This is a genomic window from Paraburkholderia sp. J63, assembly GCF_905220245.1.
In the GTDB taxonomy this organism is placed as follows: domain Bacteria; phylum Pseudomonadota; class Gammaproteobacteria; order Burkholderiales; family Burkholderiaceae; genus Paraburkholderia.
Genome location: NZ_CAJMZF010000036.1, coordinates 1 through 56,365, shown reverse-complemented (window position 1 = coordinate 56,365; position 56,365 = coordinate 1). Strand labels below are relative to the sequence as shown.

53 protein-coding genes and 1 tRNA gene (1 of these 54 cut by a window edge) are annotated in these 56,365 nt (G+C 64.6%); 21 read left to right on the top strand and 33 right to left on the bottom strand.

The genetic code is table 11. From position 1 onward, the window contains the following. From U5775_RS29245 to U5775_RS29220, 6 genes are all read left to right on the top strand, one after another. Positions 1-159: the end of a RidA family protein gene (locus tag U5775_RS29245; protein WP_322061600.1), read on the top strand. The gene continues 195 nt to the left of window position 1, outside the view; the window shows 159 of its 354 coding nt (coding positions 196-354); the start codon falls outside the window, past its left edge; it ends in the stop codon at positions 157-159. 65 nt (positions 160-224) lie between these two features. Next, positions 225-1,457: an FAD-binding oxidoreductase gene (locus U5775_RS29240; protein WP_322061599.1), complete on the top strand. Its 1,233-nt coding sequence runs from the start codon at positions 225-227 to the stop codon at positions 1,455-1,457. A gap of 196 nt (positions 1,458-1,653) precedes the next feature. Then, a complete protein-coding gene (locus tag U5775_RS29235) occupies positions 1,654-2,811 on the top strand; it encodes a branched-chain amino acid ABC transporter substrate-binding protein (RefSeq protein WP_322061598.1) in 1,158 nt (385 codons plus the stop codon). A 187-nt stretch (positions 2,812-2,998) separates the two neighbouring features. Continuing rightward, positions 2,999-4,315 (top strand): MFS transporter, encoded by a 1,317-nt coding sequence (locus U5775_RS29230; RefSeq protein ID WP_322061597.1) that lies wholly within the window; start codon positions 2,999-3,001, stop codon positions 4,313-4,315. A gap of 10 nt (positions 4,316-4,325) precedes the next feature. Further along, the gene (locus tag U5775_RS29225; RefSeq protein ID WP_322061596.1) at positions 4,326-5,756 is read left to right on the top strand and encodes a D-aminoacylase; all 1,431 of its coding nucleotides are present in this window, start codon (positions 4,326-4,328) and stop codon (positions 5,754-5,756) included. 99 nt (positions 5,757-5,855) lie between these two features. Beyond that, positions 5,856-6,710, top strand: coding sequence for a DUF72 domain-containing protein (locus U5775_RS29220; protein ID WP_322061595.1), 855 nt, complete (start codon positions 5,856-5,858; stop codon positions 6,708-6,710). 25 nt (positions 6,711-6,735) lie between these two features. Here the strand turns inward: U5775_RS29220 and U5775_RS29215 are convergent, their stop codons facing one another. From U5775_RS29215 to U5775_RS29205, 3 genes are all read right to left on the bottom strand, one after another. After that, the gene (locus U5775_RS29215) at positions 6,736-7,545 is read right to left on the bottom strand and encodes a CHAD domain-containing protein (RefSeq protein ID WP_322061628.1); all 810 of its coding nucleotides are present in this window, start codon (positions 7,543-7,545) and stop codon (positions 6,736-6,738) included. Between the two features lie 53 nt (positions 7,546-7,598). After that, on the bottom strand, positions 7,599-7,973 hold the full coding sequence (locus tag U5775_RS29210) for a hypothetical protein (protein ID WP_322061594.1): 375 nt from the start codon (positions 7,971-7,973) through the stop codon (positions 7,599-7,601). A 283-nt stretch (positions 7,974-8,256) separates the two neighbouring features. Continuing rightward, on the bottom strand, positions 8,257-8,418 hold the full coding sequence (locus tag U5775_RS29205) for a DUF1328 family protein (RefSeq protein ID WP_322061593.1): 162 nt from the start codon (positions 8,416-8,418) through the stop codon (positions 8,257-8,259). Positions 8,419-8,834: 416 nt separating this feature from the next. Between U5775_RS29205 and U5775_RS29200 the strand changes: the two genes are divergently transcribed. After that, positions 8,835-10,751, top strand: a complete 1,917-nt coding sequence (locus tag U5775_RS29200) for an AAA family ATPase (RefSeq protein WP_322061592.1) — start codon at positions 8,835-8,837, stop codon at positions 10,749-10,751. 24 nt (positions 10,752-10,775) lie between these two features. Here the strand turns inward: U5775_RS29200 and U5775_RS29195 are convergent, their stop codons facing one another. From U5775_RS29195 to U5775_RS29185, 3 genes are all read right to left on the bottom strand, one after another. Beyond that, positions 10,776-11,804: a hypothetical protein gene (locus U5775_RS29195; RefSeq protein WP_322061591.1), complete on the bottom strand. Its 1,029-nt coding sequence runs from the start codon at positions 11,802-11,804 to the stop codon at positions 10,776-10,778. A 100-nt stretch (positions 11,805-11,904) separates the two neighbouring features. After that, on the bottom strand, positions 11,905-13,134 hold the full coding sequence (locus tag U5775_RS29190) for a DNA topoisomerase IB (protein WP_322061590.1): 1,230 nt from the start codon (positions 13,132-13,134) through the stop codon (positions 11,905-11,907). Between the two features lie 122 nt (positions 13,135-13,256). Then, positions 13,257-14,567 carry an NRAMP family divalent metal transporter gene (locus U5775_RS29185; RefSeq protein WP_322061589.1) on the bottom strand — a complete coding sequence of 437 codons (1,311 nt, stop codon included), beginning with the start codon at positions 14,565-14,567 and terminating at the stop codon, positions 13,257-13,259. 155 nt (positions 14,568-14,722) lie between these two features. Here U5775_RS29185 and U5775_RS29180 point away from each other — a divergent pair, with 155 nt between their 5' ends. The 3 genes from U5775_RS29180 to U5775_RS29170 all read left to right on the top strand — a co-directional run bounded on the left by U5775_RS29180 (position 14,723) and on the right by U5775_RS29170 (position 18,390). Continuing rightward, a complete protein-coding gene (locus tag U5775_RS29180) occupies positions 14,723-16,015 on the top strand; it encodes a divalent metal cation transporter (RefSeq protein ID WP_322061588.1) in 1,293 nt (430 codons plus the stop codon). A gap of 102 nt (positions 16,016-16,117) precedes the next feature. Beyond that, positions 16,118-16,885, top strand: coding sequence for a ParA family protein (locus tag U5775_RS29175; RefSeq protein ID WP_322061587.1), 768 nt, complete (start codon positions 16,118-16,120; stop codon positions 16,883-16,885). Between the two features lie 170 nt (positions 16,886-17,055). Next, a complete protein-coding gene (locus U5775_RS29170) occupies positions 17,056-18,390 on the top strand; it encodes a tryptophan leader peptide (RefSeq protein ID WP_322061586.1) in 1,335 nt (444 codons plus the stop codon). Between the two features lie 37 nt (positions 18,391-18,427). Here the strand turns inward: U5775_RS29170 and U5775_RS29165 are convergent, their stop codons facing one another. The 6 genes from U5775_RS29165 to U5775_RS29140 form a co-directional block, all read right to left on the bottom strand. Continuing rightward, complete coding sequence (locus U5775_RS29165) at positions 18,428-19,189, bottom strand: ABC transporter permease (protein ID WP_322061585.1); 762 nt, start codon at positions 19,187-19,189, stop codon at positions 18,428-18,430. Next, positions 19,186-20,193: an ABC transporter ATP-binding protein gene (locus U5775_RS29160; RefSeq protein ID WP_322061584.1), complete on the bottom strand. Its 1,008-nt coding sequence runs from the start codon at positions 20,191-20,193 to the stop codon at positions 19,186-19,188. The genes U5775_RS29165 and U5775_RS29160 overlap by 4 nt, the downstream gene beginning before the upstream one ends. A 129-nt stretch (positions 20,194-20,322) precedes the next feature. After that, positions 20,323-20,407, bottom strand: a tRNA-Leu gene (locus U5775_RS29155). A 61-nt stretch (positions 20,408-20,468) separates the two neighbouring features. Further along, positions 20,469-21,359 carry an alpha/beta hydrolase gene (locus U5775_RS29150; RefSeq protein ID WP_322061583.1) on the bottom strand — a complete coding sequence of 297 codons (891 nt, stop codon included), beginning with the start codon at positions 21,357-21,359 and terminating at the stop codon, positions 20,469-20,471. Positions 21,360-21,380: 21 nt separating this feature from the next. Next, positions 21,381-21,689 carry an AzlD family protein gene (locus tag U5775_RS29145; RefSeq protein ID WP_322061582.1) on the bottom strand — a complete coding sequence of 103 codons (309 nt, stop codon included), beginning with the start codon at positions 21,687-21,689 and terminating at the stop codon, positions 21,381-21,383. Continuing rightward, a complete protein-coding gene (locus U5775_RS29140) occupies positions 21,682-22,413 on the bottom strand; it encodes an AzlC family ABC transporter permease (protein WP_322061581.1) in 732 nt (243 codons plus the stop codon). The genes U5775_RS29145 and U5775_RS29140 overlap by 8 nt, the downstream gene beginning before the upstream one ends. A gap of 134 nt (positions 22,414-22,547) precedes the next feature. Here U5775_RS29140 and U5775_RS29135 point away from each other — a divergent pair, with 134 nt between their 5' ends. Beyond that, a complete protein-coding gene (locus U5775_RS29135; RefSeq protein ID WP_028220944.1) occupies positions 22,548-23,006 on the top strand; it encodes an Lrp/AsnC family transcriptional regulator in 459 nt (152 codons plus the stop codon). A 176-nt stretch (positions 23,007-23,182) separates the two neighbouring features. Further along, entirely contained in the window at positions 23,183-23,899 is a 717-nt protein-coding gene (locus U5775_RS29130; protein WP_322061580.1) for a GGDEF domain-containing protein, read from the top strand. Positions 23,900-23,944: 45 nt separating this feature from the next. On the opposite strand, the gene U5775_RS29125 is transcribed toward U5775_RS29130, so the two are convergent. Both U5775_RS29125 and U5775_RS29120 read right to left on the bottom strand, forming a co-directional pair. Continuing rightward, positions 23,945-24,715 carry an SDR family oxidoreductase gene (locus tag U5775_RS29125; protein WP_322061579.1) on the bottom strand — a complete coding sequence of 257 codons (771 nt, stop codon included), beginning with the start codon at positions 24,713-24,715 and terminating at the stop codon, positions 23,945-23,947. A 79-nt stretch (positions 24,716-24,794) separates the two neighbouring features. Beyond that, positions 24,795-25,652, bottom strand: coding sequence for an alpha/beta hydrolase (locus tag U5775_RS29120; RefSeq protein WP_322061578.1), 858 nt, complete (start codon positions 25,650-25,652; stop codon positions 24,795-24,797). Positions 25,653-25,827: 175 nt separating this feature from the next. On the opposite strand from U5775_RS29120, the gene U5775_RS29115 reads away from it, so the two are divergent. Next, positions 25,828-26,475, top strand: coding sequence for a CGNR zinc finger domain-containing protein (locus tag U5775_RS29115; RefSeq protein WP_322061577.1), 648 nt, complete (start codon positions 25,828-25,830; stop codon positions 26,473-26,475). Between the two features lie 32 nt (positions 26,476-26,507). Here the strand turns inward: U5775_RS29115 and U5775_RS29110 are convergent, their stop codons facing one another. Further along, positions 26,508-27,056, bottom strand: coding sequence for a DUF4232 domain-containing protein (locus U5775_RS29110; protein ID WP_322061576.1), 549 nt, complete (start codon positions 27,054-27,056; stop codon positions 26,508-26,510). A 233-nt stretch (positions 27,057-27,289) separates the two neighbouring features. Between U5775_RS29110 and U5775_RS29105 the strand changes: the two genes are divergently transcribed. After that, positions 27,290-29,158, top strand: a complete 1,869-nt coding sequence (locus tag U5775_RS29105) for a methyl-accepting chemotaxis protein (RefSeq protein WP_322061575.1) — start codon at positions 27,290-27,292, stop codon at positions 29,156-29,158. A 103-nt stretch (positions 29,159-29,261) separates the two neighbouring features. On the opposite strand, the gene U5775_RS29100 is transcribed toward U5775_RS29105, so the two are convergent. The 9 genes from U5775_RS29100 to U5775_RS29060 all read right to left on the bottom strand — a co-directional run bounded on the left by U5775_RS29100 (position 29,262) and on the right by U5775_RS29060 (position 39,298). Beyond that, on the bottom strand, positions 29,262-30,656 hold the full coding sequence (locus U5775_RS29100) for an aspartate aminotransferase family protein (protein WP_322061574.1): 1,395 nt from the start codon (positions 30,654-30,656) through the stop codon (positions 29,262-29,264). Between the two features lie 37 nt (positions 30,657-30,693). Further along, complete coding sequence (locus tag U5775_RS29095; protein WP_322061573.1) at positions 30,694-32,172, bottom strand: NAD-dependent succinate-semialdehyde dehydrogenase; 1,479 nt, start codon at positions 32,170-32,172, stop codon at positions 30,694-30,696. Between the two features lie 170 nt (positions 32,173-32,342). Continuing rightward, the gene (locus U5775_RS29090) at positions 32,343-32,831 is read right to left on the bottom strand and encodes an Lrp/AsnC family transcriptional regulator (RefSeq protein WP_322061627.1); all 489 of its coding nucleotides are present in this window, start codon (positions 32,829-32,831) and stop codon (positions 32,343-32,345) included. A gap of 5 nt (positions 32,832-32,836) precedes the next feature. Further along, on the bottom strand, positions 32,837-33,880 hold the full coding sequence (gene doeB, locus U5775_RS29085) for a N(2)-acetyl-L-2,4-diaminobutanoate deacetylase DoeB (RefSeq protein WP_322061572.1): 1,044 nt from the start codon (positions 33,878-33,880) through the stop codon (positions 32,837-32,839). Positions 33,881-33,885: 5 nt separating this feature from the next. Further along, positions 33,886-35,106, bottom strand: coding sequence for an ectoine hydrolase DoeA (doeA, locus tag U5775_RS29080; protein WP_322061571.1), 1,221 nt, complete (start codon positions 35,104-35,106; stop codon positions 33,886-33,888). Positions 35,107-35,115: 9 nt separating this feature from the next. Beyond that, a complete protein-coding gene (locus U5775_RS29075) occupies positions 35,116-36,153 on the bottom strand; it encodes a cyclodeaminase (protein WP_322061570.1) in 1,038 nt (345 codons plus the stop codon). A 1-nt stretch (position 36,154) separates the two neighbouring features. Then, complete coding sequence (eutB, locus tag U5775_RS29070; RefSeq protein WP_322061569.1) at positions 36,155-37,156, bottom strand: hydroxyectoine utilization dehydratase EutB; 1,002 nt, start codon at positions 37,154-37,156, stop codon at positions 36,155-36,157. A gap of 166 nt (positions 37,157-37,322) precedes the next feature. Continuing rightward, a complete protein-coding gene (locus U5775_RS29065; protein ID WP_322061568.1) occupies positions 37,323-38,735 on the bottom strand; it encodes a PLP-dependent aminotransferase family protein in 1,413 nt (470 codons plus the stop codon). Positions 38,736-38,839: 104 nt separating this feature from the next. Then, positions 38,840-39,298, bottom strand: coding sequence for a GNAT family N-acetyltransferase (locus U5775_RS29060; protein ID WP_322061567.1), 459 nt, complete (start codon positions 39,296-39,298; stop codon positions 38,840-38,842). A gap of 317 nt (positions 39,299-39,615) precedes the next feature. Here U5775_RS29060 and U5775_RS29055 point away from each other — a divergent pair, with 317 nt between their 5' ends. Next, on the top strand, positions 39,616-40,986 hold the full coding sequence (locus U5775_RS29055; RefSeq protein WP_322061566.1) for an MFS transporter: 1,371 nt from the start codon (positions 39,616-39,618) through the stop codon (positions 40,984-40,986). A gap of 73 nt (positions 40,987-41,059) precedes the next feature. Here the strand turns inward: U5775_RS29055 and U5775_RS29050 are convergent, their stop codons facing one another. The 7 genes from U5775_RS29050 to U5775_RS29020 form a co-directional block, all read right to left on the bottom strand. Further along, positions 41,060-41,809 (bottom strand): IclR family transcriptional regulator, encoded by a 750-nt coding sequence (locus U5775_RS29050; RefSeq protein ID WP_322061565.1) that lies wholly within the window; start codon positions 41,807-41,809, stop codon positions 41,060-41,062. A 95-nt stretch (positions 41,810-41,904) separates the two neighbouring features. After that, entirely contained in the window at positions 41,905-42,675 is a 771-nt protein-coding gene (locus U5775_RS29045) for an amino acid ABC transporter ATP-binding protein (protein WP_322061564.1), read from the bottom strand. After that, positions 42,672-43,319, bottom strand: coding sequence for an amino acid ABC transporter permease (locus tag U5775_RS29040; RefSeq protein WP_322061563.1), 648 nt, complete (start codon positions 43,317-43,319; stop codon positions 42,672-42,674). Before U5775_RS29040 ends, U5775_RS29045 begins: the two co-directional genes overlap by 4 nt. A 22-nt stretch (positions 43,320-43,341) precedes the next feature. Then, the gene (locus tag U5775_RS29035) at positions 43,342-44,058 is read right to left on the bottom strand and encodes an amino acid ABC transporter permease (RefSeq protein ID WP_322061562.1); all 717 of its coding nucleotides are present in this window, start codon (positions 44,056-44,058) and stop codon (positions 43,342-43,344) included. A gap of 75 nt (positions 44,059-44,133) precedes the next feature. Then, complete coding sequence (locus U5775_RS29030) at positions 44,134-44,967, bottom strand: transporter substrate-binding domain-containing protein (protein WP_322061561.1); 834 nt, start codon at positions 44,965-44,967, stop codon at positions 44,134-44,136. Between the two features lie 506 nt (positions 44,968-45,473). Continuing rightward, positions 45,474-46,175, bottom strand: coding sequence for a PQQ-binding-like beta-propeller repeat protein (locus U5775_RS29025; protein WP_322061560.1), 702 nt, complete (start codon positions 46,173-46,175; stop codon positions 45,474-45,476). Beyond that, positions 46,172-47,434: a helix-turn-helix domain-containing protein gene (locus tag U5775_RS29020; protein ID WP_322061559.1), complete on the bottom strand. Its 1,263-nt coding sequence runs from the start codon at positions 47,432-47,434 to the stop codon at positions 46,172-46,174. The genes U5775_RS29025 and U5775_RS29020 overlap by 4 nt, the downstream gene beginning before the upstream one ends. 108 nt (positions 47,435-47,542) lie before the next feature. Between U5775_RS29020 and U5775_RS29015 the strand changes: the two genes are divergently transcribed. Both U5775_RS29015 and U5775_RS29010 read left to right on the top strand, forming a co-directional pair. Continuing rightward, positions 47,543-48,307, top strand: coding sequence for a DUF899 domain-containing protein (locus U5775_RS29015; RefSeq protein WP_322061558.1), 765 nt, complete (start codon positions 47,543-47,545; stop codon positions 48,305-48,307). Positions 48,308-48,332: 25 nt separating this feature from the next. Next, positions 48,333-49,148 carry a DUF2182 domain-containing protein gene (locus tag U5775_RS29010; protein WP_322061557.1) on the top strand — a complete coding sequence of 272 codons (816 nt, stop codon included), beginning with the start codon at positions 48,333-48,335 and terminating at the stop codon, positions 49,146-49,148. 248 nt (positions 49,149-49,396) lie between these two features. Here the strand turns inward: U5775_RS29010 and U5775_RS29005 are convergent, their stop codons facing one another. Beyond that, positions 49,397-49,621, bottom strand: a complete 225-nt coding sequence (locus tag U5775_RS29005; protein ID WP_322061556.1) for a hypothetical protein — start codon at positions 49,619-49,621, stop codon at positions 49,397-49,399. 270 nt (positions 49,622-49,891) lie between these two features. On the opposite strand from U5775_RS29005, the gene U5775_RS29000 reads away from it, so the two are divergent. The 3 genes from U5775_RS29000 (at position 49,892) to U5775_RS28990 (ending at position 54,372) form a co-directional block, all read left to right on the top strand. Next, positions 49,892-50,611, top strand: a complete 720-nt coding sequence (locus U5775_RS29000) for a YceH family protein (RefSeq protein ID WP_322061555.1) — start codon at positions 49,892-49,894, stop codon at positions 50,609-50,611. Between the two features lie 282 nt (positions 50,612-50,893). After that, positions 50,894-52,405: a CoA-acylating methylmalonate-semialdehyde dehydrogenase gene (locus tag U5775_RS28995; protein WP_322061554.1), complete on the top strand. Its 1,512-nt coding sequence runs from the start codon at positions 50,894-50,896 to the stop codon at positions 52,403-52,405. A 239-nt stretch (positions 52,406-52,644) separates the two neighbouring features. Next, entirely contained in the window at positions 52,645-54,372 is a 1,728-nt protein-coding gene (locus U5775_RS28990; RefSeq protein ID WP_322061553.1) for a tetratricopeptide repeat-containing glycosyltransferase family protein, read from the top strand. On the opposite strand, the gene U5775_RS28985 is transcribed toward U5775_RS28990, so the two are convergent. After that, the gene (locus U5775_RS28985; RefSeq protein WP_322061552.1) at positions 54,326-55,243 is read right to left on the bottom strand and encodes an AraC family transcriptional regulator; all 918 of its coding nucleotides are present in this window, start codon (positions 55,241-55,243) and stop codon (positions 54,326-54,328) included. The two genes, U5775_RS28990 and U5775_RS28985, sit on opposite strands and share 47 nt — an antisense overlap. A gap of 187 nt (positions 55,244-55,430) precedes the next feature. Here U5775_RS28985 and U5775_RS28980 point away from each other — a divergent pair, with 187 nt between their 5' ends. Further along, positions 55,431-56,336: an NmrA family NAD(P)-binding protein gene (locus U5775_RS28980; RefSeq protein WP_322061551.1), complete on the top strand. Its 906-nt coding sequence runs from the start codon at positions 55,431-55,433 to the stop codon at positions 56,334-56,336. Positions 56,337-56,365: the final 29 nt, after the last annotated feature.

Below are 56,365 nucleotides of genomic sequence, written 5' to 3'. Positions count from 1 at the left end.
GCCAATGTCTGGCTGAGCGACCCCAAACATTTCGATGCCTTCAACGGTGTCTGGGACGCCTGGATCGCCGAGGGGCATGCCCCTACCCGTGCATGCGTGACCTCAGTCCTTATGAAGCCGGGCCTCGACGTCGAGATTGCCGTGACGGCTCTCGCCTAATCGGCAAAGCACAGGCTCAAACCAATCGAGCAGTTTGCGTGATGGATGAAGGGAGGAATACGACGATGAAGTTTGATGCAATTGTTCTTGGCGGCGGCATCGTCGGCACCTCCGTGGCGCTGCAACTCCAGCGCCGCGGCGTCAAGGTAGCATTGGTGGACCGCAAAGCGCCGGGCAATGAGACTTCGCTCGGAAATGCTGGTCTTATCCAGCGCGAGGGTGTTTATCCATACGCGTTCCCTCGCGATTTTGCTTCGCTGGCGCGCTACGCCGGCAACCGCGCAACGGACGCCCGCTATCATCCGATGGCGATACCGAAACTGGCGCCGTTCTTGTTTAAGTATTGGCATCACTCGCGTGCTGACCGGCATGCGCAGATTGCGAAGGCTTACTCGACACTGATAGAGCATAGCGTGTCGGAGCATCGAGCGTTAATTGAAGCCGCCGGTGCTCAAAATCTGCTGAGAAAGGGTGGTTGGATAAAGGCATTTCGCACGAATCGGGCGTTCGAAAATGCGGTCGTCGAAGCATCGCGATGGGCAGACGAATATGGTGTTGAATACGACATCTTGCAGGACGATACTTTGCGTCGAGCAGAACCATCGATTAGCTCAGTCCTGCGCGCTGCGGTCCGCTACTCTGCTTCCGATTCGGTGAGCGACCCAGCCGGTCTCGTGGATGCGTATGCGAAACTATTCGAACAACTGGGCGGAACAATCCTCCTTGGTGACGCCTTTACGTTGCAGCCGGGTTGGCGCGTCAATACCCAGTCGGGCATGGCTGAAGCGGAATACGTTGTCCTCGCGATGGGACCGTGGTCAGGAGATTTGACCTCGAAACTGGGGTATTCGCTGCCGCTCGAAGTCAAACGCGGCTACCACATGCACTACGCTGCGCAGCCCGGCGCGACTCTGAACCAACCGGTCCTGGATGCCGAAGTCGGTTACATGATTACGCCGATGCTCCGGGGCATCAGACTGACAACCGGGGTGGAACTCGGATTTCGCGATTCTCCCAAAACGCCTGTTCAACTTGAGGCCGTCGAACCGATTGCGCGAGACGTCTTCCCACTCGGGGAGCGGCTCGACGCCGAGCCATGGCTTGGGCGTCGCCCCTGCACGCCTGACATGATGCCAGTGATTGGGCCAGCGCCGCACCATAAGAATCTCTGGTTCGCGTTCGGACATGCTCACCACGGTCTGACGCTGGGCCCCATCACCGGGCGAGTCATTGCCGAAGCGATTACGGGCGAAGCCGCGACCGTTGATCTAAGGCCGTTCCGCGCGGACCGGTTCTGAATATTTCCTCGAGCTCTTTTAATTCTCATATGAGAATTATTTTTGCCGGTTATATGACTGTTTCGATGGACAAAAATAACTAGGACGCCAGGCCAAAGAAACGACGGCTCTCGAGATATATGTGATATGTATTCCTAATCGATTGGCAAAAAATAGATATTTGTTGGAAACGTCGGAATTTTTTTGGAGAAGCGACATGTTTCATCGAGCTAAACGTTCTATGCCGGTTGTAGGTTCGCTCATAGCCGCACTCGCTGCAACCGCATCGACGAATGCGTGCGCGGAAGATGTTGTGGCCAAGATTGCGGTGGCTGGGCCTACTACAGGTCAACTCGCCAGTCTCGGCAAAGATGTACAAAACAGCGGTGAACTGGCAATCGAGGCGCTAAACGCCAAGAACATCATGATGAACGGGAAACGGGTCCGGTTCGAACTTGTTGCGGCAGACGACGGTGCAGACCCTCGCATTGGTACCATCATCGCCCAACGCCTCGTCGATGAACATGTCGTTGCTGTCGTCGGTCATATCAACTCGGGGGTCGCCATTCCCGCCTCGCGAATCTATAGCCAGGCTGGCATTCCGTTCATCTCGAGTGGCGCTTCAAACCCCATGCTCACGGCCCAGAACCTCAAGAGCACTTTCCGCGTAGTTGCTGACGATAACGCGCAAGCCCGCGGAATGGTCCAATTTCTTATCGGGCAGTTGAAAGCGAAGCGCATTGGTCTGGTAGACGATAGAACTGCATACGGGCAGGGTCTCGGCGACCAGGTTGCCAAAGACGCAGGCGCAGCAGGAATTGCGGTGACGCGAGAGTTCACGAACGATAAAGCTGTCGACTTCCGGGCCATCCTCACGTCGCTAAAATCGGTTCATCCGGACGCTATTGTGCTAGCCAGTACCGACGCCATCGCATCCCCCTTCGTCAAGCAGATGAAGACGCTCGGCATGACGCGGGTTCGCTTTGTCGGCGGCGACGGAATCTGTACTGAAAATTGGGTGCGCGTGGCGGGCGCTGCAGCCGAAGGCGAGTATTGCACGCAGACAGGTGCGCCGTTCGACCAACTTCCCGGCGCCAGGGAGTTTGAGCAAAACTATCAGGCTCATTTCCACCAGTCCCCGCAATACTTCGGGCCATACACTTACGACAGCGTCATGGTGGTTGGTGAGGCAATACAGAAGGCAGGCTCGCTCGACCCAGCAAAGGTCACCGAAGCGTTGCATGCTGTCGATTACACCGGTGTGACTGGCAGGATCGCGTTTGACAGTAAGGGGGACCAAAAGTATGCAGCCGTTTCGGTCTACCAGGTCAAGTCGCAGAAGATTACGTCGCTGGGTGTGATTGGAAAGATGTAACGCAATTCCACCCTCGTAGCCTCCTCTGGGCGGGCGCCAACCCTTCCGAATCGAACTGCGATGCTACCAATTCAACGAGGTTGGCTCGCGGCCGGGACGGTGCCAGTGGAGAGATAAAGATCGGCGTCAAGGCTTAGTTCAAAAGCCGACTTTGACCTCTTCCTGTTCCGTAGAAATGGAGAAAAACATGGATGCCCAGATTTCGAGTTCCTTATCTTATAATAAATCATGCTATAGAAAAATCACCAAACGTCTGGTGCCTTTTCTATTTGTTTGTTATGTGTTTGCCTATCTAGACAGAATAAACATCGGCTTCGCGAAGCTACAGATGCTGGACAGTCTGCGAATCAATGAGGCTGCATACGGTGTTGCGGCTGGAGTGTTCTTTCTCGGCTACGTTCTCTGCGAGATTCCGAGCAACTTGTTGATGGCAAAAGTCGGCGCGCGCAGGACGTTTTCAAGAATCATGTTGTTGTGGGGAACGGTGTCGATGTGTATGGCGCTTGTAGAGGGTCACTATTCCTTGTACATCCTCCGATTCCTTCTGGGGGTATTCGAGGCGGGCTTAGCACCAGGCGTTGTCCTTTACTTGACGTTCTGGTTCGGTCCGCAGCAACTCGGAAAAGTCATGGCGATTTTCATGTCTTCAGCAGCATTGGCTGGAGCCATAGGCGGTCCGCTATCGAGCTACATCATGGTATCGCTGAACGGCGCACTGGGCCTCGCAGGATGGAAATGGATGTTCATCCTTCTAGGCGCGCCTCCTATCTTGCTGGGATTCTTGGCAATGTTCGTTATATTCGACAAGCCTGACGATGCGAGCTGGCTGTCCGATAGCGAAAAGAAGATGGTTCGGGCCAACGTGAACGAAAGAGTAAAGAGCGAAAATCATTTCGGGCGGTCCGCCTTTACGGATCCTCGCGTTTTCGCGATGTCAGCATGCTATTTCGGCCTGATCTGCGGAGTCTACGCCATCACTTTCTGGTTACCCAGCATCATCCAATCCGCCGGTGAGACCGACACCCTCAAGATCGGCCTATATTCGGCGATTCCGTACCTTCTGGCCGTGGTCTTTATGATCCTGATCGGGCGCAGCTCGGACGCCCGCAAAGAGCGGGTTCGGCATAGTGCGTATCCGGCGCTCGTTGCAGCAGCTCTGCTCGGTGGCGCTATCTATTTTAACGGCAGTTTTTTTGTATCGATGGCAGCTATTTCACTGGCCACTGCCTGCATCTACGCATCGTACTCCGTGTTCTGGACGATTCCATCTGAATACTTTGGGAAGGCGGCCGCGCCGGGCGGCATCGCTCTTGTCAATACCATCGGCTTGTTGGGTGGCTGGGTCAGTCCGAGCGTCATTGGTTTTATCAAGCAAAGCAGCGGATCCTTGTCGCTTGCGCTGCTGACATTAGCGGCAACACTTGCTATCGCGGCGGTTGGCATTCTGGTGCTCGGAAGCGTCCTGCGCCGGGCTGCCGCGCGTGCGAACATGACGAGTCAATAGGGGAAGCGCTATGTTCGACTGGATACTTTCGGGTGGGTTGGTGATTGATGGCAGCGGTGGCGAGCCGTACAAAGCCGATATCGGGATCGAAAGCGATGTCATAACAGCCATCGGCGATCTAGGGCGCGCGGATAGTCGGGAGCGAAAGGATGTTGCCGGAAAAGTAGTCGCGCCAGGATTCATCGACGTCCATACGCACGATGATCGTGCACTGCTGGTCAATCGTGATATGGACGAAAAGATCAGTCAGGGTGTCACCACGGTGGTGGTCGGTAACTGTGGGATCAGCCTTGCGCCGTTGCGGCGTAGAGAGATTCCGCCACCGTTGAATATTGTCGGCGAATCGGAGTGGTTCAAATACGATACGTTCGCTGAGTATCTAGCAGATCTAGACCAGCATCCCGCTGCAGTGAACGCTGTGCCGCTCGTCGGTCTGACTTCGCTTCGCGCCGGTGCGCTCGATGATTTGACGCTTCCGGCAAGCGAAGCACAAATCGCAGTAATGAAGCAAGGGCTTGTCGATTCGATGGAGGCGGGGGCCTTCGGTGCATCGTGTGGTACGTTTTATCCTCCCGCAGCCGCGGCTGATGCTGACGAAGTGATTGGTGTTGTCGAGCCGTTGGGTCGGTACGATGCGATTCTCAGCGTTCACCTGCGTGACGAATCCGACGGGATTCTGGAGTCGCTAGCGGAGGCGGCCCACATTGGCACACGCACAGGTGCGCGCATTGTGATTTCGCATCACAAGCTGGTTGGCATCAACAATCACGGTCGTTCCACCGAGACGCTCAAATTCATTCAAAACAATTTCGCTGCCAATCGTTACGGCGTGGACTGTTATCCCTACGACGCAGCGTCAAGCATGCTGCTTCCCAAGCTGATCGAACTTTCATCCGAATCGTATATCACTTGGTCGGAAGGTTGTCCCGAGTGCGCCGGCATGAAATTTGACGACGCTGTCAGGCATCTGGGTGTCGCTCGTGACGCGGCAATTGAGCAGTTGCAACCGGCGGGCGCTGTCTATTTCATGATGCGAGATGATGATGTGCAGCGGATTTTGGCATATGAAAAGACGATGGTCGGATCCGATGGATTGCCGCACGATCTTCATCCTCATCCTCGTCTATGGGGCAGCTTTCCTCGTGTTTTCAGCCGGTACGTACGGGATATCCCGCTGTTGAGTATGGAGACTGCAGTGCGAAAGATGACGGGACTAACGTCTGATACGTTCTCTTTAGCGAAACGCGGATACCTGCGCGAAGGCTACTATGCCGACGTCACGGTTTTTGATCCTGCTGTCATCTCAGACTTGGCAACGTACGAACAGCCTAACGTCCGCTCGGTGGGAATTGAGCATGTCTGGGTAAATGGCCGCCCGGCGATGCTCGATACGTATCGCCTCCCGGACAGGTGCGGTCGAACGCTACGACGGAACAGGTAGTACAGTCGGAGGAACCGGGCCGGCGGATACGTAGACGAGAGCGTGCAAAATCTGGGGAAGCTTCCGGGGAGGGCTCGATCGGTCGATCAATTTCTCCAGTTGGATCAGTGGTTTAACTGGAGATGTGGCGGATTTTTTGCAAATCCCGGCCGCCCCTCCTATGCGGGCTGGCGCGGCACGTTCTATCCGCAGCGCTGGCCGCAAAAGCGCGAGCTCGAATTCGCGGCGCGCGCGGTGCAGACCATCGAAATCAATGGCACGCATTACAGCCTGCAATCGCCGGCCGCGTTCCAGCGCTTTCGCGACGAGACGGCGACACTCGCCTGCGCGAACTTCTTCGCCCAGGGGCTGCTCGCGCTGAACGAAAAACTCGGCCCCTTGCTCTGGCAGTTCCCGCCGAACTATGCGTTCGACGCCGGCCGCTTCGAGCGCTTTCTCGCGTTGCTGCCGCCCGATACGGAAGCCGCCGTCCGTCTCGCGAAGCGCCACGACGCGCGCGTGGGCGCGCCGTGGCTCGCGATCGATTGCAATCGGTCCATGCGCCATGCCGTCGAAATCCGCCACGCGAGTTTTCTCGTGCCCGCGTTCGTCGATTTGCTGCGACGCTATCGCATGGCGCTCGTGGTATCGGACTCGACCGAACCATGGCCCTATGCCGAAGACGCCACGGCCGACTTCGCCTACGCGAGGCTTCACGGTTCGACGGGAAAATATGCGGGCGCCTATAGCGATGCCGCGCTCGACGAGTGGCACCCCCGCTTCAAGGGATGGGGCGAAGGCAAGCCCGTCTCCGGTGCGCAGCTCATCGCGCCCGCGCCGAAGGCTCGCGACCGCCGGCCGCGCGACGTCTACTGCTATTTCGACAACGACCAGAAGACCGAGGCGCCCTTCGATGCGCATCGGCTGATGACGCGTTTCGGGTTCGCACGGGAACCGTTGGCGCGAGGCCAATGAAACGACAAAGAGACGACCCCGATATTCAGCCGAGCGCCTTGGAGGCCGCGCGGCGGCGGCGCCGGCTTTCCTTGCGAAGCTTCTTGAGCGCTACTTGCGCCGTGGCATCGTCGGGAAAGACATCGCGGTGGTCGTCCAGAAGCCGCCCGGTGGCCACCGAATCATTCAGGTTACCGAAACTTTTCTGAATTTTCTTCAACGCTTTCAGGCGCTTCTTGTAACCATGCGCGGCCATCGGTGCAAAGAATTCCAGCAGGTAGCGCAACTTCTTCGCGCCCTTGCGCACGTCGTGCCAGGCGGCGTATTCGCTCTTTCCCGCCTTGCGTGTGCGACGGATGCGCTTGCGCAGCGCGTCGCGCGCAGCCCGCACGCGTTTGCGCGCGTAGGGCCTGGCTGGCTTGAGTCCGCGCGCGGTGTTCAATTCGCCGTGCACCTGGCGCATCAGGTCCGGCAGGCTGTGCTTGAGATCGGCGGCTGACAACGTGGCGACGAGGCGTTCGCGCGCTGCGCGGCGCTGGGCTTCCAGCCGCTCGCGCTGCAGCCCGATGCCTTCGGCGTCGAGCTGCTGGACCGCGATGTCCCAGTCGCGCACCTCGCCCGCCGTCACCGCCACGCGCCGGAGGAACGCGCGCTCGCGTTCGACGGCGTCGCGATCGAGCAGCGGCCGCCACGCCCACAGCAGCGTGCGCAGGCGCCGTAGCGCCACGCGCAGCTTGTGAACGTCTTCCGCGTCGCGGGCCGCACGCGCGCCATACCGGCGCGCTTCGTCCACGAGCGGCTTTGCGAGGCGGGCGAATTGCGTCCGGGCATCGCCGTGCTGGTGGGTGTCATTCATCATCGTTGCCCGGTGGCTTCGCGTCCCATGCGTTCATCGATTGCATGGCGCACTTATGGCGACGTGTTCGGCGTCGAGCGGCCCATATTGCCGCCGTTCGTGGTGCCACCGCCCTGATATGTCGAGGGCGCGGGGTTGGGCGTCGCGCCCGTGCCGGTCCCCATGCCGCCGCCGGTGCCGGTCACGCCAGGCGAGCCATAGCCGCTGTCGTTGGCGTTCGGGACCATACCCGCGGCTCCGCCCGCGTTCCCGCCGCCCGCGCCGGTGCCGCCGCTCTGGCCGCTACCCATTGCGCCCGCGCCGGCCCCTCCGCCGACTCCCATCCCCGCGCCGCCGCCTGTCCCGGCGCCGTCGCCCGCACCCGCGCCGCCCGCGGCATAGGCCGCTCCGGATAGCAACAACGCAATCGCACATGCCGCGGTTTTCATCGTCGAGTGTCTCATCAGTCGTACCTCTCGAAAGCTGGATTTGGAAATGCGACGCCCATACCGCAGGAGCGCCGCGCTCGAAACTATTCGCGCAAGCTCCATGCCGCAGACGTTCGTCAGCAGGAATTCATCAGGAAATAAGGACTGCGTGCGAATCGGGCTTTCAGCGAGGGATTCGTCGCATGAGAGGACAGCAGGCGAGCTCGATTGCCGCCTTAAAAAACGAAACGCGGGCGGCTCGGCGAGCGCCCGCGCGAAACTCAAATCATGACCACCGGCACCTTCACCGTCGCATGAGACCCATCACCAGCGTAACGAGGAAAATGACGAGGAAAATAACGAACAGGATCTTCGCGATGCTCGCCGCGCCCGCGGCAATACCCCCGAAGCCGAGCGCGGCAGCGACGATGGCGATAATGAAAAAGACCAGCGCGTAATAAAGCATGATGTGTCCTCCGTCGGATGTGGTGTTCCTGTGTGGGAGATGCATGGACGGCGTCTTGGGGTGAGCAAACGCCGTTCCTGATCCGCCAATCCGATACGGCGCGTTATTTTTCGGCACCCTAAATGCCACTAAAACAGTGACCCACTGCGCAAAGGGGAATCAACCCTGATAAAACATCGCTCGAATCGGGAAATAACCGGTATTTATCTACCAGTCCGCCTTTTTGAGCATGATGCAACGCTGGCATAATCACAGAGTGCGATGCGAGTTAAAAGGGTCGCCCCCGCATTGCGTATCACCTCATCTGCGCTGGAACGACATTGCCTGCCGAGCCCCGCCGCGGGCATCGCTCATCGGGTGTCTCCCGTCCCGCCATAGATTCTCCATTGCGGCCCCACGCAGGAATTGATCGATTAATGAAACCGGTAAGGAATTCGCTCAGGTCGAAGTTGGGCCGACGCGTGGTATTCGGTGTCTGCACGGCCGCGCTCGTGATGACGATGGGCTGCCTCTACTGGTGGCACGAAGCGGGGCAGGCGAAACTGCAGCCCGCGGCGCTGGGCGGCATCGCCAGCGAAATGCGGCACGACGCATCGGCGTGGGCGAATCGCGAAGAAGATGCCTCGCAATTGCTGCGCGATGTTCAGAGCCGCGACATCGCCGCGATCGGCGTGAGTCGCGATGCGATTCTCGTCTCCACGCTTCAGGGCAAAAAATATTATGTGGCCGATCACAACGGCACATTTTCGAACGCGCTGTTGCGCAGTGAGCTGAAGCCGGGCGCCCCCTCGCGCTGGCAGCTCGTCTGGCTGCCCGACGCCAACATGCGCACCGGCCTCGCGCGCTGGACGCCCGTGTTCGACCATCTGCGCGACACGCTGAGCCTGCTGCTCCCGGTGCTGATGCTCGGCGGCCTGCTCTGGTTCATGCGGCGCGAGATGAACGGCGGCACGCAACTGCTGGGCGAGTCGCCCACGCTGCGTTTCGATGACGTGATCGGCGCGGGCGAAGCGAAGACCGCGCTCGCCGACGTATGCGCGTGGCTCACCGAGCCCGCGCAGTTCACGGGCATGGGCGTGCGCGCGCCGTGCGGCATCCTGATGACGGGCGGGCCCGGCGTCGGCAAGACGCGGCTCGCGCAGGCGCTGGCAGGCGAATGCGGCGCCAGTTTCATCGCGATCACGGGCAGCTATTTCAGCGCGAAGTATTACGGCGTCGGCATCCAGAAGGTCAAGCGGCTGTTCGAGCTCGCGCGCAAGCATGCGCCCACGGTTATTTTCATCGACGAGGCCGACGGTCTCGGCAAGCGCACCGATACCGGCGGCGGCCCGGTCGAGGCGGAAAGCAATCGCATCATCAACCAACTGCTCGCGGAGATGGACGGCTTCGCCTCGAACGAAGGCGTGATCGTGGTCGCGGCGACCAATCATCCGGACAATCTCGACGAAGCGCTGCGCCGCCCCGGGCGTTTCGATCGCACGGTGCAGGTGCGCCTGCCCGACCTCGAAGATCGCACGGCCATCCTGCGTTTTTACGCCGCCAAATTGAAGCGCAAGGCCGACGATATCGATTTCGGCCAACTCGCGCGTCTGACCACGGGGCTCTCGCCGGCCACGCTTGCGATGGTCGTCAATCAGGCGGGGCTCGTCGCGCGCAAGGCCGGCGAGCGCGAAGTGGCCGCCGCGCATTTTCTCGAAGCGATCAAGATTGCCCGCATCGGCGACATCAACGGTGCCGAGCGCGCGCTCTCGGATGAAGAACGCGAGCGTATCGCCGTTCACGAAGCCGGTCACGGTCTCGTCGCGGCACTGCTAGGCACCGGCGTGCTGGAGGAGGTCACGATCCTGCCGCGCGGCGGCGCGCTCGGCGTCGCGCTGATCACGAAGATGCAGGACAAGTACCTGTACCGCGAATCGGAAATGCGCAATGAAATCCAGGTGCTGCTGGGTGGCCGCAATGCGGAGCTGCTGAGGTTCGGCGAAGCGTCGAGCGGCGCGGCGCAGGACCTTCAGGAAGCGTCGCGCATCGGCCTCGACATGGTGTCCAAGCACGGCCTGAACGCCGACGGCAATCTGTTCAGCCTCGCGGCCCTGCCGCAGCAGGTCGCCGGCCTGCAACTGAAGGCCGCGATCGAACACGCGAACGTGTTGCTGCGCGATCTCGACGACGCCTGCCTCGCGCTGCTGCGCGCGAACGAGCCGGTGCTGCGCGCGATCGCCGATCAATTGCTCGAATCGGAAACCGTGCCCGGCGAAACGGTTTATCGCCTGATCCGCGAGCACGACGCGGCCGTGGCGTGCGCTCAGGCGATTACCGAGGCAGCGGCCGCGTGAGAGTGGGGATGGGAAGCGGTGGCGTCAGTGTCTCGTCACGCGCTCCCAACCGTGCCGCATGGCAAGCTTGAATCGCTCCCAGCCGCTTTCATGCAGGTGGCTTCGCTCGTCTTGCATCGGCTGCACCGGCGTGACGCCGCTGCGTGCGTGAGTGCGCCGATAGCGGCCGTCTGACGACGCGTTGGCCTTCGCATAGCTGGCGTCGTAGTCCTTCGGGAATCCGCCGCGGTAGGTTCCGTCGTCGAGCGGGGCTCCCATCAGCGGGTCACCGAGGCCTTTGGCCGAGGTCTGCTGCGGCGTTTTCATCGCGCTCGCGCCGCCATCGTGCGGGGACGCGGCGCGGCTCACTGCGTGGCCTGCGGGATCATCAGGAGTCCGTTCGGTTCCCGCCGTAGTGTGCGGGACTCCCAGTGTCCCCGGTGTCCGCCGCTCTCGCTCCAGCGGCGGATGCGCGCCGGGTTCCTCCGTGCGCGTCGTGACCTGCTGCATGCCGCCGGTCGTCGACGAGAAGGCCGTGTGCCGCGCTTCAGTTCTCGCGGCGGCAGACGCGGTGCCGTCGCCGTGCAACCCGCTCGTTGATTCGTGCCCAGCGGAAGGCGCATGGCCCGTCAAGCCCGCATGCCGTTGCGCGTCGGCCGACCAGGCGGCTTGCGCAGGCCCTCTCCCCCACGCCCGACTACGCTCGTCGATATCGGCCGCGCCCGCGCGGCGCATCACCTCGCGAGCCAGCTCCACCTGCATCTCCGGCACATCGGCGCTGACGATCGCTCCGCCTCGGCGGATGAACTCCTTGTAATCCTCGGTTTCCGGCGGATATTCGCCCTGATTGAATAGTTGTGCGAATAACCGGTCGAGCTGATCGAATACGGGAGCGCGAGGATGCACACTCGCGCTGCCCGGCGCGTAGACACGCGGCCCTTTTTCGATGGGCGCGGCCACCGACGTCGAATAAACGGCAATATCGGCCGGCGCCACGCCGGCCTCGCCCAGCGCACGCTGAGCCGAACAGGCGTCCGCGTAGCTGTCGTATACGCCCAACACGGTTTGTCTCATGACTCTCTCCTTCCAACCGGCATGCCTCGGTTTCGCCAACACGCGAACCCCTTGAACGACGGGCGCAACGTGCGTGCCCAGACGAAACGCACGCGCGGCTTTATCGGGCGGTCACGGCGCCGGCGCCCGTCTCGCGGCTCGACGCCTCGGGCAGCCCGGCGAGCCTCGCGGTGCCCGATGCGGTGCGCTTGCGGTTGCGGTTGCGAGCAAGCGCCGGTTTCGCTTGTTTCGCTGCCCTCGCGGCTTTCGCCCGGCGCCTGGCATCGCTCTCCAGAAAAATCACGAGCGCGGCCTCGTCGGCACGCAGCCCGCGGCGGCGCGGCGCCGTGATCGGCGCGCACAGTTCGCCGGCCTCGAACGCCTCGATCAGCGCGGGATGCACATAGCACTTGCGGCAGACCGCCGGCGTATTGCGCAGCAGTTGCGAGACCGCCTTGATCGTCCCGACGACGTGCTTGCGCGCCTCCGTGACCGTCTCCCATTCGAGCTTCCTGAGCGCCGCGAGCGCGAAGACGCTGCCGGCCCAGGTCCGGTAATCCTTCGCCGTAAAATCGGCGCCGGTGATCTCGCGCAGATAGTCGTTGATGTCCGACGAGTTGACGGGATGGCGCGCGCCCTCGTCGTCGAGATACTGGAACAGCTCCTGTCCGGGCAGATCCATGCAGCGCATCACGATCCGCGCGAGCCGTGCATCGCTGAGCGCCACGTCGTGCTCGATGCCGCTCTTGCCGCGAAACTTGAAGCGCAGCGTGCCCGACGACACCTTGAGGTGCTGCTTGCGCAGCGTCGTCAGGCCATACGAGCGGTTCTCGCGCGCGTATGCCTCGCTGCCGACGCGAATCAGGGTTTTATCGAGCAGGCACACCACGGTGGCGAGCACGCGGTTTCGCGGCATGCCGGCGAGCGCGAGATCGCGCGCGACGCGGGCGCGCAGCTTCGGCAGCATGGCGCCGAAGGCCGGCAGGCGCTCGTACTTGTTGGCGTCGCGCGTTTCGCGCCAGCGCGGATGGTAGCGATACTGCTTGCGGCCGCGCGCGTCGCGGCCCGTCGCCTGCAGATGGCCACGCGGGTCCGGGCAGATCCAGACATCGGTATAGGCGGGCGGAATGGCGAGCGCATTGATGCGGGCGATTTCCGCTTCGTCGTCAATCTGCTTGCCGCGCGTATCGAAGTAGACGAATGCGCCGTCGCGCCGCTCGCGTGTGTAGCCGCGACGCGAGTCGTCGACATAGCGCAGGCCTGCGGGGAGCCCTTCGGGGCAGGCGCCTGGGCCGGTCGTGGGGACGACGGCTCCGCCCGTTCCCGCGGCTGTTCCTGCGCCTCTGCCCATATCGCACGCAGCGGCTTTTGCAGCCCTCTTTGGTCTTCGCATCACGGCGCGCCTCCACCAGTTCGCCTCATGGCCGGGTTTCGAGCAACGCGCGTGCCTTCATCGGAACGGCAAGCGAGCCTTCAGAGAAACGGCAAAACGGTATGAGCGGTCAACGCGGCCCCCGTCGCAATGACCGCCAGCCAGCTCAACGCACGCACGAATCCATGGGATTTCATCGTGCCGACGGCTTCCGGGTGGCCGCTCAGGAGCACGAGCAGGATGAGCACGGGCGTCACCGTCATGCCATTGGTCAACGCACTCCAGTAACAGGCCTTCACCGCATCCACGCCCCACGCGCCAAGCAGCACAGCGATGGCCGCGCTCAACGCCATGAGCCCGAGCAGCACGACGGCGATACGGCGGTCGCGCCTGTGTCCGCGCGGCCAGCCGAACGAGCTCGCCGCCGCGTGCGCCGCCGAGCCGGCCAGCGGCGGCAGCGCGAGCAGCGCCGTGCCGATGAGCGCGAGACCGAGGACCTGCGAGGCATAGCCATGCGCGACCGGCGCAATGACCTTCGCGGCGTCGCCGACCGAGTTCAGCGGCAGGTGCCGCGCGTGCATCGTCGCGGCCGAGGCGCAGAGAATCAGTGCGCCGGCCGCGTTGGATAGCACGGTGCGAAGCTGCGTTTCGCGGCGTATTTTCCGCAACTGATCGGGGTCCTCGCGCGGCAGCGCACGATCGGCATGGCGCGGCGCCGCATCGTGGGTCCGCTCCTCGACCTCGGCTTCGGCCTGCGAGAACAGCAGATAGGGACTGACGGTCGTGCCGAGCACGGCAACCAGCATGCCGATGAAGCCCTCCGACCACGTCACGTCCGGCACCAGCGCGCGCCATCCCGCCATCCGCCATTGCACATCGACCACGAGCAGCGTGCCCGCATAGCAGAACAACGCGACGCAAAGCCACTTCACGACGCTCGCGTAGCGCACATAGGGCACCCACCATTGGAGCGCCAGCGATCCGGCGGCGAAGGCGAGCGTGAACAGCTCGACAGGTCCACGGAAAATCTGCTGTGCGCCTTCGCCCATCGCCAGCATGTCGGCGGCCATGTTGAGCGTATTCGCCAGAAGAAAGCGCGCGACCGCGAGCACGAACAACCAGCGCGAATAATGGACGCGCATGTTTTCCGTGAGGCCTTTGCCGGTGACGGCGCCCACGCGCGTCGCGAGCAACTGGAGCGCGACCATCGACGGATACGAGAGCACGCATATCCATAGCAGTCCGAAGCCGTATTGCGCGCCCGCCAGCGAGTAAGTGAGGATGCCGCCCGGGTCGGTGTCGGCACCGGTGGTGGCGAGCCCCGGACTCATATTGACGGCCCACGCATGCGCCGGACGATCGCCATGCTTCAACGCGCGGCCTCGCGGCCACAGGACTCGGCTGATTTTCATGAAGGCAAGGGCATATCTTTCGTCGAAGGCGGGACCGCGCGAGCCGCGCATGCGCTTTCAGCATCGCCCGTGCCCGCGCGTGAATGCAGGCCCGGACCCCGGCACAGCGTTTGCTCCAATCAGGTGCCGCTCTCCCTTGCGGCAAGGAGAAGCGCGTGGACGATCCCCAAAGACTCGAACCGGAAGCCGCGGTAGTCGACGAAACCGAACGCTCGTGGCTGTCGCGGCTCGGCCCCGGCCTCGTCACGGGAGCCGCCGACGACGATCCAAGCGGCATCGGCACCTATTCGCAGGCCGGCGCGCAGTTCGGCTTCACGCTGCTATGGACGCTCCTGCTGACCTACCCGCTCATGGTCGCGATCCAGATGGTCAGCGCACGCATCGGACGCGTCACGGGCAAGGGCCTCGCCTCAAACATGCGCGCCTTCGGGCCGAAATGGCTCGTCATCACGCTGGTGTTCCTGCTCGCGGCCGCGAATACCATCAACATCACCGCCGATCTGGCCGCCATGGGCGCCGCCATCCACCTGCTCGTGCGCGGCCCCGAACAGCTCTACGTCGTCTTGCTGGGAACATCGTCAGCAATCCTGCAGATTTTCCTGCCCTACGAAAGCTATGCGCGCTTTCTGAAATGGATGACGCTGGTGCTCTTTGCGTACGTCGCCGTCGCGTTTGTCGTGCCGGTGCCGTGGGGCACGGTCGCGCTTTCGATGATCTGGCCGCGCGCGCATCTGTCCGCCGACTATCTGACCACGGTGGTCGCCGTGCTCGGAACGACGATCAGCCCCTATCTGTTCTTCTGGCAGGCGTCGCAGGAGGTCGAGGAGCTGCGCTCGAAGCCCGGCGATCGTCCGCTGCGCTGGGTCTCCTCGTTTCGCGCTTACCGCCATATCAACCGGATCACGGCGGACACCTGGATCGGCATGGGCGTTTCGAACAGCGTGGGGTTTTTTATCATGCTGACCGCGGCCGCAACGCTGCACGCGCATCACCTGGAAGTTCATACGTCCGCCGACGCGGCGCGCGCGCTCGCGCCGGTTGCGGGCCAGTTCTCCTCGACCGTATTCGCGGCCGGCATCGTGGGGACCGGATTGCTCGCGCTGCCCGTGCTAGCGGGTTCGGCCGCGTATGGCATCGCCGGCGCGTTCCGCTGGCGCAGCAGCCTCTCGCTTCATCTGACGCTCGCACGCGAGTTCTACTCGGTCATCGCGGTGGCAATCGCCGGGGGCGTCGCCATCACCTTCCTGCATCTCGACCCGATCAAGGCGCTCTACTGGAGCGCGGTCGTCAACGGGCTCGCCGCGGTCCCCGTGATGGTGGTCGTGATGCTGATGGGCGGCAGCGCGCGGCTGATGGGCCGGTTTGCGATATCGGGCCTGCTCAAGGTGGGCGGGTGGCTCGCAACGGCGCTCATGGCCGTGGCGGCTGTGGGCATGTTTGTTGGGTAACAGGAGGCGCACCGTCCTTCAATAATCTTTTCGGACATCCACATCAGGTATGCTGATCCCCATCCGTATCACCGTGCCATTGGGAAACAGGGGAACGAAGACATGCGACGTGTGGTGTTCAATCAAAAGGGCGGCGTAGGCAAATCAACGATCGTTTGTAATCTCGCTGCCATCAGCGCGAGCGAGGGAAAGCGCACGCTCGTGATCGACCTCGACGCGCAGGCGAATTCGAGCCAGTACCTGCTGGGCCGCGCGGCGGCCGATGCAAAGCCCAACGTCGCGGATTTTTTCGAAACCGCGCTCACGTTCAGCTTCAGGCCCGTCGAGCTCGCGTCGTTCATTCATCCGACGCCGTTCGAAAATCTCGACGTGCTGCCCGCGCATCCCGACCTCGATACGCTGCATGGCAAGCTCGAGTCGCGCTACAAGATCTACAAGCTGCGCGATGCGCTCAAAGAGCTCGACATGTACGACGCGATCTACATCGACACGCCGCCCGCGCTGAACTTCTATACGCGCTCCGCGCTGATCGCGGTCGAGCGCTGCCTGATTCCGTTCGATTGCGACGACTTCTCGCGCCGCGCGCTCTACACGCTGCTCGATAACGTGAGAGAGATTCAGCAGGATCACAATGCCGACCTCACGGTCGAAGGTATCGTCGTCAACCAGTTCCAGCCGCGCGCGAGCCTGCCGCAAAAGCTCGTCGACGAACTCATCGGCGAAGGCTTGCCGGTGCTGTCGTCGCGGCTCTCGTCGTCGGTGAAGATTCGCGAATCCCATCAGCAGGCAAAGCCCGTCGTGCACCTCGATCCGGCGCACAAGCTCACGCGCGAGTTCGTCGCGCTACACCAGGAACTAGGCGGGGCCTGAGGCGTTTGCGGGGGACGGGGCCGCGATAACGGCGCGGCCATTTCGCGCCGCCGGCAGGCTCGCGGCACGGCGCGCAACGAAGGACAACACCGGTTTACGCCCTCGGCGGAGTGTGCAAGTATCCCTCGCAGCGCGTAGCACGATACGCTTGCTCTCTTACGAGGTACAGCATGGACTGGAGGTTCTGGAAGACGGAGAAGCGCCTCGACGAGGTGCGCAACTGGCCCGCCGATACGCATGAATCGATACGGCAGCTCCTCGGCATGTACCAGGGCGCCGGAGCCGCGCCGTTCGCGAACTGGGCGGCGCCCGGCATTGCGTTCGCGCCCGAGGTCGAGTCGATCGCTCAAAACGGGGTCAAGGGCTACCAGCTCGCGCTGTGGTTCTGGCTCTTTGCCGAGAAGCACGGCACCATCGCGGCGCGGATGGCGCGCGAAACGTTCTGCCTGCTCGCCGACGCGGCGCAGCCGTCGTCGGGAGACGCCATCGATGCGCTCCTCGATCAGGAAAACCGCCTCGCGTATTCCGTCGAAGCCATTGCCGCCGAACAGCGCACTTTCCGGCAGGAAGGCCTGACCGTGGAGCTGCCGATGGAATTCTTTCTGGCCACGGGCACGCTCAGGCTCAGGCCCGACTCGCCTTACGCGGGCAACGAGGGCGCCTCGCTGCAAGGCAACGACTACAAACTGGCGGACTGCTTTCGCCATGCCACGGAAGAAGCGCTGTCCGTGTTCCGGCCGATGATAGAGGCGGTCGATTTCGACGCGAAATCGCTGCCGAACTGGAAATGGAGCACGCGCCCCGGCGCGGCCGAGCGGCATCTGCAGCGGCGCTACAGCAATCCGCTCTTCCCGCTGCATCGGCAGATGGTGACGGCCTACGACGTTCATGAAGCGCGTCTTGCCGACCATCAGGCACTTCAGGACATTCGCAACGAACTCAATGAGCTGAGCCGCGCGTTCTTCGACAAGCCGGCGCTGCCGCTGAACTGGCTGCCTTACCTGGGCGGCTATCTGGACCAGGTGGACCGGCTCGATGAACGCCGCCTCGCCGCGGGCGGGCAGAACACCTCGCTCGGCGACGCGATCGCGGCGCTGCGTGCCGACATTCTCGCGACGTGGCGCGCCCAGATTCAGAAGAACCGCCACAGCCTCGACGCGCTCGACCAGGACGAAGCGCGCAAGGCCGACCGGCGCGCATTGCTGTACGGGTGCGACTGGACCGCTCAGTTGCTGAGCCACGGCTCCCTGATCCCGCCCGAGGAAGTGGTGCCCGCGCTGCTGAGCGAATCTGAGCCCGAGCTCGAAAAGGCGGTGACTGGCCTGCGGGCCGAGCCGCGTTTGCACGAGACGCTGGCGCACTGCAGGGCGGTTGCGCATCGGCTCGTGAACGAGCTTCGTGCGGCGGGCCACAACGTTCCCGATATGAGCGACAAGCTCCGCATCCTCGACGACTCGACGAGCGGCCCGCGTGGTGCCGATGCGCCGGGGCAACCGCCGGCCTGATGACGCCTGGCCCCGGCATGCGTTCGAATCGCGGGTCTCAGGTCTTCAGACGGTAGCCGGTCTTGAAGATCCAGGCCGTGATCGCGAGAAACACGGCGAGAAAAGCGGCGGTCATGGCGAGACTCACGCCGACCTCCACATCGGCGAGCCCGTAGAAGCTCCAGCGAAAACCGCTGATGAGATAGACGATCGGATTGAACAGCGTGATCACGCGCCACGCCGGCGGCAGCATGTCGACCGAATAGAAGCTGCCGCCAAGGAAAGTCAGCGGCGTGATGATCAGGAGCGGCACGATCTGCAGCTTCTCGAAGTTGTCGGCCCAGATGCCGATGATGAAGCCGAGCAGGCTGAAGGTTATCGCCGTCAACAGCAGGAACAGCACCATCCAGAGCGGATGCAGGATCTGGATCGGCACGAACAGCGCGGCGGTAGCGAGGATGATGAGCCCGAGCATGACCGACTTGGTCGCGGCCGCGCCCACATAGCTGATCACGATTTCGAAATACGACACGGGCGCCGAGAGCAGTTCGTAGATCGTGCCCGTGAAGCGCGGAAAGTAGATGCCGAACGACGCATTCGAAATGCTCTGCGAGAGCAGCGACAGCATGATGAGGCCCGGCACGATGAACGCGCCGTAGCTGACACCGTTCACTTCCTTGATGCGTGAACCGATCGCGGAGCCGAACACGATGAAGTAGAGCGAGGTCGAGATCACGGGCGCGACTATGCTCTGCATCAGCGTGCGCCGGGTGCGCGCCATTTCGAAGCGGTAGATGGCGCGAATCGCGTGGATATTCATCGGGAAGTCACCTGTCCTTTGCTGTTTTCCGCGGCCGACTGCGCAGGTTGCTGCGAAGAAGACTGTGAAGCGGCAGCCGCCGGGTCCTTATGGACGAGGCTCACGAAAATGTCCTCCAGCGAGCTCTGGCTCGTTTTCAGGTCCGTGAAGCCGATGCCGGCCTCGCCCAGATCCTTGAGCAGCGCGATGATGTCGTTGCGCTCGTTTTCCGCGTCGTAGGTGTAGATGAGCTCGGTGCCGCCATCGGCCAGTTCGAGGCGCCAGTGGGCAAGCGCCGCGGGAATGGCGCTCAGCGGGACTTCGAGCTGCAAGCTCAGCTGCTTGCGGCCGAGCTTGCGCATGAGCACGTCCTTGCGTTCGACGAGCATGATTTGGCCTGCGTTGATGACGCCGATGCGGTCGGCCATCTCCTCCGCCTCGTCGATATAGTGGGTCGTCAGGATAATCGTCACGCCGTTGGCCTTGAGCCCGCGCACGAGCTCCCACATGTCGCGGCGAAGCTCGACGTCCACGCCCGCGGTGGGCTCGTCCAGAAACAGGACCTGGGGCTCGTGCGCGAGCGCCTTCGCAATCAGCACGCGGCGCTTCATGCCGCCCGACAGCGTCATGATCTTGTTGTCGCGCTTCTCCCAGAGCGAGAGATCGCGCAGCACGCGCTCGATCCACGCGGGATTGGCCGGCTTGCCGAACAGGCCGCGGCTGAACGAGACGGTGCCCCAGACCGTTTCGAACGCGTCCGTCGTGAGCTCCTGAGGCACGAGGCCGATCAGCGAGCGCGCCTCGCGGTACTGGGCGACGATATCGTGACCGGCCACACGCACGCTGCCTTCGCTCGCATTGACGATGCCGCAGATGATGCTGATCAGCGTGGTCTTGCCGGCGCCATTTGGCCCCAGCAACGCGAAAATCTCGCCGCGGTGGATATCGAGGTTGATGTTCGTGAGCGCGCGGAGTCCCGACGCATACACTTTCGAGAGATTCTCGATGGAGAGGATCGTTTGCATGTGCGTGACATTACCAGAAGCGGCGCCGGAGCATGGCGGGCTATCTGGTAACCCCACAAACCAAAAACCCGCGCGGCTTGACGCCAACGCGGGTTTCAGGATTCCAGCGGAGGAGGCTGGAACAAATCCTGGTGCTCAGGGCGGGACTCGAACCCGCATGCCTTTCGGCGCTACCCCCTCAAGATAGTGCGTCTACCAATTTCGCCACCTGAGCAAGAGGAACGGGATTGTATCGACTCGTTCGGGTTTTTTGAAGACCTGCATCGAAAAAAATTTCAGGCCACGCCGCCTTCAACGCCCCTCAGGAATTCCGCCACTATCGCCGCTACCTGCGCCTCCTGCTCGCGGTGCGGCACGTGGCGCACGCCTTCCATGATCGCGAGGCGCGCCGGGCCGCTTACGCGCGCCGCGATCGTCTCGGGATGCACACGCGTGCCGTATTCGTCCAGGCTGCCGTGGATCGCCAGCGTCGCGCACTGCACCTGCGGCAGCACCGTCTCGAGCGACCAGTCGGCGAACTCGGGCGAGAGCCATGTCTCGATCCACGCGTCGAGCACCCATTGCGTCTTCTCGCCGTGGTAGCGCGCCAGCCGGGCGAACTGCGCGGGATCGCGAAACTGCTCGCGCGCCGTGCGGATGCCGGCCAGCGTGCGGTCCTCCGCGAAAGTTTGCGCCGCCTCGGTCACGAGCGCCACGCAACGCTGCGCGTGCAGCGCCGCGCACTCGATCGCCATGCCGCCGCCCACGCTATGCCCGAACGCGACGAAGCGGTCGATCCCCATCTGCTCGCACAGCGCCGGAAAGAAACGCTGCGCCTCGTCCCGCACGAAGCCGGGCGCAAGGCGGTCCGTGCGCGCGTCCGAGGCGCCAAAACCCGCGCGGTCGTAGGCGATCACGCGCCGGTTGGTTGCGCGCGCAAGCGTCTGCGGAAAGGCGCCCCACAGCGTGACGCAGCCCAGCGAGTCGTGCAGCAGCACGATCGGCGCACGGCGCACGTGCGTTTCGTTCGCCGCGTCCGGCTGTAAATCCCGCTGTAAATCCAGCGTCGGATCGCGCGATTCGTCCCGCAAGACACCGGGCTCCCAACTGCGTGCAAACAGCCGGCCCGTTGCGGTCTCGATCCAATGGTCCTGCGGGTCCTGCGTCGTGGCTTGCGTCTCGCTCATGCTCGTTTGGTCGTCGAAGGTTTAGCCGATCAGATGACGCAGTATCCCCGCTGACGCCACGCCGACGATCACCGTCGGCAGCAGCGAGAACCGCGTCGCTGCAAACAGTGTAATCGCGAGCGCCAGCAAATCCGCGGGATGGCGCGATACGAAAGCCGGCGCGATCACCGAAATCAGCACGCAGCCCGGCACATTTTCCATCACCGCGCGCATGCGCGGGCTCAGCGTCCGGTCGCGCAGCACCACGTAGCCGAGAATGCGCGTGAGGTAGGTCGTGGCGGCCATCAGCACGATGGTCGCCACGGTTGCGGCGGTCGTGGAATCAAGCATCGCGCGGCTCCATCAGCACGGCGGCCGCCAGCCCCGCGCACGCGCCCGCGGCCACGTACCAGGCACCCGGCACGAAGAGATAAGTCACGGCCGCCACCGCGAGGCTCACGAACCACGGCAGGCTCGCGCGCGCACTCTTCCACATGCCCTTGAGCAGCACGAGAAACACCGCCGTGAACGCCATGTCGAAGCCGTACTGCTGCACGTCGCCGAGCACGGGACCGAGCGCCGCGCCCAGCGCCGTGAACGAAATCCACGTGAGCCACAGATTGATCGCGACGCCCAGGTAATACGCCATGCTGATGCGGTCGGCGCCGCGCGCTTTCGCATCGGCCATCGCGAGCGCCCAGCTTTCGTCGCACATCAGGAACAGCGACGCCAGCGCGCGCCGTAGCGGCACGTGCCGCAGATACGGCGCGAACGCCGCGCCCATCAGGATATGGCGCGCATTCACGAGAAACGACATCGCCACGATCAGCGCGATATGCGGCGGCGAGGTCCATAACCGAATGGCCGCGAATTCCGATCCGCCGCCGAAGTTCATGCCCGTCATCATCGGCACCTCAAGCGCGCTCAGGCCCTTTTGCGTGGCCTGCGCGCCCAGCACCAGCGCAAACGGGACGAAGCCCATCATGACGGGCAGCGCCGCGCGCATGCCGCGCGCGACTTCCGACGAGTCATACGATTGCCGCGCTCCGGCGGCCCGGCCAGGGATACTGCTCATTGACTTTCCGACTTCTAAAAAGGACGGATATTTTCTGCCGAATGCGTTCGAATCGGGTTGCGTTGTCGCCATTTGCGCAAGAGAATTTGGCATTCAATGCCAATAATCGCCGGAAAATTGCTATGGAACACCAGATGAAGCTCGACGCCATCGACCGGCGCATCCTCAACGCGCTGCAACGCGACGGGCGTTTGCAGAACGTCGATCTCGCCCAGCAGGTCGGTCTTTCGCCCTCGCCGTGCCTGCGGCGCGTGCGTCTGCTCGAGGAGGCGGGCGTGATCGAGAAGTACGTGGCCGTGCTCAATCCGGCCAAGGTCGGCAAGGCGCTGACCGTGTTCGCGCGCGTCTGGCTCAAGGGCCAGGATGCGCAGACGGTGGACCGTTTCGCCGAGGCCGTGCGTCAGTTCCCCGACGTGGTCGAATGCCATCTGATGGCCGGCGACTGCGATTTCCTGCTGCGCATCGTGGCCGCCGATCTCGACGAATACCGGCGCTTCCAGATGGAATACCTCACGCGCATTCCCGGCGTGCAGAGCGTGAAAACCGACATTCCGATGCAGAAAATCAAGCTCACCTCGGAGATTCCGATGTGAGTCCGGGCTCCGGGCCGAGGATCGATGGTCAACGCGGAATTAACAATATCTGACAGTAGCTAACGAAGTACCGTCAGATAATGGGATAAAAGACGGATCGTCCGCCAAAGCCTCGCTGTTGCAACAGGGCTGGCCGGATGGCCGAGACAGGCTTGAACGCCATACGCTGAGACCACATGACCAACAACGCGCTGCCCAGGCGCGCGAGCTATGTCGCGCGCGCAAGATCCCATTCCCCGCCCATGCACCGCCGCAAGGCTCGCGCTATCCGGGCTATCCGCACGCTCGGCGCGCAGCCGCTGGCCCGCAGCGAGCGGCTGCGCCTGCTCCGGCGCATTCGCGAGCTGGAGGCCGAAAATTCGGCGCTCGCGCAACTGTCGATTACCGATTCGCTGACGGGCGCGTACAACCGCCGCCATCTGGAAGCGGTGCTGGCGAGCGACGCGCGCCTGCGCGAGCGCACGCATTGCGCCGCGCTCTGCGTATTCGACGTCGACAACTTCAAGACCTTCAACGACACCTACGGCCATAGCGCCGGCGACCAGGTGCTGCGCGCCGTGGCGAAAGCGGTCTCCCGATGTCTGCGCGCCGCCGACGACGCGCTGTTCCGGCTCGGCGGCGACGAATTCTGCGTGCTGCTTTTCGCGGACTCCGCAACCGGGACGCTGCGCGTCGTGCAGCGCATGCAGCGCGCGGTGAAGGCGCTGCGGCTGCCGCAACGCGAACGCGCGGGCCGCGCGCTCACGATCAGCTTCGGCGTGGCGTGGCGCGACACTGCGGCAGGCAGCGCGGAAGCGCAGGCGAGCCCGTGGGATATGTATCTGCGCGCGGACAAGATGCTCTATGAAGCGAAGCGCGCGGGGCGCGACAGGATTGAGTTCGCGGCGGTGTAGGGGTGGGTGGCGGGTCCAGGCGCGCTCGGGCTTTGCGCGCCCTCCTCAAACCGACTTCACCTCGCCACCGTCCATCCTCAGCGTCGTACCCGTCATCCAGTGCGCCGCTGGAGAAACGACAAACGCCATGAGCTCCGCGATTTCCTCCGGCGTGCCATAGCGCGCGATCCCCGCCTCGACGGGAAATCGCGCCGTCGCCTCTTCCACGCTCATGTTGTGCAGCGGCGCCCAGTGCTCCAGATACGACTGGCGGCGGCCCGTCATCACCGGACCGGGCAGCACGCTGTTGACCTGCACGCCGTCGGCGATGCCGCGATCCGAAAACGCCTTCGCGAGCGCCACGATGGCCGCGTTGATGGTGCCCACCGCCGCATAGGGCGCCTTGGGAAACAGCGCGGAATTGCCCGACATCAGCACCACCGAGCCCCCGCTCGACTTCAGCGACGGCCACGCCGCTATCGTCAGGCGCCGCGCGCCGTGCAGCTTCAGCGCGAGACCGCGCTCCCACTGTTCGTCGGTCATCTCGAAGACGTCGATCTGCGGCACTGCGCCCGCGATATTGAGCAGCGCGTCGATCCGGCCATAGGCCGCGAGCGTTTGCGCAACCACCTGCGATGCGGCTTCGGACTGCGAAAGATCGGCGTCGATGACGAGCGCCTGGGCGCCCGCGCTGGTGACCTGCGCGGCCGTCTCTTCGAGATGCTCGCGGCTGCGCGCGACCAGCGCAAGCGCGTCGAAATCCCGCGCGAGGCGGATGGCCGTCGCGCGGCCGATGCCCTGGCTCGCGCCCGTGACGATTGCAACTCTGCTAACCATGATGATGAGGCTCCTGGATCGTGAATCGTGGGTCGGGACGCTAGACGGCTAACGGCTCGCGCCGTTGCGCCGCCCGCGCTCATTCATGAATAAGAAAACTCGAAATGGCCCCGGCGATTTCCGCCGCGTGCGTCTCCAGCGCGAAATGGCCCGTATCGAAGAAGCGCACCACGGCGTCCGGCATGTCGCGCTTGAACGCTTGCGCGCCCGCCGGCAGAAAAAACGGATCGTGCTCGCCCCACACCGCGAGAAACGGCGGCTGGTGCGTGCGGAAATATTCCTGGAACGCCGGATACAGCGCGACGTTGTTCCGATAGTCGCGAAAGAGATCGAGCTGGATCTCGCTCGCGCCGGGCCGTTCGAGATAGTGCGCATCAAGCGTATAACCATCTGGCGATACGGATTCCTTATCATTTACGCCATGCGTGTATTGCCACACCGTGGTCTCGTAGGTCAGCAGTGCGCGCAGCGCTTCGCGATTCGCAGGCGATGCGTCCTGCCAGTACGCACGACTGGGGTTCCAGCCCTCGCTGAGCCCTTCTTCATAGGCGTTGCCGTTCTGCGAAATGATCGCGGTGATTCGCTCGGGATGCTTGAGCGCGAGCCGGAAACCCGTCGGCGCGCCGTAATCGAAGACGTAAACGGCAAAGCGGTCGAAACCGATCACTTCCGTGAAGCGGTCGATCACCGTGGCGAGGTTCTCGAAGCTGTAGGTGAAGCGCTCGCGCTCCGGCATGTCCGACTGCCCGAACCCCGGCAGGTCCGGCGCGACGATATGAAAACGCCCCGCCAATTCGGGAATCAGGTCGCGAAACATATGGCTCGCGCTCGGAAAGCCGTGCAGCAGCAAGAGTTTCGGCGCGCCTGCGCGGCCGGCTTCACGATAGAAGACGCGAAAGCCGTCCACGTTGGCGTTGCGATAGGCGGTGGTGCTCATGAAATCCCTCCACGAGAAGCGCACGGCACCCGCTCCGGGGCACCGCCGTCCGATTTGAGTAACCTTCTAAATTACAATTTAGAGGTTACAAACTGCGCACGTAACTTGTCAAGGCGTTTTTTAATGGTTACGATTTCCTGACCATCAAACAAACCGCGCAGTTTCATCACACGAAATGGACTATCGACCGCTCCCCGCGATCTTCGTGGCCGACGCACCGGGCCTCGACTTCCTGAATTCAGTCGCTACGCCGGTCGATGAGCCGGTGGACTGGATCGGCAATGGGGAGGGCTTGCTCGACTGGCTGGAGCAGGCGCGGATGGTGCCGCACGAGGCGCTGGAAGCTTTGCGCGCGCAGTTCGCTCCAACCGACTTCGACGCCGTCGCGGGGCAAGCGAGAGCGCTACGCGAGTGGTTCCGGGCATTCGTGCACGCGCGCAGAGGCCAGCCGCTGAGCGCTGCGAATTTGCGCGAGCTCGAACCGCTGAACCGCTTGCTCGAACGCGACGAGCAGCACAGCGAGCTCGTCGCTCACGCCTCGGGCAGTGAATCGTCATTCGAGCTGCGCGTGCGGCGCCAGCATAAAACACCGGAGTCCTTATTGATGCCGATTGCCGAGGCATTGGCGAAGCTCGTCTGCGACGAAGACTTCACGCACGTGAAGGCCTGCGAGGGTCCGCGCTGCACGCTGCTCTTCGCGGACCACACGCGCGGCCATGCGCGGCGCTGGTGCAGCATGGCGATCTGCGGGAATCGGGCGAAGGTGGCCGCGCATCGCAAGCGGCTTAAGGATGCGCAAGCCCAGGACGGCAGCACGGGTTAGCGGGGGCGCGCCCCAAAGCCGCCCCAGACCGGTTATTCAGTCCTGCCAGGCGACTGAAACGGCACCATCTGATACAGCGGCCCCTCGGCGCGCGAGCCGCACAAATGGCCACGAAATGGCGTCGTCAGCGCGCCCTCGCCGATGCCGATCCTGAGCGACACCGGGTCGATGCACTGCGTATCATCGAAGACTTCGCCCGTCACCCAGCGCAGGCTCGCGCGCACGCTCGCCTGCGCGGGAATCTCGACGGGCAGCAGCACGGGCCCCGGATGCATGCCGGGGATCGGCTGCAAAGACGCGCGCAGCGGCGTCTCGTGCGCGTCGAGGAAGGTCACGTCGGGGCGCGCCGGCACACGGCACGCGCTTGCGCCGGTATTGCGCAGCACCACATAGGTGCCGCCATGAGACATGCCGTTGAAGTCGCCGCCACCGTCGTCGAGGCTCAATTCGAGCTGGCGCGGCTGACACGGCTGAACGTCGGCGGATGCGCTCGTGGTACACGCCGACGCCATCGCGAGCAGCCATGCGCCGATGCACGCGGCCGAGATGCGCTTCATTTTGCTTGCGTCGCTTGCGTTCATGACTCTCCCTTGCAAGTGCTTCGTCTGCCGATCGCGAATTGGTATGAAGAAACGCGCGAAAAATCATCGGGTATTCATCGGACAATTGCCGACTATAGCGCCCATAACGCAGGCCGCGCCCGCAATCCGTTCGCCATCCATATACCTCGTATATGCGCCATCGCATCAAGTTCTCGCCAAATCGACCGATAACGATTGACGGACCCCCGTTTTAACGTTGTCGAGAACGACTCATGTCTATCTGGCGCAAACTCTCCATTCAGAACAAACTGATTCTGAGCATGACGACCTGCTTGCTGATCTTCATCGGCATATCGAGCGGGCTGAGCATCTGGCTGATCGGCGACACGGTGCGCGAGCGCGTCGTGCAGGACGAATTGCCCACCGCCGTGCGCGGCATACGCGCCGACGTCGAGCGCCAGCTCGCGGGGCCGATCACGGCGGCGCGCGCGATGGCGACCGATCCCTTTCTCCAGCAATGGGAAGCCGACGGCGAGCCCGACGCCGCCACCGCAACGTGGATGCGTCTCGCGCAGAACGTGAAGACGGAGCAAAAAGCCGTCAGCGTGCAATGGGCCTCAACGAAGAGCGGCAACTATTACACCGAGGCCGGCTTGCAGCGCAAGCTAGGCGACCACGACCAGTGGCTCCAGGCTTTTCTCGCGACCGGCAAGCCCTATGAGGTGAGCATGGACCGCGACGTGAGCCTCGGCACCTACACCATGTTCATCAACGCGCGCGTGGAAGGCGCCAACGGCCCGACCGGCGTGGCGGCCATGGCGCTCTCCGTGGATGCGCTGGCCGCGGGCGTCGCGAACTACAAGATCGGCGAGACCGGGTTCGCGTATCTCGTGCATCCGGACGGCGCGATCATGATTCATCGCGACACGGCGATGGTCGACGGCAAGCACTTCCTCAAGGATCTGCCCGGCATGCCCGCCGATGCCGCGTCCACGCTGCTGGCCGGCAAGCAATACGCGTTCATGACCTACACGCCACCGGGCGGCCCGCGCTTCATCGCGACCTCGTTCGTGCCGCAGCTCGATGCCTACGTGGTGGTCGAGGTGCCCAAGGCCGAAATGCTCGGGCCGTTCGAGCGCGCGATCCGCACGGCGAGCCTCATCGCGGCCGTCGTGGGTCTCGCGGGCGCGCTCGCCGTGATCCTGCTGGTGGGCCGCGCGATTGCCGCGCCGGTGCGCCGCGCGGCCACGCTGCTCGCGGAAATCGCGAGCGGCCAGGGCGATCTCACGCGTCAGATGAAGGTCGAAAGCACCGACGAAATCGGCCAGCTCGCCGACGCGTTCAACCGCTTCGTGGCGTCGATGAACACGCTCGTGCGCCGCGTGCGCGCCTCGTCGACGTCGATCGCGATCGGCTCCTCGCAGATCGCGTCGGGCAACGCGGACCTCAGCCAGCGCACCGAAGACCAGGCCAGCAATCTCGAGCGCACCGCGGCGTCGATGGAAGAGATCACAGCCGCCGTGAAGAACAACTCGGACACCGCGCACACCGCCGCGCAGATGGCGAGCCGCGCGTCCACCGCGGCCGCGCAGGGCGGCGAAGTGGTCGGCCAGGTGGTGAGCACGATGGAGCAGATCAGCGAGGCCTCGCGCAAGATCTCGGAGATCATCGTGGTCATCGACAGCATCGCTTTTCAGACGAATATTCTCGCGCTCAACGCGGCGGTGGAAGCCGCGCGCGCGGGCGAACAGGGGCGCGGCTTCGCGGTGGTGGCGTCCGAGGTGCGCAATCTCGCGCAGCGCAGCGCGCAGGCTGCGCGGGAGATCAAGTCGCTGATCGAGCACAGCGCCGAGACCGTGAACGCGGGCTCGCGCCTCGTGGCCGATGCGGGCAAGGTGATGGACGACGTCGTCACGCAAGTGCAGAGCGTGAGCACCATGATGAGCGAGATTACCTCGGCGAGTCTGGAGCAGAGCGCCGGGATCGGGCAGATCGGCGATGCGGTGCAGATGCTCGATCAGGTGACGCAGCAGAACGCGGCGCTGGTGGAAGAAAGCGCTGCGGCGGCCGAGAGTTTGAAGCAGCAGGCCGCGGACCTCGACCGGCTCGTGGCGGTGTTCAAGGTTGGAGAGAATGCCTAAATAACGCAGCCCCGCCTGACATCGCAAGACGAAAAAAAACCGCCGTATCTGCATACGGCGGTTCCCTGCGGCCCGTCCATCGACGGGCACGGCCCTCACCTCATCAACCGGCGGCAACCAGATTGCGCTCGGCCACTTCGTCCACGGCCTCGCGCACGATGCCGACGATCTCGTCGGCTTCCGCGCGCGTCATCACGAGCGGCGGCGCAAAACCGAGGATGTCGCCGTGCGGCATCGCCCGCGCGATCACGCCGCGCTTGAGCGCCGCCGCCGACACCTGCGGCCCGATCTTCAGCGCGGCGTCGAACGGCGTGCGCGCTTGCTTGTCGGCCATGAATTCGAGCGCGCCGAGCATGCCCACGCTGCGCACTTCGCCCACGAGCGGATGCGCGCCAAACGCCTCGCGCAGCTTCGCGCCGAAATACGCGCCCACCTGCGCGGCGTTGTCGACGATGTTCTCGCGCTCGAGAATATTAAGGTTGGCCAGCGCCGCCGCCGCGCAGACCGGATGGCCCGAGTAGGTCCAGCCGTGGCCCATCGGCCCGTGCTCCTGCGAGCCGCGCGCGATCACGTCCCAGACCTTCTCGCCCACGATCACACCCGACAACGGTGCATACGCACTCGTGAGCCCCTTCGCGACCGTGATCAGATCGGGCTGCATGCCGAAATGCTGCGCGCCCATCTTCGAGCCCAGACGGCCGAAACCGCACACCACTTCATCGGAGATCAGCAGGATGTCGTGCTTCTTGAGCACGGCCTGGATCGCGGGCCAGTAGCCGGCAGGCGGCTCGATGATGCCGCCCGTGCCCATCACCGGCTCGGCGATGAAGGCCGCGATCGTATCCGCGCCCTCGCGCGCGATCAGCTTTTCGAGCTCTTCCACGCAGTACGCGGTGAATTGCGCCTCGTTCATCCCGGCCGGCGCCTTGCGATACCAGTGCGGGCAAATCGTATGCTTCACGCGATCGATTGGCAGATCGAAATGTTGATGGAAGCTCGGCAGGCCCGTGAGGCTGCCCGTTACGATGCCCGAGCCGTGATAGCCGCGCTCGCGCGAGATGATCTTCTTCTTGTTCGGGCGTCCCAGCACATTGTTGTAGTACCAGACGATCTTGACCTGCGTTTCGTTGGCGTCCGAACCGGACATGCCGTAGTAGACCTTCTTCATGCCCGCGGGCGACCAGTCGATGATGCGCGACGAAAGCTCGATGATGGCGTCCGACGAATGGCCCACATAGGTGTGGTAATACGCGAGTTGCTTCGCTTGCGCATACATGGCGTCCGCGACTTCGGTGCGGCCATAGCCGATGTTCACACAGTAGAGGCCCGCGAAGGCGTCGATGTACTGCTTGCCCTCGTGGTCTTCGATGCGAATGCCGTTCGCGCCGCGCACGATCTTGCCCGGCAGCGCGCCGCTTTCGTGATCGTAGGCATGCGTGGACGGATGCATGAAATGCGCGCGGTCTTGCTGGAACAGTGCGTCGATGTTTTGCGTCATGATGGGCTCCTGATACAGAATTACGGAATGACGGAATTCAGGCCATGGCCGCGAGCGGCAGGCCGAGATTGCCAAGACAGAAATATTTGGCTTCCACGAACGGCTCGAAGCCTTCAACGCCGCCTTCGCGGCCCAGGCCCGAAGCCTTCATGCCGCCGAACGGGATCGGCGCGCCCGTGAACTTCACGCCATTGACCGACACCATCGCAAAGTCGAGCCGGCGCACGAGCTGGAAAATGGTGTTGACGTTCGTCGCGCACACATAGGCTGCGAGTCCGTACTCGGTGTCGTTCGCCTTCGCGATCACTTCGTCGAGCGTGTCGAACGCGCAGACGGCCGAGATGGGCGCGAAGTTTTCCTCGTCATAGACGCGCATGCCGGGCGTGGCATCGGCGATCACGGTGGGCTCGAAATACCAGCCGCCCAGTGCGTGCGCCGCGCCGCCCGCCACGATGCGCGCGCCCTTCTCGCGCGCATCGGCCACGCGTTCGACGGTGCTGTCGAATGCAGCTTGATGCATGAGCGGCCCGACTTCCACGCCCGCCTCGAACGCGGGGCCGGTCTTGAGCGCACGCACCGCCGCCGCGTAGCGCTCCACGAAGGCCTCGTAAAGCGCGCGCGCGACGAAGATGCGGTTGGCCGCGCAGCAGTCCTGGCCCGAGGTCTGGAACTTCGCGCCCACGGCCACTTTCACGGCCTGATCGAGATCCGCGTCTTCGGTCACGATGAACGGCGCATTGCCGCCGAGTTCGAGCGCGACTTTCTTGATGCCCGCGCGCGCCGCTGCCTGGGTCACGAGCGCGCCCACGCGCGTCGATCCCGTGAAGCTCACGGCGCGCACGCGCGTGTCGCTCACGAGCGTTTCCATGGCCATCTGCGGCTCGCCGATCACCACGTTGAAAACGCCGGCCGGGAAGCCCGCTTCCTCGGCAAGCTGCGCGAGCGCGAGCGCCGAATACGGTGTCTCGTGCGCGGGCTTCACGACAGTGGCGCAGCCCGCCGCAATGGCGGCGGCGGCCTTGCGCGTAATCATCGCGACCGGAAAATTCCACGGCGTGATGAGCGCGGCCACGCCCACGGGCTCCATCACCGTGCCCAGATGCGCGCCGTCGATATGCGTGGGAATCGTGCGGCCCGCGAGACGTTTGGCTTCATGCGCGAACCATTCGACGAAGCTCGCCGCGTAGCGAATCTCGCCTTGCGATTCCGCGAGCGGCTTGCCCTGCTCCAGCGAGAGCAGCGCCGCGAGATCGTCCTGATGGCGCAGGATCAGCGCGTGCCAGCGCAGCAAGGCGGCGCTGCGCTGTTGCTGCGGCACCCAGCGCCACGCTTCGAAGGCGCGCTGCGCGGCGTCGATCGCGGCAACGATCTGCGCGCGCTCGAGCATCGGCACATGGCCGATCACGGTTTGATCGGCGGGATTGTGCACCGCCACCGTGGCGGCGCTGTCGCTGTGGATCCAGCGGCCGTCCACGTAGCACAGCGATTTGAACAGGATGGGATGTCCGGGCAACATGTCGTCTGCTCCTCCTTGGTCGATATGGACGATGTGCACGCGAGGTACGCCGTGCACGTCATGGCATCCATTCTGTCCCGGCGGCGCCCGCGATATTTTTGGTTTTGAGGCCGCGTTTTTGCGGTTATTTTTGAACTCGCCTGCCTCAACCCGAAAAATTCGCGTACTGTTCAGGCGTCCTCTTCGAGCCATGCCGGCACGTGGGCCGGCGCGCACTTCACCACCTTCGTGACGATGTAGGTGAAGTAACGCTCAATGCCGAGATCCTCCAGCAGCAGGCCGTCGATGAAACGCTGATAGTGGTCGATGTCGCGCGCCATCACGTGCAACACATAATCGACGCCGCCGCCCGTTGCATAGCACTGCACCACTTCGTCAGCCGCGCCGATGCGATCCTCGAAGCGCCGCATGTCGTGCGCGGTATGGCGCGAGAGCGTCACCTCCACGACGATGCGGCTGCTCTTGAGCGCGCCGGTCCAGTCGACGTCCGCGCGATAGCCGCGAATCACGCCGCTCTCTTCGAGCTTGCGCACGCGCTCCCACGCGGGCGAGATCGAGAGGTTCACCTCTTCCGCGAGCTTCGATTTGGTGATGCGGCCATCGCGTTCGAGAATGCGCAGGATCGCGAGGTCGTAGCGGTCGAGCCTGATCGCGCCCATCGTGCTCATGCCGGAACGCTCAGGTTGCGCTCGACCACGTCGGCGACCACGGCCACGGTATCGCCCGCCTGCACGAGCCCCGGAAAGTGGCGCGCCGCGAGCAGCCCGCTGCGCCGCGCCACGTAGTCGACGGGCCGCGCGCCGGTGCGGTCGATATCGTGCACGCGCGCGAGCACGTCGCCGGCTTCCACCATCTCGCCGAGATCGCGGCACATCTCCAGCAGGCCGCGATGCTCGCTCGTCGTGTAGCACTGCGCGTCGGGCATGTCGAGCAGCGTGGTCGTGCGCGGGCCGCCGTTGCGGTCGCTTGCCTGACGGTCGCTCGCTTTACGCTCGATCACGCCCGCGTGCGCGAGAAAACCCCGCACGCCGCGATCGGCAATCGCCACGCTCGCCGCCGTCGACGTGCCGCCGCCACCCAGCTCGGTCGAGACGAACACCTTGCCCGCTTCCTCCACGGCGCTGTCGAACAGCCCCACGCTATCGAGTTCGAGCATGCGCATCGAGTACGGTGCGCCGAACGCGCGCATCGCCCGCTCGCAGCGCGCCTGCTGCGCGGTGTCGGGCAGCACGTGAATCGCCGCGAACGGCACGAAGTCGAGCGTGCGCCCGCCCGCGTGAATATCGAGCACGTAATCGGCGCGCGCGAGCAGATGGCGCTGGAAGTAATCGGCGATCTTCTCCGTCACCGTGCCGTCGGGCCGGCCCGGAAAGCTGCGGTTCATGTTGCCCGCGTCGATCGGCGAGGTGCGCAGCCCCGCGCGAAACGCCGGATAGTTCATGTACGGCACGATGATCACGCAGCCGTTCACCTCGGCGGCGTCGAGCGAGCCCGCGAGCTTCGCGAGCGCGATCGGGCCTTCGTACTCGTCGCCATGATTGCCGCCCGTGAGCAGCACGGTGGGCCCCTCGCCGTGCCTGACCACGGTGAGCGGAATCATGATCGCGCCCCACGCCGAATCGTCGCGCGAGTAAGGCAGCTTGAGAAAGCCGTGTTGCACGCCTTCGGCATCGAGATCGATGGTCGGCGTGATGGGGGACGCACGCATTGCCGCTACTCCTTCACGAACAGTTTGCGCGGCGTATTGCAGAACGTTTCCACGCCGGTTTCGGTAATCAGAATGCTTTCGGTAATTTCGAGGCCCCAGTCGTCGAGCCACAGGCCCGGCATGAAGTGGAACGTCATGCCCGGTTCGAGCACCGTGCGGTCGCCGGGGCGCAGGCTCATGGTGCGCTCGCCCCAGTCGGGCGGATAGCTCGCGCCGATCGGGTAGCCGCAGCGGCTGTTCTTTTCGATGCCTGATTTACGCAGCACTGCGAAGAATGCGTTGGCGATGTCCTCGCAGACATTGCCGGGCTTCGCTGCGGCGAGACCCGCTTCGATGCCCTCGACGACGGCTTTTTCCCCCTCGACGAAATGCTGCGGCGGCTTGCCGAGGTACACGGTGCGCGACTGCGGGCAGTGGTAGCGCCGGTAGCAGCCCGCGATCTCGAAGAACGTGCCCGCATTCGTGCCGAATGGGGAATCGTCCCAGGTGAGATGGGGCGCGGCCGCGTCGGAGCCCGTCGGCAGCAGCGGGACGATGGCCGGATAATCGCCGCCATGCTCGCCCGCGCCGGTAATGCCCGCCGAGTAGATGCGCGCGACCAGGTCGCTCTTCTTCATGCCGGGCTCGACCGCTTCGAGAATGCTCGCGTGCATTTTCTCGACGATGCGGGCCGCGACGCGCATGTACTCGATCTCGCGCGCCGACTTCACGGCGCGCTGCCAGTTCACGAGCGCCGTGGCGTCGATCCAGCGCGCGCCGGGCAGATGGCGCTGTAGCGCGGCATACGCGGCGGCGCTGAAATAGTAGTTGTCGAGCTCGACGCCGATACGCAGCGTCTCCCAGCCGCGTGCCGCAATCACTTCGCGCGCGAGATAGTCCATCGGATGACGCTCGGTGGACTGCACGTAATGATCAGGATAGCCAACGATCTGGTCGTGCGCGAGGAAGGTCGTGCGCTTCGCGCCGTTGGCGTCCTGGCCGCGCCCGAACCATACGGGCTCGCCGTCCTGGGCGAGCAGCACGCACTGGTGCACGTAGAACGACCAGCCGTCGTAGCCCGTGAGCCAGTACATATTGGTGGGGTCCGTAACGAGCAACAGGTCGATGCCGGCCTGTTGCATCGCCTTGCGCGTCTTCGCGAGGCGCGCCTCGTATTCGCTGCGTGAGAACGCGAGGCGCGGCGTTGCCGTGCCCGCATTCACGCTCGTTTCATTCACTGCCGACATTGTCCCCTCTCAAAGCGTCACTGCGTTGTGAAAAACGGTTCCGGCTCCCGCCGCGCGGGCTCGCGCGAGCGCGAGCGCGGCAATCGCGGTGTCCTGCGCGCCGGTGCCGGTCAGGTCGCAAATCGTGATCTCGTCGTCGCTCGTGCGCGCGGGGCGCCGGCCGGCGACGATCTCGCCGAGTTCGTCGAAGCGCGCCTCGGCGGCCACCGCGCCCGCGCGTATCGCGTGCGCGAGTTCGCCAAGCACGCGTGTTTGCTGCAGGCGGTCGCACACGTAGCGCGCGGCCGCGAATACCGAGGGCGCGAGTTCGTTCTTGTACTCGGCGTCCGAGCCCATCGCCGTGACGTGCAGGCCCGCGTGCAGATCGCTCGCGCTCACGAGCGGCTCGCGGCTCGGCGTGGTCGTGATGGCGACGTCGGCTTGCGCGAATGCCTCGCGCACCGATTGAACGACGCGCGCCTGCACGCCGTGGCGGCGCTCCACGTCCGCGGCGAAAGCCTCGGCGCGCGCGGCGAAGCGCGCCCAGACGCTCACACGCTCGATCTTGCGCACCAGCATCAGCGCGTCGAGTTGCAGGCGCGCCTGCTCGCCCGCGCCCACGATGGCCACGCTGCGCGCATCGGCGCGCGCGAGCCAGCGCGCGGCGACCGCGCCCGCGGCGGCCGTGCGCACCGCGGTGAGGTAGCCGTTGTCGAGCAGCACGGCTTCGGTGAGGCCCGTTTGCGCGGAGAGCACGAGCATCAATCCGTTCAGGCTCGGCAAGCCGAGCGCGGGATTGTTGAAGAAGCCGGGGCTGATCTTGATCGCGAACTGCTCGAAGCGCGGCAGATACGCGGTCTTCACGTCCACTTCGCCGTGGCGGTCGGTCAGGGCCATGTTGAGGATCGGCGGCATGACCACGGCTTCGGTCGCGAGCGACGCGAACGCGGCCTCCACCTGATCGATGGCGGCGAGATCGAGCGGCACGAGCGCGCGCAACTGCGCTTCGCCGAGCAGCGTGATCGAGTTGTCGAGGTTAGCGGGATTAGCGGAATGGGCGGATTGCAAGTCAGTTCTCCGTCACGATGCGGCGGTGCATCGTCATGTCGATATTCGCGCCGCTCACGACGACGACGATCGGGCCGTTCGTATCACGCTGGCTTGCCGCGCCGCGTGCGTGCGCCGCGTGCGGAACGAGTCCTTCGAGCAACGCAGCCATGCCCACCGCGCCCGCGCCCTCCACCACGAGCCGCTCTTCGCGGTACGCATGCGCGATGCCGCGCGCGATGGATGCCTCGTCGAGCAGGACCACGTCGTCGGCGAGCAGGCGCGTCAGCGCGAAGGTATGGCGATTCTCCAGCCCGATGCCGCCGCCCAGCGAGTCGGCCAATGTTTCGTGTTCCTCAACGTCGATGGGACGCCCCGCCGCGAGGCTCGCGTGCATGGCCGCGCCGCGCGTCATAGAAACACCGACTGCCGCGATCGCAGGCCGGATCTGCTTCGCCGCGAACGCGACGCCGCCAAAGAGTCCGCCGCCCGAGAGCGGCACGACGAGCGTAGCCGCATCGGGCAGCGCTTCGAGAATTTCGAGTCCTATCGTGGCCTGCCCCGCGATCACGCGCAGGTCGTCGAACGGCGGCACGAACGCATAGCCTTCCTCGCGCACGAGGCGTTGCGCGGCCACCTGCGCCTCGTCCTGGCTCTTGCCCTCGATCACCACGCGCGCGCCGAGCGCGGCCACCGCATCGACCTTGTTGCGCGGCACGAGCGACGACATGCAAACGGCCGCCTCGATGCCCAGCGCGCGCGCGGCGTGGGCGAGCGCGCGGCCGTGATTGCCCGTCGATGCGGTGACGACGCGCGTCACGCCTTGCCCGGCGAGTTGGGCGATGGCGTTGGTCGCGCCGCGCAGCTTGAAGCTGCCGGTCGGCTGCACGGTTTCGAGCTTGAGGTAGACCGGCGCGCCCATGCGCGCGGAGAGCGACGGCGACGGGACGAGCGGCGTGAGCGCGACGCGCCCGGCGAGGCGCTGGCGTGCGCGATAAACGTCGGCAAGCGTAAGCGGTGACATGGAGCGCACATTCCGTGAGTGATGCAGTGCGAACCAGTCTAATGTTCCAAATCGGGCTTCCTAATGTCCTGGTACAATCCGCCCCCCGTTGCCGCCCAGGCCTTTCCCTGGGGCATCGCGCATGGGGCACGCCTTAGCCCCAACGTCGCTTCGATGCGGCCGCGATTCAGTTGAAATCGTTCACGTGCGGATATTGCTCGAATACGCCCGCAATGGTTTTCAATGCGTTCTTGCACGCGGCGTCGTTGGCCTCGGCGCCAAGGCAAATCCGCACCGCGTTGGGCCGCGGCGTGCTGCCGACGACAAACGGATCGGGCGAGGTCACGGCAATCTGGCGGTTGCGCAGCTCGCGCACCACGCGCTCGGCCTGCCAATAGTCGGGCACGCGCAGCCATGCCGACAACGCATTCGGATGCGCGCCCAACACGTATTCGCCGAGCGTCTCGCGCACCATCGCCTGGCGCGCCACAAGGCGCTCGCGCTGCAGCTCCACGAGGCGCCGCGCGGTGCCGTCCACGATCCAGCGCGTGGCGATCTCGGCGATCGGCGAGGTGGCCATCCAGCTGCTCACGCGCAGCACGCTCTCGACGCGCAGCGCCAGCCGGCGCGGCATCGCCAGATAGCCGGTGCGCAGCCCCGTGAGCACCGACTTCGTCATGCTCGTGCTGTAGAACGCCAGCTCCGGAATCAGGCTCGCGATGGGCGTGCAGGTCTTCGCGGGCAGCGCGCCGTAGACATCGTCCTCGATCACGTAGACGCCATAGCGCTCCGCGATGCGCGCGATGGTGCGCCGCCGCGAATCGGGCATCACCGACATCGTCGGGTTATTGAAGGTGGGCGTGCAGACCAGCGCGCTCACGCGCTCGCTGTCGCACATCTCCTCGAAGTGCTCGGGGCGGATGCCGTGCTCGTCGAGTTCGAGCCCCTTGAGCGTGAACCCCAGCACGTTGGCGAGGCCGATCACGCCGTGGTCCGTGAGGCTTTCGCACAGCACCGTGTCGCCGGGGCCGACCGTGGAGGCGAGCGCGAGAAAGATGCCCTGGGCCGCGCCGTTGGTGATCAGCAGCGACGCCGGCTCGACCGGCATGTTCAGCGAGGCCAGCCACGCCGCGCCCGCCTGGCGATGATGCTCGAAGCCGGCGATGGGCCGGAACGAGCGGATCCAGGGCTGGTCGTCGAGCGTGGAGAGCGTGGCGCAGACCTCGCGCCAGGCCGCGTCGTGCTCAGGCGTGTGGACGATGCGCGCGATCGAGAAGTCGACGATCTCGCGCTCCGCGGTGTCGAGGATATAGTTCGACATCGCCTCGGTCACGCGCGCGGCGACGAAGCTCCCGCGCCCGACCTCGCAGCGGATCAGGCCCTGTCTTTCGAGCTCCTTGTAGGCATTGGTCACCGTTTGCACGCTGATGCCGAGTTCCGCCGCCACTTCGCGCTGCGGCGCGAGCCGCACGCCCGAGGCGAGCGCGCCGCTCTCGATATCGAGCGCGATGGCCTTCACGAGCCGCTTGTATTTGGACTCCGCGCCGTGCACGGCCCCGACCGCGTCGTGCCATTTGCTTGAAACCTTCACCCGGACCATCTCGTTGAGCTCCTCCGTAAGTGCTCATGGTCGCTCAAAAGCGGGCAGGTCAATAATTGTCCTAGTGCAATCGGCAGCAAAAAAAGCGCTTGTTCAGTGATTGTTCAACGCGTGTACTCGATACGCAGCCGCAGCATGTCGCGCAACCGGATGCCTTCCTCGACGATCGGCTCGTCGTAATTCGTGACAAAGAAGTCGCGGTCGATCGCGGCAACGCGGAAGCCATGCCGCTGATAGAACGTCAACTGGTAGCCAAACGAGCCGGTGCCCACTTCCAGCACTTGCGCGCCGGCCGCCTGATAGCGCTCGATCACCCACTGTAGAAGCCGCGTGCCGACACCGGCCTTTTGCTGCTCCGGCGCGACCGCGATGTTCATGAGCTCGTGAACGCCCGCTTGCTGTTGCTGGACCACGCACACGCCGGCCACGGCGCCCTCGTTAAGGGCAACAAAGCATCTGGAGGCAGGCAGATAAGCGCGGACCTTTTCTTCTGAGGGATCGGCCAGTAACAGCAGTTCTATCGGCGCGGCGGCGGGCGGCACTTCTTCAATCAGTAGCGACATCGTCGGATTCCATGGCAAGGCGAAATGCGCGAGGACGGCCGTCGATTTTCGACGCCGTCAACGGCGGCGTCACTGTACACGAAGGGTTGCCGGGAGCGTTGCCTGCGTGTTTCTCGCGCGACGCAATCGAACTCACAATGCATCAAGATGTGACATATCATTGTGACACCACCCTGGCGATCCATAGCGGAAATCGCACGCAGCGCCGCCGCTGAGGCCATCGCGCTCGCCACGTGGCGCGCATTCGCCCCTCTCTCGAATCCACTCGCCGCGCACCGGGTCGCCGGACCCTATCACCCTTACTTTTGGGGTGCGAAATGAGTGACCAACCGTCGGGAGCGCTGCTCCTCTCCGAACAGGAAGCCCACCGTCAATTGCGCCGCGCCGTGATTGCCAGCACGATCGGGACCACCATCGAGTGGTACGACTTCTTTCTCTACAGCATTGTCACCGGCCTCGTCTTCGCGAAGCTCTACTTTCCCGAATCGGACCCGCTCGTCGGCACGCTGCAGGCGTTTCTGATCTACGCCGTCGGCTTCATCGCGCGGCCCGTTGGCGCGGCCATTTTCGGCCACTACGGCGACCGCGTCGGCCGCAAGGCCACGCTGATCGTCACGCTGCTGCTGATGGGGCTCGCCACGTTCGCCGTGGGCTTCGTGCCCACCTACGCGTCGATCGGCATCTGGGGCGCCGTGCTGCTCACCGTGCTGCGCTTCATTCAGGGCGTAGGCGTGGGCGGCGAATGGGGCGGCTCGGTCCTGATGTCGATGGAATGGGCGCGCAGCAATTCGCATCGCGGCCTCGTGGCTTCCTGGCCGCAATTCGGCGTGCCCGCGGGGCTGTTCGTCTCCAATCTGGTGGTGCTGGCCATGAGCCAGATTTCGGGCAGCAATTTCATCACCTGGGGATGGCGCGTGCCGTTTTTCCTGAGCATCGTGCTCGTCGCCATCGGCCTCTATATTCGCCTGAGCATCCTCGAAACGCCGATCTTCGCGAAGCTGCTGGCCGAGCACCGGATCGAAAAGGCCCCGACGATGGAGGTCATCCGCCGCCAGCCCAAAGACATTCTGCTTTCGGCATTCGCGCGCATGGCCGAACAAGCGCCGTTCTATATTTTCACGGCCTTCGTTTTCGCCTATGGCGTGAGGACGCTCGGCGCCTCGCGCGACCTCATGCTCACGGCCGTGCTGGCCGCTTCGGTGGTGGAGTTCTTCACCATTCCGTTGTTCGGCCACGTGTCCGACCTGATCGGCCGCAAGCGCATGTACATGATCGGCGCGGCCTGCGCCGGCCTGTTCGGCTTCGTTTTCTTCGCGATGATCGACACGCGTAATCCGGCGCTGATTTTCTTGGCCGTGGTGCTTTCGCTGGTGCCGCATTCGATGCTCTATGGGCCGCAGGCCGCCTTGATCGCCGAGTCGTTCACAGGACGGCTGCGCTATAGCGGCGCCTCGCTCGGGTATCAACTGGCCTCGCTGATCGCAGGCGGTCCCGCGCCGCTGATCGCCACGGCGCTGTTCGCTTATTACCGCTCGGGCTATGCGATCGCCGCTTATATTTTCGTCTGCGGCGTGGTGAGTCTCGTGGCGGCCTGGCGCATGGGCGACTACACGAACAAGGACATTTCGCGCGAATACGACGATGCTCGCTCGCTGGGCGATGGCGGGCACACTCCGCGGCACGCCTGAAACAGACATGCCGCTTGCGCGGCTCCGCTTTCGCGCAGGCGCTGCGCGAGGTTATTGCCCCGATGCCTCGGGCTCAAAACTTCGACAGCGCCTGCGCGGAACCGATCAGATCCTCGAGCATCAGCGCGCGCTTGGCGGGCTCGGTGTCGCGGCTCGTCATGAAGCAGAGCGCCGCAATCGTGGCGCCCGAGCGGTCGCGGATGGGCGCGGCCATGCAGAGCCGGAACGTATTGGAAAGGCCTTCGGTGCAGCAATAGCCCAGTTCGGCCGCGTGCTCGATGTCGTGCAGAAAATCCGCAAACTCGACGCGCTTGCCGTTATCGAGCACGAAATCTTCATCGGGAATGAGCGCGCGAATCTCGTCGGCGCCCAGATGGCCGAGCAGCAGGCGGCCCGTCGCGGTCCACGGAATCGGCACCTTGACGCCGATTTCCGAGCTGATGTTGAACGGCCGCGAGCTGTTCTCCGAAAGCACTACCGTATATTTGTTGCCTTCGAGCGTGCACAGTTGCGCGGTCTCGTCGTGCTTGCGCACGAGCGCGAGAATGGCCTGGTGCGAGCGGCTGATCAGGTCGTTGTGCTGCGCGTAGTCCGAGCCGTAGTAATGCATTTCGCGGCCGAAAAACACGGCGCCGTCTTCCGCCACTTCGAGCCAGCCCGCCTCGGCCAGAATCGTGACCAGCTCATAGACGCTCGAACGCGGCGCGCCGGTGGCCTCGATGAGCTCGCGCATCGTGAGCGGACGCCGCGCGAGATGCAACTGCCTGAGAATGCCGATGACGCGGTCCACCCCTCTGGCCCTCGACGATTCGGGTGCCGACATGAATTGAACTCCGTGCACGCGAGCGTGCATGTGATGAAAGAATGGCCGGGAGCATACACGATCAAGACCTGAAGCCAGATCACGTCATGCCCGATTCAATGATCGAGCACGCGATGCAGGAATTGCTTCGTGCGCTCGTTCTGCGGCGTCACGAAAATCTTCTCGGGCTCGCCCTGCTCCGCAATCACGCCCTTGTCCATGAACACCACGCGGTCCGCAGTCTTGCGCGCGAAGCCCATCTCGTGCGTCACCACGACCATGGTCATGCCATCGCGCGCGAGCCCGCGCATGACCTCGGTGACTTCGCCCACGAGTTCGGGATCGAGCGCCGAAGTCGCCTCGTCGAAGAACATGATGCGCGGCTCGACCGCGAGCGCGCGCGCGATCGCCACGCGCTGCTGCTGGCCGCCGGAAAGCTGGCTTGGGTAGTGCTCCGCGCGCTCGGCGAGACCCACGCGATCGAGCGCTTCCATCGCGCGCCTGCGCGCGTCGGCGGGACTCATCTTGCGCGCCTTGATGAGCGCGAGCGTCACGTTGCCGAGCGCGGTCTTGTGCGGAAACAGATTGAACTGCTGGAACACCATGCCGACGTGTCCGCGAATCTCTCGCGCGCGCCGCGCATCATGCAGCGGCACCTCGTTGACCCAGACTTCGCCGGAGTCGGCCGTTTCCAGGCCGCTCATGATGCGCAGCACGGTGCTCTTGCCCGAGCCCGAGGCGCCGATCAGCACGAGCACTTCACCGGGGCGCACGTCGAGATTGATTTCGGTGAGCACCTTGGTGGCGCCGAACGATTTGCTCACGCCCGCGAGCGTGATGACGGGCTTCGCGGCGGCCGCGGAGGGGTTGGTGGCGTTAGCGTTCATGACAGCACGTTCCTTCGATCATGGTGGCGCACCCACTGCGAAAGCGGGAAGCACACAGCGAAATAGAGCACGGCAACGAGTCCGTAGATTTCGGCCGGCTTGCCAACCCGGTCGACGATGGCCTGCCCGCCGTGCATCAGCTCGGACATGCCGATCATGCTGACGATCGACGTGTCCTTGATGAGCGAAAGGTATTGGCCGATGAGCGGCGGCAGCACGATTTTTCCGGTCTGCGGCAAGACCACCGAGAAGAACGCCTGGGTCCGGCTCAGGCCGAGAATCTGCGAGACCTCCCATTGCCCCTTGGGCACGGCTTCGATGCCCGAGCGGAAGATCTCGGAGATATAGGCGCCCTGATAGACGCTCAGGCCCACGACGCCGGCCGCGAATACGTCGATCGCATAGCCGAAATACGACACGCCGAAATAAATGAACATGAGCGTGATGAGCACGGGTGTGCCGCGAAACAGCTCGGTATAAAGCTGGGCGATGCGCGAGGTGCCCCCCGGCCCGAACGAGCGCAATATCGCGGCCACGAGCCCGATAATCGTTCCGCCGGCGATGGACGCCACGGACAACAGCAAGGTCCCGAGCAAGCCCTGCAGCAGGATCGAGAGGCTGGTCCTCAACAATTCGGTCGACATTCTGGATCTCCGGTTCGAGGGCTCACGAGCGGCGGGGCTGACGCGCCATGAAGAACGGCATGCGCGCACGCTTTCGCATCACGAGCGGCGGATGGAAGACCCGCGCGCCAATGCGCGCCGCGATCCACGAAAGGCAATTGCTGAGCACCAGATACGCAATCAGCGTGATGGTGAAGGTCTGGATATACAGCAGCGTGCGCGAGTTGATGACGGTGGCCGTGCCGGTCAGCTCGGGCAGCGCGATCGCCGAAAGCAGCGACGTGCCCAGCAGCAACTGAATGAGGTTGTTGACGATGGCCGGATAGACGGCGCGCGCGGCTTGCGGCAGCACAACCTCGCGAAAGACCTGCGCGCGCGAAAGACCCAGAATGCTGGCCGCTTCGATCTGGCCGCGCGGCACCGACTGAATGCCCGCGCGAAACACCTCGGACAGATAGGCGCCCACGTTCACGCCGAGCGCAATCACGCCCGCCGTGTACGCGCCCAGGTTGAGCCCCATCGACGGCAAGCCGAAGAACACGATGAAGATCTGCAGCAGGATCGGCGTATTGCGGATGACCTCGACATAGCAGCTCGACACGAGCCGCAGCACGCCGGCCCGCGAGGCCGCCGCGAGCGCGGAAAGCAGGCCGAGCACCAGCGCGAGGCAAAAGGCCAGCAGCGTGACCTGCAGCGTCAGCCACGCCGCCGCAATGAAGTCGGGCATGTAGCCCCACAAGGTAAGCCATTGATAACTCATTTCCTGCCTCTGGGTAAAAGTCGGCCGCTTGCCGTTCGCCTGAAACGCTTGCGCTCAGCCACGCGCATTCACCATTCACATCTGCGGATTGAGCGGATAGCGCGGCTCGACGCCAAACCACTTTTGGTACAACTGAGCATTGAGCTTCGACGCGTTGATGTTGAAAAGGAACAGGTTCAGATAGTTGAGCCACACCTGATCGCCGGCCTTCACGCCGAACGCGTTGTACTCGAGCGGCACGAGCGCTTCGTTGGTGACGGCGAGGTCCGGATCGAGCTTGGCCTGATAGGCGAGGAAGTTGTTGTCTTCGATCATCGCGTCGGCCTGGCCCTGCTTCACGGCCAGAATGGCGGCTTCGGAGCTGTCGTATTCCTGAATCTTCACCTGCATGTTCAGCGCGCGGACTTCGTCGCCGTTCGTGGAGCCCTTGACGGTGGCGATGGTGCGGTTCGACATGTCCTTGATCGACTGGATCCCGCTGCTCTTCTTCACCAGCAGCGCTTCGCTCGCGACCACATAGGGCGTCGTGAAGCCGATCTCCTTGGCGCGTTCCAGATTGCGCGTGAAGTTGCAGAACACCACGTCGACCTTGCCCGTCTGCAGATTCGGAATGCGGTTCGCGCTCGTGGTGTTCACCACTTCGAGCTTCACGCCCATTTCCTTGGCCAGTTCCTTCGCGAGATCGACGTCATAGCCGTCGGGCTGGCCGTCCTTGTTGTAGAAGCCGAACGGCGCGAACGTCAGGCAGTCGCCCACGCGCAATGTCCCGCGCTGCAGCACCGCTTGCAGCGTGGAGGCCGCCGCCGCGTTCTGGCCTGTGGTCGGCACCTTCGTGCAGCCGGCGAGCGCCAGCAGGCCGGCCACGGCAAACAGGCAGGCGAACTTTGCGCTTTCTTTGACGAGTTTCATTTTGCGATCCTGATCGGAGAGGAATTAGTCCAGGCGTGAAACCGGGTGGCGCTCAGCCTCGCGTTTGCGGTGGGCGACTGGCGGTGGCGCCCCCCGATTCGTCCGATATACCGGACGACAATCTGATGCACCGGATGCGATGCAGTCTTTCACGGAAAAAAAATTCCGGCAATGGGGTATACGCGAGTACGCAAGGGAGCGGCCGGCGCGCTTCGCGCGGCCGAAATCGGCGGTGGGATGCGGAGAATGGACCGTTGCGGGGGAGAAGGAGGCGAGGTGCCGACGGTGAAATGGCGGCGGTATGCGCCCGCGCCGCGATGGCGCGTGCACCGTCATTCAACGAGTGACTGTGATCTGTACCAGAAAATCTATTCGGATAACCAACGATTAAGATCCGCCACGAGCCGGTTCAACCGGAATCGTGTGCGGATCTTTATGCGGGCTGGAAACGGCTGCAAGAAGCTGTGCAGCAATACGCCCGTTCCAACGATGAAAACCAGCGCCGCTCAAGCAGCCGTTTCATCGTCCCCATGACGCGTGGCATCGCGCTGGGCGACACCCCGCTGGGCGGCACCCCGCTTCGGCCGGCGCACCGCGCGGATTTTTCCGCTATTGCCGCCGCCACAGAAGAACTGATCGGCGCCATCCGATTCGAGCCCCGAGACGCCGATCCCCGGCGGCATGTCGAGCCGCTCGAGCACCTTGCCCGTATGCGGATCGATGCGCCGCAAGTCGCTCTCGTCGCCCTCCCAGGTCGCGTGCCAAAGCTCGCCGTCCACCCAGGTCACGCCCGTGACGAAGCGGCTCGCCTCGATCGTGCGCAGGATCTCGCCGGTTTCCGGATCGATCTGGTGGATCTTGCGCTCGCGGTACTCGCCCACCCAGAGCGAGCCGTCGGCCCACGCGAGCCCCGAATCGCCGCCTTTGCCCGGCGCCGGCAGCGTCGCGAGCACGCGGCCCGTCTGCGGATCGATCTTCTGGATCTGCGCCTCGGCAATCTGGAACAGGTGCTGGCCGTCGAAGGCCGTGCCCGCATGCGCGGCAACGTCGAGTGAGCCGACCGTCTCGCCGCTCTGCGGATCGAGCGCCGTGAGCCGGTCGCCAGTCGCGAACCAGAGCCGGTTGCCGTCGTAAGTGACGCCGTTCACGCGCTCGACGCCGGGGAACGGGCCGTATTCGCGAATGATGCTGGCAGGGGCACGCTTCATCGTCTTCTCCTTTTGGTCCGATGCTTCATGTCCCCATCCTGGTCGCCCGGCAGCGGCGCGGGGAGTAACAAGGTCGTCGCGAATCCGGGCGCGGGCGGCATGGTCCAGCGGCGCGCGCGCGCCTGGCCGAACGCCTGGACCTTGCGCCCCGCCGCCAGCGCGTCGAGCGCGCGCTGCACGGTGCGCTGGCTCGCCCCCAGCGCGAGCGCGAGCGCCGAGCTCGACCACGATTCGCCATCGGCGAGCAGCGCCAGCACCGCCGCGTACTTCTCTTCGACTGGCCGCGCCAGCACGACCACGTCGCGCGCATGCCGTGGCGCGAGCGCGAAACCCTGCTGCGTCGCGTCGATGTCGGCCATGTCGCGCAACAGGCTACGCAGCCGCCCGATCTCGACACGCAAGCGCGCGCGGTGCGATTCGTCGGCGTGCTTCATGCGGAAGGCAAGCGCGATGAGTTCGTCGCGCGGCACGTCGCCGGGCCACGCCTCGGCCAGCGCGCGCGCCAGCACGAACAGCACCGGCCGCCGCGCGAGCGGCACCACGGCCTCTCGCTCGCGCACGACGTAACGGCATGCGTCGACGACCAGTGCTGGTGAGGCCAGCAACGCCTCGACTTCCCCGAGCAACATGGAACGCGCCTCGCCGCGCACGACGAGGCGCGCCGCGGGGACGTCGAGCAGTTGCGCCGCGCGCTCGACCTCGGCGATGAGCGGCGCGATGCCCGCGAGACGCGCCGCGTGCGCCGCGGCGGCCAGCGCATCGCGGGCCGCCTGGGTCTGAATGCGCCGCATCGCGATGCCCGCGACGATCAGCGCGTGCGCCGCGCGCAGCGCAGGCGGCAACGGCGCGGGATCGATCGCGGCGAGCAGGCGCTCTGCCTCGTCGAGCCGGCCGATCAGCAGCAGGCGGCGGATCTCCAGATAGCGCGCATGCGCGGCGTTCAGGCGATCGCCGTGCGCTTCGAGCGTTCGGCGCGCCGCGTCGAGCGTGGTCACGGGCCAGCCGAGATCGCGCGAGGCCAGCGCGATTTCCGCTTGCGCCACGATGCAGCGCGCGCGGGCCACCGCCTCCCGCGCGCCGAACGCGCGCGCCGCGCGGCGCAGCAGTGCTTTGGCGCGTTCGAGCTCGCCGAGCTGCGCCATGGCGATGCCGCGCAGCGCGAGCGCGGGCGGATCGTCGCGCAACGCGACGCGATTCAGCGCGCCGAGCGGATCACCGGTCGCGAGCGCGCGCGCCGCCGCCGTGATCAACGAGTCCATGCTCATCCGAATCCCGACACACTTGTCACTCCCTCCCCCGCGAAGCCCGGACCTAATCTACCACGGCACTCTTTTGACTCGCCGCCACGCCACACACAGGAGGCAACGATGGCCACGCATACGACTGGAACGCGCGAGCAATGGCTCGCGGCACGGCTCGACCTGCTCGCAGCCGAAAAAGATCTCACCCGGCGCAGCGATGCGCTGGCGCAGCAACGCCAGGCGCTGCCCTGGGTGCGCGTCGAGAAGACCTATTCGTTCGACACCGAACAGGGCCGTGCAACGCTGCCGGATCTGTTCGCCGGACGCTCGCAATTGCTTGTCTATCACTTCATGTTCGGGCCCGACTACGCGGCGGGCTGCCCGTCGTGTTCGGCGCTCGCCGATGGATTCGCGGGCAGTGCCGCCCATCTCGCGAACCACGACGTGACGCTCACGGCGGTCTCGCGCGCGCCGCTCGCGAAGCTGCTCGGCTACCGGCAGCGCATGGGCTGGACGTTCCCATGGGCCTCGTCGCACGGCAACGATTTCAACTTCGACTTCAACGTCTCGTTCACCGCGCAGCAGCAGCGCGAAGGCAGCGTCGAATACAACTACCTGCGCGGCAGCCACGCGATGGACATGGAGCCGCCGCCGGTGCCCGTCGTGCAGTTCGCGGCGAGCTGCGGCACCGACGCCGCCACCTATGCGCTCGACCGCCCCGGCATGAGCGCGTTCGTGCTCGAAGACGGCCAGGTCTATCACACGTATTCGACCTATGCGCGCGGCCTCGACGGCCTCTGGAGCATGTATCAGTGGCTCGACCGCGCGCCGCGAGGACGCAACGAGGCCGGCGTCTGGTGGAAGCGGCACGACGAGTACGTCACTCGCTGAAGTCGCTGAGATCATTGGGGCGGCCATGGACCTCGTCGACATGACGCGCGCGCCCGGGGGCTCACGGCGCGTTGCGTCGAACGCAATCCTGATCGGCGCGGCGGCGCTCTTCTTCGCGGCCAGCGCGGCTGCGACGCTGCGGCGCTACGCGTACATGGCGACGATGAGCGGCACGCCGATGACGGGAGGCTGGATGCTATCGGCGATCTGGACGCCGATGTGCGGGCAAACATGGCTGCATGCCGCCGCCTCGTTTGCCTGCATGTGGGCCGTGATGATGCCCGCGATGATGCTGCCCGTGCTCGTGCCGATGCTGTTGCGCGAGCGCGTTGTGTGGCGTGACACTTCCGAATTTCAGTCTGGATTGCTAATTATCTTGATCGCTTCAGGCTACTTCCTGGCCTGGATGCTGGCCGGGCTCGCCGTATTTCCGCTGGGCGCTGCACTGGCCGCGATCGCGATACGGCTGCCGTCCCTCGCTCACGCCACGCCCGCCGCTGCGGGCGCCGTCGTTGTGCTTGCGAGTCTGCTTCAATTCACGTCGTGGAAAATGAAGCGGTTCGGCTGCTGCAGGGCGATGCGCCCATGCGCGCGGCGCCCGCATGGCGGCGCTCTTACGGCCGTGCTCCGGGGCATGCGTCTCGCGCTGCATTGCGGAACGTGCTGCGGCAACTGGATGGCCGTACTGCTTGCGCTCGGCGTGATGGACTGGCGCGCGATGGCTCCCGTGACGGTAGCCATCGTCGCGGAGCGCGTCGCGCCACGTCACGAATGGGTCGCGCGGATCGTCGGGTATGCCGGCGTGATTGTGGGCGGGGCAATGATGATGCGGGGCTTGTGACGCTTCGATGGCTGACATGGCAGAGCGGATTCTGCGCGTGCACAGCGGTCACGCACGAAACGCGCGTTCAAAGAACCAGGACGGAGAAGAAGAAGCGACCTCAATGATCATCGTCATACCTTTCAGGGTTGCGTGATGACTGGCAAAACAGAAAACCGAGCAGACCAGAAAGTTTGTTCAGTGGGGGCCGAAAAAGCGGTATTGCCGCAGGTAACAGCGACGCAGGGACCGGAAAGACCAGTCCCTTTTTATTGCGCAAAAGCGGCGAGCGCACTCTCGCGAAGATCGCCGAGTACGCGATCTCCATCACGCCGGGCTTCGGTTTCGTGCACGAACGTGGTCTCGCTATAAGCGATGACCTTGAAACCGCTGCCAGCGGGCCTGGGTACGGTAATGCCCCAATGCCAGCCGCCTTCCTGTTCGAAGACATGCAGCCTTGGGGATGAGTGCAGCATTGGCGATCCGGACGACATGATGGCACGCCCTCCTTTCCACGTCATGGGCAGACTCAAGCAGTGTAGGCATCATTTTGCTGCAGTGCAATAAGGATTGTTACCGACTGTTTGCCCAACGACACGGTTTGCCTTCGGAAACCGGCTTCCGGGCGGTTTCCGCGCTGAAAAACGTTGCAAATGGAAATAAAAATTACATGGTGAGCCAGCCCCGCGCCATGGCGATACGCAAGCGCGGGCCGAGCGGGTATCATCGAATCCCCGTGAAACACTCCCTGCCGGACCCCGCATATGAACACCCCAGCCGATGCTTCCTCGCCGCGCGCGCTGCGTGCGCTCACGCCGCTTGAAGCGCGCATCGTCGGCGTGCTGATCGAGAAGCAGCACACCGTGCCGGACACTTATCCGCTCTCGCTGAACGCGCTCACCTCGGGATGCAACCAGAAGACGGCGCGCACGCCGGTCATGAACGTGAGCGAGGCCGAGGTGCTGAGCGCCATCGAAGACCTCAAGCTGCTGAGCCTCGTGTTCGAGGGCAGCAGCAGCCGCGTGCCGCGTTTCGAGCACAACCTCAATCGCGTGCTGGGTGTGCCGACGCAGGCCGTCGCGCTGCTCACGGTGCTCCTGCTACGCGGCGCGCAAACAGCCGCCGAGTTGCGCCTGAATTCGGCGCGCCTGCACGGTTTCGCCGACATGTCCTCGGTCGAGGCCTTTCTGAGCGAACTCGCCGAACGCGAGCCGCCGCTCGTGGTGAAGCTGCCGCGCGCGGCCGGCGAGCGCGAAAGCCGCTGGATGCACCTGCTGTGCGGCGAGGTGAGCGTGAGCGCCTACGCGACGGCTGGCGCGGAGTCCGTAGAGCGCGAGGCGGGCGGCGTGACGCCCGACGAATACGAAGCGCTCAGGGCCGAACAGCAGCGTCTTGCCGATGAAGTCGCGCGCCTGCAAACGATGGTCGAGCGCATGGCCGAGGAGCTGGGCATTTCGATCGAGAAGCTCTCGGGCGCAGTTTGATGAAGTGGGGGGCGGTCCCGGTGATCGCCCCCCACCGCTAATGTGCATGTCGATATCGCACCGGCACGCGCTTCATTAATATCGTTCTCCTGACGATATTCCCCTTCCGGCGATAACAGGCTTGCGGCTCGTGACGGGCGATAGCCCGCGCACCCCACCATCTTTCATCGTTTCATCTCGCGATTGTTCGCCAGCCAAAACAATCAATTCAGCGCACGCGTCTTTGCAGCGTGCCGGCACCTCCGTACACTGGCCTCCATCAACCCATGGCGAGGAGATGAGATGCAGGCCTATACCGATACCGCAGACGTAGTCCACTTCATTGGCGGCAAGACCGAGCGCGGCACGGGCGACCGGACCCAGCCCGTGTTCAACCCGGCCACGGGCGCCGCCGCGCGCCGTCTGGTGCTGGGCGAGGCCGCCGACGTCGACGCCGCCGTGGCGAGCGCGAAAGCCGCGTTCCCGGCCTGGCGCGACACGCCGCCCATCCGCCGCGCGCGCGTCCTGCTGCGCTTTCTCGAGCTGATGAACCGTCACGCGGACGACCTCGCGGCCATCATCACGGCCGAGCACGGCAAGGTCTTCACCGATGCGCAGGGCGAAGTCGCGCGCGGCATCGACGTGATCGAATTCGCCTGCGGCATTCCGCAACTGCTCAAGGGCGACTACACGGAGCAGGTCTCCACCGGCATGGACAACTGGACCGTGCGCCAGCCGCTGGGCGTGGTGGCCGGCATCACGCCGTTCAACTTCCCGTGCATGGTGCCGTGCTGGATGTTCCCGGTCGCGCTGGCCACGGGCTGCACGTTCGTGCTCAAGCCGAGCGAGCGCGATCCCTCGGCGGCGCTGTTCATGGCGCGCCTCCTGAAGGAAGCGGGCCTGCCCGACGGCGTGTTCAACGTCGTGCAGGGCGACAAGGTTGCCGTCGACGCGCTGCTCGCGCATCGCGACGTGAAGGCGGTGAGCTTCGTCGGCTCCACGCCGATCGCGAACTACATCTACGAGACAGGAGCTAAGCACGGCAAGCGCGTGCAGGCGCTGGGCGGCGCGAAGAACCACATGGTCGTGATGCCCGACGCGGACATCGAGAAGACCGTCGATGCGCTGATCGGCGCGGGCTACGGCTCGGCGGGCGAGCGCTGCATGGCGATCTCGGTCGCGGTGCTGGTGGGCGACGTGGCCGACAAGATCGTGCCGCTGCTCGCGGAGCGCGCAAAAAGCCTCGTCATCAAGAACGGCATGGAAGCCGATGCCGAAATGGGCCCGATCGTCACGCGCCAGGCGCTCGAACGCATCGAAGGCTATATCGCGACCGGCGTGGAAGAAGGCGCGACGCTCGTGGTGGACGGCCGCGGGCTGAAGGTGCCGGCTCACGAAAACGGCTTCTTCACGGGCGGCACGCTGTTCGACCACGTCACGCCCGAGATGCGCATCTACAAGGAAGAAATCTTCGGGCCGGTGCTGGGCTGCGTGCGCGTGAAGGACTTCGCCGAGGCGGTGCAACTGATCAACGACCACGAATTCGGCAACGGCGTGGCCTGCTTCACGCGTGACGGCAACGTGGCACGCGAGTTTGGCCGCCAGATCGAAGTGGGCATGGTGGGCATCAACGTGCCAATTCCGGTGCCGATGGCATGGCACGGCTTCGGCGGCTGGAAGCGCAGCCTGTTCGGCGACATGCACGCCTATGGCGAAGAAGGCGTGCGCTTCTACACGAAGCAGAAGTCGATCATGCAGCGCTGGCCGGAAAGCACCGAAAAGGGCGCGGAATTCACCATGCCCGTGGCCAAGTAATTCGTATTGCGAAGTAATGGTGGAATGCGTCCCTGCCCGCGTGAAGCGGGCAGGGACGCATTTTTTTGGCGCAGCGCCATTACGCGTCGTTCCGTGTCAGCTTGCGGAAAGCCTTGGAGCCACATCAATCCCCGTCGCATTTGGGCCGGGTATTCCGGACGTCGCGCCCGATATCGGACTGCTTTTAGGAATTATCCCGTTCAAGGTATGAGCGAGGCGTAGCACGATGAGCGATTCAAATGACAGACAAAGGTGAAGGCATGTGGACCGCTGAATCCTGGCCGACGGCTCAGTCGCTTTACTCATCGGGACAATACGGCGAGGCGCTCACGCGCCTCGATCCATTATTGCAATCCGCACCCTCGCACTGGCAGGCCCTTGAGCTCGCTGCGCGCTGCCTCCACGAACTCCAGCACGCAACCGCTGAAAACGAGCACGCGCAAGCGGAGCAGCGCACGCGCCATTGTCCGGCCAATCAGGCGGAGGCGCTCAATAGTCTCGGCTGCTGGTTTTATGGCCGCAGGCAATTGCCGCAAGCGGAGCACGCGCTCGAACTGGCGCTTTCGCTCAAGCCTGACTGGCCCGCGGCGCTCAGCAATCTCAGCCTCGTATTGCGCAGCCAGCAGCGCGAAGCGGAGGCGGAGGCAAGCTTGCTGCGCGCGCTAACCCTCGCACCGGACTACGTGGCCGCCCGCAACAACCTCGCGATACTGCTGTGGCAAACCGGGCGACTCGGCGACGCTGAAGCGCAATATCGGCGGATTCTCAGCATTGCGCCCGACTACGCGCTCGCCCACAACAATCTGGGCCTGGTCCTGCTGGATCTCGGCCGGCCGCAGGACGCGGAAGTCGCTTTCCGGCACGCCCTGGCTAACGATGCCGGCTCGGCCGAGATGCACAACAACCTCGGCAATGCGCTGAACCGGCAACGCCGCAGCAACGAGGCCATGGCGGCCTATCGCGAGGCGCTGGCGCTGCGGCCCGATTACACGACCGCGCGGGGAAACCTGGCGATGCTCCTGCTGTCGCTCGGCGCGTTCGAGGAAGGCTGGCCCACCTACGAAGCGCGCAATGACGCGCCCGCGGGCGCCACCGATGGGCAGCCGCCGCCCGTGCCCTGGCCTCGCTGGCGCGGCGAGCCGCTGGAGGGCAAGTCGCTGCTCGTCTGGCCCGAGCAGGGCTATGGCGATCTGCTGCAGTTCTGCCGTTATCTGCCCTTGCTGAAGGCGCGCGGGGCGACGGTCAGCTTCGCCTGCCCGCCCGCGCTGACACGGCTTTTCGGGAGCCTCGCGGGCGTGGACGCGATCTATCCGCTCGACGGAAAAAGCACGATTGCCCGCCACGACTACTGGAGCCTGATGCTCAGCCTGCCGACGTTTTGCGGCACGACCCTCGACACGATCCCGGCCCACACCCCCTACCTGCGCGCGCCCACCGGTTTGACGCGCGAGTGGCGCGCGCGCCTGCCCGCGGACGCTTTCAAGGTCGGTCTCGTCTGGGCCGGCGATCCCCGGCCCCACGATCGCGGATCGAATGCGATCGACAAGCGCCGCTCCCTGCCGGCGCGCGCGTTCCTGCCCTTGCTGCGTATCGCGGAAGCCGCCGGCGTGCGCTTCGTGAGCTTGCAGAAAGGGGCCGCGTCGCAGCCGCAGATCGAAGACCTGCCGCCCGATCTGCGGCCCTTCGACCCGATGGCCGACGTGCACGATTTCGCGGACACCGCCGCAATCATCGAATGTCTCGACCTGGTCATTTGCGTGGATACCTCGGTCGCGCACCTCGCCGGGGCGCTCGACAAGCCCGTGTGGATCCTCTCGCGCTACGACGGCTGCTGGCGCTGGCTACGCGACCGGGACGACACGCCGTGGTACCCGCGCGCGCGCCTGTTTCGCCAAACCGGGCCCGATGACTGGACCTCGGTCATCGATCGCGTGACGCAAGCGCTGATGGATCTGCGCAAGCCGTAGATCGAGCCGTTTTCTCGCGCATGATCTCGCGCGGCGTCACGCCGAGCACGCGGTTCATCCAGTGCGCCAGGTGGCTCTGGTGCGCGAAGCCCACTTCCAGCGCGACCTGGGTGGCGTTCAGATGCCCGTCGAGCAGCAGCGTCTTCGCGCGCTCCACGCGGCGCCGCACGACATACTGATGCACGGGCATGCCCAGCGTCGCGCGAAACAGCACCTTGAAATGCGGCACGCTCAACTCGACAAGCGCGGCAAGCTCAGCGAGCGTGAGGCGCCCATCGAGATGGCTCTCGATGTAGTCGGTCACGCGGGCAGCCTGGCGCGGCGAGAGCATCGCGCGCCGCGCTTCGGGCGGCGCGGCGGCGTCGAGCAGGCGCACCGCGATCGCCGTGCCGATGCTTTCCGCGTATAGCGGGTCCGAGGCCTCGCCCGCTTCGAGCTCGGCGCGCAGCGCCCATGCGAGATGCTGCAAGCGCGCGTCGCGCATCTGCAGGCGCGGCTGGATCGTTGCGGTATCCGGATTGCGCACGAGCTGCCCGGCGATTTCGTGCACGAACGCGTCCTCGAGACGGATGCTCAGTACCGTGCAGTCGGCGTCGTCGGTCCATACTCCATCGAGTCCCGCGGGGACGACGTCGGCATCGCCTTCCGCCTGGAGGCGCGCGAGACGCAAGCCATCGCAGACGCAATGCGCACGCACCGGCGCGCCGAAATGCACGCCGATACGGTGGTACGCCGTGCCGGCAATGCGGTGGCGGCCCGCCTGGATGGCCAGCACTTGCGCGCCGAAGCCGCGCCAGCCCAGGGCGTCACTGCTTTTCAGGGCGACGCGGCCACCGGCCGGCGCCATCGCGTCCTCCAGCACTGCATTCATGGCATCCCCCTTTTGCGCGCCGTCCAGTCGGGCCGGTGCGCAAAACGTCGAGCGGCCAGTCTAGTGGATTCGGGGCGTCAACGCACGAGCGCGCATCATACGATTCTGCTCGCTACGATCCTTTCCTGCGCGTGTGTCGGTCCCGGCTCCTTTACGATCGTGACGATCCTATCTGCCAGGAGCCGACATGTATGTCATTTTTGGAGCATCGGGTAACGCGGGGTTCGCAACGGCGACGGCGTTGCGCCATGCGGGCCACACCGTGCGCGCCGTGGTGCGCGATACGCGTCATAGTGCGCGCCTTGCCGCGCTTGGCTGCGAGGTCGTGCGCGCGGATCTGACCGATCGCGCTTCGGTTGCCGCGGCGATTCGCGGCGCGCACGCGGTGCAGATTCTTTGTCCGGTGCCCGTGGCCGACGCGCATCCCGAGGCGACGATGCGCACGATGGTCGACGTCGCCGCCGACGCGCTGCGCGCGGACCCGCCCGAGACCGTGCTCGCGCTATCCGACTATGGCGCCGAGCTGGACGCGAATACGGGTATAACGCGGCTTTATCATTATTTCGAACGGCAATTGAACGCTGTCGCGGCTCAATTGATTTTGCTTCGTTCTGCCGAGCATATGCAGAACTGGCGACGCACGATTCCCGCCGCACTGGCCTCGGGCGTGCTGCCGAGTTTTCACCATCCACTGAACAAGCGCTTTCCTACGGTCGCGGCACAGGACGTCGGTGCCGCGTCGGCAGAGCTACTGCTCGACCCGGCGCGCGGACACGGCCCCCGCGTGGTGAGCATCGAGGGCCCGAGGCGTATCAGTGCGGCATATGTCGCCGACGTGCTCGCCGAAATCGGCGGCCACGAGGTGGTCGCGCGCGAGCTGCCGCGCGAGCAGTGGACACCGGTGCTGCTGCGCGCGGGCCTCAGCGAACGTCATGCTCAGTTGATCGTGGATCTTTACGACGTGCACAACGCGGGCAAGATCGACGTCGAGTTCGGCATGCACGAACGGCGCTTCGGCAAGACGGAGCTGATCGAGGTGTTCGCGCCGATTGTCTCCGGCCTGCGTGCCGGGCCGCGCATGCAGGGGGCTTGAGGGCTTGATGGCGCCTGCGTTTCCGATGC

Coding starts and splice junctions, on each gene's coding strand:
- U5775_RS29045 (WP_322061564.1), bottom strand. CDS start 42,675: ATGAACGCTAACGCCACCAACCCCTCCGCGGCCGCCGCGAAGCCCGTC.
- U5775_RS29010 (WP_322061557.1), top strand. CDS start 48,333: ATGGACCTCGTCGACATGACGCGCGCGCCCGGGGGCTCACGGCGCGTT.
- U5775_RS28985 (WP_322061552.1), bottom strand. CDS start 55,243: ATGAATGCAGTGCTGGAGGACGCGATGGCGCCGGCCGGTGGCCGCGTC.
- U5775_RS29055 (WP_322061566.1), top strand. CDS start 39,616: ATGAGTGACCAACCGTCGGGAGCGCTGCTCCTCTCCGAACAGGAAGCC.
- U5775_RS29170 (WP_322061586.1), top strand. CDS start 17,056: ATGGACTGGAGGTTCTGGAAGACGGAGAAGCGCCTCGACGAGGTGCGC.
- doeA (WP_322061571.1), bottom strand. CDS start 35,106: ATGTCGGCAGTGAATGAAACGAGCGTGAATGCGGGCACGGCAACGCCG.
- U5775_RS29215 (WP_322061628.1), bottom strand. CDS start 7,545: ATGAATGACACCCACCAGCACGGCGATGCCCGGACGCAATTCGCCCGC.
- U5775_RS29120 (WP_322061578.1), bottom strand. CDS start 25,652: ATGAGCACCACCGCCTATCGCAACGCCAACGTGGACGGCTTTCGCGTC.
- U5775_RS29240 (WP_322061599.1), top strand. CDS start 225: ATGAAGTTTGATGCAATTGTTCTTGGCGGCGGCATCGTCGGCACCTCC.
- U5775_RS29165 (WP_322061585.1), bottom strand. CDS start 19,189: ATGAATATCCACGCGATTCGCGCCATCTACCGCTTCGAAATGGCGCGC.
- U5775_RS29025 (WP_322061560.1), bottom strand. CDS start 46,175: ATGAAGCGTGCCCCTGCCAGCATCATTCGCGAATACGGCCCGTTCCCC.
- U5775_RS29140 (WP_322061581.1), bottom strand. CDS start 22,413: ATGAGCAGTATCCCTGGCCGGGCCGCCGGAGCGCGGCAATCGTATGAC.
- U5775_RS29090 (WP_322061627.1), bottom strand. CDS start 32,831: ATGGGCGCGATCAGGCTCGACCGCTACGACCTCGCGATCCTGCGCATT.
- U5775_RS29190 (WP_322061590.1), bottom strand. CDS start 13,134: ATGGGCAGAGGCGCAGGAACAGCCGCGGGAACGGGCGGAGCCGTCGTC.
- U5775_RS29000 (WP_322061555.1), top strand. CDS start 49,892: ATGAACACCCCAGCCGATGCTTCCTCGCCGCGCGCGCTGCGTGCGCTC.
- U5775_RS29210 (WP_322061594.1), bottom strand. CDS start 7,973: ATGAAAACCGCGGCATGTGCGATTGCGTTGTTGCTATCCGGAGCGGCC.
- U5775_RS29100 (WP_322061574.1), bottom strand. CDS start 30,656: ATGACGCAAAACATCGACGCACTGTTCCAGCAAGACCGCGCGCATTTC.
- U5775_RS29105 (WP_322061575.1), top strand. CDS start 27,290: ATGTCTATCTGGCGCAAACTCTCCATTCAGAACAAACTGATTCTGAGC.
- U5775_RS29040 (WP_322061563.1), bottom strand. CDS start 43,319: ATGTCGACCGAATTGTTGAGGACCAGCCTCTCGATCCTGCTGCAGGGC.
- U5775_RS29130 (WP_322061580.1), top strand. CDS start 23,183: ATGACCAACAACGCGCTGCCCAGGCGCGCGAGCTATGTCGCGCGCGCA.
- eutB (WP_322061569.1), bottom strand. CDS start 37,156: ATGTCACCGCTTACGCTTGCCGACGTTTATCGCGCACGCCAGCGCCTC.
- U5775_RS29160 (WP_322061584.1), bottom strand. CDS start 20,193: ATGCAAACGATCCTCTCCATCGAGAATCTCTCGAAAGTGTATGCGTCG.
- U5775_RS28990 (WP_322061553.1), top strand. CDS start 52,645: ATGACAGACAAAGGTGAAGGCATGTGGACCGCTGAATCCTGGCCGACG.
- U5775_RS29050 (WP_322061565.1), bottom strand. CDS start 41,809: ATGTCGGCACCCGAATCGTCGAGGGCCAGAGGGGTGGACCGCGTCATC.
- U5775_RS29065 (WP_322061568.1), bottom strand. CDS start 38,735: ATGGTCCGGGTGAAGGTTTCAAGCAAATGGCACGACGCGGTCGGGGCC.
- U5775_RS28995 (WP_322061554.1), top strand. CDS start 50,894: ATGCAGGCCTATACCGATACCGCAGACGTAGTCCACTTCATTGGCGGC.
- U5775_RS29175 (WP_322061587.1), top strand. CDS start 16,118: ATGCGACGTGTGGTGTTCAATCAAAAGGGCGGCGTAGGCAAATCAACG.
- U5775_RS29035 (WP_322061562.1), bottom strand. CDS start 44,058: ATGAGTTATCAATGGCTTACCTTGTGGGGCTACATGCCCGACTTCATT.
- U5775_RS29020 (WP_322061559.1), bottom strand. CDS start 47,434: ATGGACTCGTTGATCACGGCGGCGGCGCGCGCGCTCGCGACCGGTGAT.
- U5775_RS29145 (WP_322061582.1), bottom strand. CDS start 21,689: ATGCTTGATTCCACGACCGCCGCAACCGTGGCGACCATCGTGCTGATG.
- U5775_RS29005 (WP_322061556.1), bottom strand. CDS start 49,621: ATGTCGTCCGGATCGCCAATGCTGCACTCATCCCCAAGGCTGCATGTC.
- U5775_RS29200 (WP_322061592.1), top strand. CDS start 8,835: ATGAAACCGGTAAGGAATTCGCTCAGGTCGAAGTTGGGCCGACGCGTG.
- U5775_RS29230 (WP_322061597.1), top strand. CDS start 2,999: ATGGATGCCCAGATTTCGAGTTCCTTATCTTATAATAAATCATGCTAT.
- U5775_RS29060 (WP_322061567.1), bottom strand. CDS start 39,298: ATGTCGCTACTGATTGAAGAAGTGCCGCCCGCCGCCGCGCCGATAGAA.
- U5775_RS29015 (WP_322061558.1), top strand. CDS start 47,543: ATGGCCACGCATACGACTGGAACGCGCGAGCAATGGCTCGCGGCACGG.
- U5775_RS29225 (WP_322061596.1), top strand. CDS start 4,326: ATGTTCGACTGGATACTTTCGGGTGGGTTGGTGATTGATGGCAGCGGT.
- U5775_RS29235 (WP_322061598.1), top strand. CDS start 1,654: ATGTTTCATCGAGCTAAACGTTCTATGCCGGTTGTAGGTTCGCTCATA.
- U5775_RS29110 (WP_322061576.1), bottom strand. CDS start 27,056: ATGAACGCAAGCGACGCAAGCAAAATGAAGCGCATCTCGGCCGCGTGC.
- U5775_RS29150 (WP_322061583.1), bottom strand. CDS start 21,359: ATGAGCGAGACGCAAGCCACGACGCAGGACCCGCAGGACCATTGGATC.
- U5775_RS29125 (WP_322061579.1), bottom strand. CDS start 24,715: ATGGTTAGCAGAGTTGCAATCGTCACGGGCGCGAGCCAGGGCATCGGC.
- U5775_RS29135 (WP_028220944.1), top strand. CDS start 22,548: ATGAAGCTCGACGCCATCGACCGGCGCATCCTCAACGCGCTGCAACGC.
- U5775_RS29195 (WP_322061591.1), bottom strand. CDS start 11,804: ATGAGACAAACCGTGTTGGGCGTATACGACAGCTACGCGGACGCCTGT.
- U5775_RS29185 (WP_322061589.1), bottom strand. CDS start 14,567: ATGAAAATCAGCCGAGTCCTGTGGCCGCGAGGCCGCGCGTTGAAGCAT.
- U5775_RS28980 (WP_322061551.1), top strand. CDS start 55,431: ATGTATGTCATTTTTGGAGCATCGGGTAACGCGGGGTTCGCAACGGCG.
- U5775_RS29030 (WP_322061561.1), bottom strand. CDS start 44,967: ATGAAACTCGTCAAAGAAAGCGCAAAGTTCGCCTGCCTGTTTGCCGTG.
- doeB (WP_322061572.1), bottom strand. CDS start 33,880: ATGCGTGCGTCCCCCATCACGCCGACCATCGATCTCGATGCCGAAGGC.
- U5775_RS29095 (WP_322061573.1), bottom strand. CDS start 32,172: ATGTTGCCCGGACATCCCATCCTGTTCAAATCGCTGTGCTACGTGGAC.
- U5775_RS29205 (WP_322061593.1), bottom strand. CDS start 8,418: ATGCTTTATTACGCGCTGGTCTTTTTCATTATCGCCATCGTCGCTGCC.
- U5775_RS29115 (WP_322061577.1), top strand. CDS start 25,828: ATGGACTATCGACCGCTCCCCGCGATCTTCGTGGCCGACGCACCGGGC.